Source organism: Cupriavidus sp. 01L43, assembly GCF_056399925.1.
The window spans coordinates 335,074-392,744 of the sequence record NZ_JBFTSH010000003.1 but is presented as its reverse complement, the minus strand read 5'-3'; the positions used below and the strand labels follow the sequence as shown (position 1 = coordinate 392,744).

The window sequence follows — 57,671 nt, the reverse complement described above, 5'->3', positions numbered from 1 at the left end:
AAGATCGTCGGCGCGCTGTACGTGGGCGTGAACGTCGAGGCCGAGCTGGCGATGCTGAAGAACCGCATCCGCCGCAAAGCCATCGGCAGCGATGGCCACTTCATGGTGATCGACGCCCGGCCGGGCGCGGACCAGGGCAAGGTGCTGGTCGACCGGGCCGGCGGCGAGGGCTCKGTGCGCATCGACGCCAAGGACGCCGATGGCAAGACCTGGGTGCGCGACATGATCGCCGCCAAGGAGGGCTCGATGGTGCACACGGTGGCCATGGGCAATGACGGCAATGGCGCCACCGCCGAACGCCTGACCGCGTTCGCCACCTACCCCGAGTGGCAGTGGGTGATCGCCGGCACGGTGCCGATGGATTCGCTGCGTGGCGAACTGGTGGCGAGCCGCAACCGCTTCCTGGCCGCCGGCCTGCTGGTGGCGCTGGCGGTGTCCGCCGCGTTCTGGTGGCTGCTGCGTCGCATGGTCAGCCAGCCGCTGACGCACGCGGCCGGCGCGGCCTCCCGGCTGGCCGAGGGCGACCTGACTGCCCGGCTGGACAGCCCGCGCAATGACGAGATCGGCGAACTGATGCGCGCCATCGACGGCGTGGGGCAGGGGCTGACCGGCATCGTGGACAAGGTGCGCGGCAGCGTGGCGGCCATCGCCGGCAGCACGAGCCAGATCGCCAGCGGCAACGCGGACCTGTCGTCGCGTACGGCCTCGCAGGCGGGCAGCCTGGAGCGCACCGTGGCCAGCATCGAACAGCTTTCCGCCACCGTGAAGCAGAACGCCGACAACGCCCACGACGCCAACGCCGCTGTGGCCAGCGCCGCCGAGGCCGCCCGCGCGGGCGGAATGACGGTGGGCAAGGTGGTGGATACGATGGCCGAGATCCACCGCAACGCGCAGCAGGTGGTGGACATCATCGGCATGATCGACGGCATTGCCTTCCAGACCAACATCCTGGCGCTGAACGCCGCCGTGGAAGCGGCCCGGGCGGGCGAGCACGGGCGCGGCTTTGCGGTCGTGGCCGGCGAGGTGCGCAGCCTGGCACAGCGCAGCGCCAACGCGGCGGGCGAAATCAAGGGGCTGATCGAGCGGACCGTGACGGACCTGAAGTCTGGCAACGAGGCCGTGCAGCAGGCCGGTTCCGCCATCGACGACATGGTGCGGCGCGTGGAAGGCATGGCGGCGCTGATGAGCGACATCAGCGTGGCCTCCCGCGAGCAGGCGCAGGGGCTGGCCCAGGTCAGCGGCGCGGTGGCGGAGATGGATACCACCACGCAGCAGAACGCCGCGTTGGTGGAAGAGGCCGCCGCGGCCGCCGAGAGCCTGCATCACCAGGCGCAGGAGCTGCGCCAGGCGGTGGAGGTGTTCCGGCTGGCCTGATGGCTGGGCTGCTGGTTGGCCTGACTGCTGGCCTGACTGCTGGCCTGACCGGGGACGGTCAGGCGGCGGGTGCCGGCGCCGGGGCTGCCTCGGGCGCCGGTGCCGGGGCGGGCGCTGCCTGGGCCGGCTGCGGCTTGGGCTTCAGGCCCGGGAAGAGCTGGTCGACCAGTTCCTCGATCTTGGACGCCGGCGGGATCAGGTGGCTCAGGTTCACGCCGCCCGCGCTGCGGTTGGCGTTGAACAGGGCCTTGCCCACGCGCTCGCCGTTGCGGTAGATGGTGATGTCCGCCGACGTCAGGAACGGCGTCACGTAGGTCTGGCGCTGGGCCGTGTAGGTGGCCGTCATCGGGCACGAGGCGATCGACGAATACGGCGGCAGCATCTTCACCTCGAAGTTGCGCGCGCGCAGCGAGGCCGCGAAGTCTTCCACATAGGCATTGCCGTTCACCTGGTTGGTGACCACGCAGAACAGCGCGCCATCGGCGCCAATCACCTGGTTGCCATCGACACGGAATTCGGCCGGGCCGCCATAGGCACCGGACTGGTAGCCGGCGATGGGGTCGTACGTGACCGGCCGGTCGACCGGGGTGACCGCCTGGTAGGTGGAACAGCCGGTGGCCAGCAGGGCCAGCGCAGCGGCAAGGGTTGCTCTCTTCATGGTGTGTCCTGGATCGCGTCGGCGAGGGTGCCGGCCGCCCGGGCTCACAACAAAAAGCGAGGGGCGCAGTGCCGGCAGCATGCCTGCGTACTGTAGGCGTGCGGCGCGGCGGTCAATGCGGGGAACAGAGGGGGAAAATCGGCCCAGCCGTGCTGTCAGGCGGCCAGGCGGCCCGGGAGGCGCTTCTTCGTTGGGGACTTAGTTGGCGCCGCCACGTACCAGGCACTCGTTCAGCAGCGGCGTGCCACCCTCGGCCAGCCCGGCGCCGGTGCACTCCACGGCCACCTTCTGGCCGCGCCGGACCATCGTGGCGCGTGCCTCCACCTCGCATCGGCGCCCGGCCGGTCCGCAGATCTGTTCCGGCAGCAGCACGGCGCGGACCACCTGGCCCGGCGCATCGGTGCGGATCTCCAGAAACACCTCCGTCCCTTCACGGCGAATGCCGCTGGCCACGCCTTCCACGATGAAGTATTTGCCCCGATAGCGGTCGTCGGCCGCCCCGGTGTTGTCGCGATAGTCGTTGAGCAGGGCCGCCGCCGCGTACTCGGGCAGCCGGTCGGCGGGACGGTTCTCGTCGATGCTGATCGGATCGAGCGTGCCGTCGTGCGGAATGCCGCGCGGCACGCTGGCCGGCACCACTTCGGCCGTCTCGGCGGGAGCGGGCCCGGTCGGCACGATCTCGCCAGTGTCATTGCCGACAAACCACAGGATGCCGATGATCGCCACGAAGACGATGATGAGAAGGGTTTGCCGGAGACGGGACATCTTGGAGGGGGGCTGAGGAGGAAAAGCGGCAGTTTACCCGGTTGGGCCGCCCGAGACCCCATCGGCATCGCCAACCTGCGCCAGCAACTGCGCCTTGGCCGCCGCCAGCACCTCGTTGGACAGCCCGGTGCCCAGCGTGGCGCGCGACAGCACGAGCGCGCCGACCATCGTGGACAGCTGCGCGATGGCCGCCGCGCGCCGTGCCGCCGGGTCGTCGCCCGGCTGCACGCCCTCGAGGATCTCGAGCAGATCGCGGATACCGTCGACAAAGGCCGCACGCACCGGCTTCTCCTCGCCCTCGCGGGCGACGTCATTGGCCAGCGCCGCCGCTGCGCAGCCGGTGCCGGCGGCGTTGCGGTTGCGCACGGACAGGTAGTTCTCGATCAGCCCGGCGAGGGCGGTGGCCTTGTCCGGAGATTCCTCCACCCGCTTGCGCCAGCGCGCGCCCGATTCCTCGAACGCCCGCGTGCAGGCGATGGCCGCCAGCGCATCCTTCGACGCAAAATGGCCATAGAACCCGCCATGCGTCAGCCCAGCCGCCCCCATGAGGTCCGCCACGCTGATGCCATGAAACCCCTGCTCGCGAAACAGCCGCGAGGAGACCTGTTCGATAGTGACGCGGTGCCGTTCGGCTTCCGCCTTGGAGACGCGGGGCATGTGTAACTCCGGTTCAGGGATGTGCGGCCCGGGCAGGCCCTACTTCCCAATACAAAACCGCGTGAAGATGGTTCCCAGCAGGTCGTCGCTCGTGAACTCGCCGGTGATGCTGTTGAGGTGGTCCTGCGCCAGCCGCAGTTCCTCGGCGAACAGGTCGAGCGCCTGGGCCTGTTGCTGCGCGCGTTCGGTGGCCACGTCGAGGTGGGACTGGGCGTTGCGCAGCGCGGTGAGATGGCGCTCGCGCGCGAGGAACGTGCCTTCGTTGCCGGACTGCCAGCCGATCAGACGCAGCAACTCGCGGCGCATGAGGTCGATGCCCGCGCCGGTGCGCGCCGAGATCCAGATCTCGGTCGGGTTCGGCCCGTTGGCGGCCACCACGTGCGGGCGGTTGCCGCCGAACATCATCTCGCCGGCGGCGGGCGCCATGTCGATCTTGTTCACCACGCGCACGATCGGCGCACCCGGCGGCAGGCGGCCGCTGAGCTGGTCGTCGATGTGGTCGTCGATCTCGGACAGGCCATGTTCGATGTAGTCGGGGGCATCCACCAGATGCAGCACGATGTCGGCGCGGCCGATGGCCTCCCAGGTGCGCTCGATGCCGATGCGCTCGACCTCGTCGGCCGCATCCTCGCGCAGCCCGGCGGTGTCGATGATGTGGAGCGGAATGCCGTCGATCTGGATCGTCTCGCGCACGCGGTCGCGCGTGGTGCCGGCAATCGGCGTGACGATGGCCAGTTCGGCGCCGGCCAGCGCGTTGAGCAGCGACGACTTGCCCACGTTCGGCTGCCCGGCGAGCACCACCGACAGCCCCTCGCGCAGCAGCGCGCCCTGGCGCGCCTGCTTCAGCACGCCGGCGAGGTCGCTGCGGATGCGGGCCAGCTGGCCGCGCGCGTCGGAGGCTTCGAGGAAATCAATCTCTTCCTCGGGGAAGTCCAGCGTGGCCTCCACCAGCATGCGCAGATGGATGACCTTCTCGACCAGCGCGTGGATGGCCTTCGAGAATTCGCCTTCCATCGAGCGCGCCGCGGAACGTGCCGCGGCCTCGGTGCTGGCTTCGATGAGGTCGGCCACCGCTTCGGCCTGGGCGAGGTCGAGCTTGTCGTTCAGGAAGGCGCGCCGCGTGAACTCGCCGGGCTCGGCCACGCGCAGGCCAATCTCGCGCCCGGACTCCAGGCAGCGCGACAGCAGCATCTGCATGACCACCGGTCCGCCGTGGCCCTGCAGTTCGAGCACCTCTTCGCCGGTGTACGAATTCGGCGCGGGGAAGTACAGCGCGAGGCCGTGGTCGATCACGCAGCCGCGCGCATCGAGGAAGGGCAGGTAGGTGGCGTGGCGCGGCTTGAGCGTCTGGCCGCAGACCGCGCGCATCACGGTGCCCACATCGGGGCCGGAGACGCGCACGACGCCGATGCCGCCACGGCCCGGTGCGGTAGCGATGGCGGCGATAGGAAGCTGGGGAGCAGTCATGGGCACTATTGTCGCAGAACGGGATGGGTGCGGCGCATGCCGGCGGTCAGGGCGGGGTGGGTTTGGCTGTCGATTCGGCCATGGATTCGGTCGTCGATACACCGAGGCATTCCGCCATCAGCCGACGTGCCACCGAGGCGTCGATCACGGCGCCGAGCTCCCCCTGCCTTGCCACGAGTTGCTTGCGCAGTCCTTTGCGATAGCGCTTCGGCAGGACATCGGACAGCGCTTCGATCGCATAGCGCAGCCGCTTGTTGCCGATGCGGAGCTTGTGCAGGTGCTCGGTCCTGCCGTCGCGCGCGGTGCGGGTGAGGTCACGTACCCGATCGCGCGCCTTGCGGATGCGCTTGCGGGCGAACGCGCCCAGCTTGCCGCGCGATTTGCGCCCGGCAAGGTGCAGCAGGTCTCGGTGCAGTGTAGGCAAAGGCGCCTGCCGATATCGTGACAATCGTGTAACCATGCCTTCCCGCGCGGCCGACCGGCGTGCCTGCGCGGTCTCGATCAGCGCCACCAGCACGGCATCGCCGGGATGGTCGGCCAGCGCCGGGGACAGCGTCTCGATGACGAACACGTCCCAGTCGCGCACGTCGCTGGCGGCGTTCGCCACGTCGCGCAGCGCCCGCTTCCAGCGGGCCTTGACGCGCGCGGGCTGTACCGGGCCGAAGGCCCAGGCCACGGCGCGCAGATGTCGCAAGGCCACGCGCAGCGCGTGGACGTCCTCTGCCTGATCGCGGTGCAAGACCAGTTCCAGCCCGTCCTCCACGGCGCTGAGGCCCTGCGTGGCCAGGTCCACGAAGGCTTGGGCCGGACGCATGTTCCGGTGCAGGGCGGGGGCGGTAGGCATCGGCAACCTCTGACCTCCACGACAATGACTGTGTCACTGCAGTGTAGGCGATAGCGCACGCGTCGCCGGAGATGCTGTGACCGCTGCGCCGCACAAGGGCGCCCAAGGAGTTGCCGGCCCTAGCGCGTGGCGACGATGAACACGCGCGGGAACGGCAGCAGCACCGTGCCGTCGGCCATCGCCGGGAAGACCTTGGCCAGCGCGGCTTCGTACTGGCGCAGGTAGTCGGCCTGCTCGGCGGCGTCCAGCGGCGCCAGGAATGGCCGCAGGCCGCTGCCCTTGAACCACTCCACCACGGCGGCGGGGCCGCCCTTGAGGGGATGCTGGTAGATGGTGCGCCAGACATCCACGCGCGAGCAATGCGGCTTGAGCAGTTCGTAGTACCAGCGCTCGGACGCCAGCGGCGTGCGCGCCTGCGCCGCCGCCGTAAGTTTGGGCGACCACGGCCCGTTCATGGCCGTCTCGCGCATCAGCAGGTGCGGCGGTTCGTCGAGGTTGTCCGGCATCTGCACGGCCAGGCTGCCGCCCGGCGCGAGCTTGCTCACCAGCGACGGGAACAGCGTGGCGTGATCAGGTACCCACTGGAACACCGCGTTGGCCAGGATCACGTCATAGGGGCCGGCGTCGGTCCACGTGGTGGCGTCGGCGAGGGCGAAGTCGATATTCGGCAGGCGCTTGCGGGCGGCCGTCACCATGTCGGCATCGCTGTCCAGGCCGGTGACCTGGGCGCCGGCATAGCGCGCCGCGAGCACCTCGGTCGAGTTGCCGGGCCCGCAGCCGATGTCGACCACGCGCCGCGCCTCGCGGGTGGGAATCGCCTGCACGAGGTCGCGCACCGGGCGCGTGCGCTCATCCTCGAACTGTACGTACTGGCTGGCCGACCATGTCATCTCGCGTCCTCTTCATCGTGGCTGGATCAGGGCACAAGCATACGCCGCCGGCGCACCAAAAAAGTAAGCCCGGCGCGAGGCCGGGCTTACTTTCAGATTCGTCTCAGGCGAATGTCAGCGCGATCAGCCCTTGGCCACCGCCGCCGCCTTGCCCTTGCCGAGCATCCGGTTGATCTGCCATTGCTGGGCGATCGACAGGATGTTGTTCACGACCCAGTACAGCACCAGGCCGGCCGGGAAGAAGAAGAACATGAACGAGAACACCAGCGGCATGATCATCATGACCTTCGCCTGCACGGGGTCCGGCGGGGTCGGGTTCAGCTTGGTCTGCACGAACATCGACACGGCCATCACCACCGGCAGGATGTAGAACGGATCCGGCACCGACAGGTCGTGGATCCAGCCCAGCCACGGCGCGCCGCGCATTTCCACGGACGAGAGCAGCACCCAGTACAGCGCGATGAACACCGGGATCTGGATCACGATGGGCAGGCAGCCGCCCAGCGGATTGACCTTCTCGGTCTTGTACAGCCCCATCATCTCCTGGTTCATCTTCTGCGGATCGCCCTTGTGGCGTTCGCGGATGGCGGTCATGCGCGGCTGCAGGTCCTTCATCTTGCCCATGGACTTGTAGCTCGCCGCGGACAGCGGGAAGAACACCAGCTTGATCAGCACCGTCAGCGCGATGATCGACCAGCCCCAGTTGGCCAGCACGCCATGCAGCTTCTCGAGCAGCCAGAACAGCGGCTTGGCGAGGATGGTCAGCCAGCCGTAGTCCTTCACCAGCTCCAGGCCCGGCGTGATCTGCTCGAGCATGCGCTCTTCCTGCGGACCGGCGAACAGGCGGGCATCGGTGGTCACCGAGGCGCCCGGCGCGATCTGGCCCAGCGGCTGCTGGATGCCCACGCGGTACAGGTTCGGATCGATCTGCTCGGCGTAGAAGCTGTGCTGCTTGCCAGCCTGCGGAATCCAGGCGGAGGCGAAGTAATGCTGCACCATCGCCACCCAGCCGCTGGTGGTGGCAGCCGGCACGGTGGCCTTGCCCTTGGCGATGTCTTCGAAGCTCAGCTTGTGATACTTGTCGGCATCGGTGTAGATGGCCGGGCCGGTGAAGGTGCTGTAGAACTGCGACTGCTCGACCTTGCTGCCGTCGCGCGCCAGTTCCAGGTACAGCGTCGGCGAGATCGGCGCCGTGCCGGCGTTGGTCACGTCGAAGCGCGCATCCACCACATAGCTGCCCTTGTGGAAGATGTAAGTCTTCACGAACTTCACGCCGCTCTTCTCGGCAGTCAGCACCACTTCGAGCTTGTCCTTGCCATCCAGCGTACGCGGACCCGGCGCAACCGAGAACACCGTGGTGTGGTTGGGCAGGTCGCCGCCGATCAGGCCGGAGCGCGCCATGTAGGTGCGGTTTGCGTCACGTTCGAACAGCACGACCGGCTTGCCGTCCTTCTCGTGGTGCTTGAGCATCTCCAGGCGGGACAGGATGCCGCCGGCCGTGTCGATCTCGGCACGCAGGTCGTCGGTGGTGACCACCACCTTCTCGCCCGTGGGCTGGGCAGCGGCCTGCGGGGCGCCAGGCACTGCGCCCGGCGCCGAAGCACCCGCGGTGGCCGATGCGTTCGCCTTGGGCACGTCGCCCTGCGCCGCAGCGCCGCTCGCGCCGCCGGCCGGGGCGGCCTGCTGCTGCGTGTTGGCGCTCGGGAAGAACATCGACGCGTGGCCGTTGGCGCGCTGCCAGTTGTCGTAGAGCAGCACGAGGGCCATCGAGAAGATGACCCACAGGATGGTGCGTTTGATATCCATGTCTCGCTATGGTCGGAGGAAATCAGGGTCTCGGGAGCCGGACCGTGACAGGCGGGCGGCCTGGCGCGGCGGAGGCAGGAGTCGCCGCGGCGGCATTCCCGTGTTTCGTGGGGTCGGGCACGGGATCATACCCGCCCTGCGTGAAAGGATGGCAGCGGCAGAGCCTGCACGCGGCCATCCAGCTGCCCCGGGCCGGTCCGTGCAGCACGATGGCGTCACGGGCGTACTCGGAGCAGGTAGGCAGGAAGCGGCACCGCGAGCCCAGGTACGGACTCAATGCGATCTTGTAGATGCGCAGCAGGGCAAGCAGGATTCGCTTCATGATGGATATCAGGCAGGCGCGTTGGGCGTGGCAGGCGCCGCCGGGCCGGCCGCATCGACGGCGGGCGGGGCGGTGGGCAAGGGTCTGGCCGCCACCTCGAGCAGGCCGGCGATTTCCGCAAGGCACGCCCGCCGGACGGCCGTCCGGCTGGCGAAGTCCGCGCGCGGAAACTTGGCCTGCAGCCGCAACAGGATGTCGCGGCCCGCGAGTTTGGCTTGCTGGCCCCGGAACAGTTCCCGCGCCATGCGCTTCACGAGGTTGCGCTCGGCGGCGCGCGGCGCGAACTTCTTGCCGACGACGATGCCCAGCCGGGCCTGCGCCTGGCCGTTGGCTCGCACGTACAGCACGAAGTGTGCGCTGCGACGCCGTGGCCGCAAAGCAAAAACGGATGAAAATTCATCCGTCTTTGTGAGCCTCGCGGCTTTGGGAAAGGCATGGGTAGACACGCTGTGCAAAGCTAGCGGGATCGCTGGGCTTGCGGCGGCTGCCCCTGGCTGACCTGAGTGCGAGGCGGTGGCGGGGACGGTCAGTGCGCGGTGCGATGGCAGGCCATCGCGGCGCTCGACCGTCCGGGCCGGTCGCCCGGCGCTCAGATGGCCAGGCGCTTGCGGCCCTTGGCGCGACGAGCGTTGATGACGGCACGGCCGCCGCGGGTCTTCATGCGCACGCGGAAACCATGGGTACGCTTGCGGCGGGTAACGGAAGGTTGGTAGGTACGTTTCATGTTGCACTCTCTGGTTGATCCGGGCTTTCCGGGCGCCGGCCAATGCCGGGGCGCCTTGGCCGCCGCGTATGGTTCGCATGGGGCCGCCGCAATTCCGATCGGGTTTGCTGCGGTCTGCCGACGATTCTGGTTCTGTCTTGCTGCCGGCCGCCGCTGGCCTGGCTGAAGGCCGAGGCGCTGACGGGGGATCAGGCCGCTTGCCTGATGCCGCACATGTTTACACGTGGCGGTACGGGCCAGACCCGGCGATGCGCATACGTGATCCCCTGCCGCATCGCAGAACCCGCCATTTAACCGATATTCGCGCGAACTGTCAAGGCAACCGATGGCCAGTGCCGCCGACGCCGCCACAATGGCAGGCGCATGCGTCGGTGCGCCATTGTCCACAATGGCCGGTGGGTAACCTTGTGGGTATCCGGGGTCACCTATATGCGGTAGCCAAGATGTCCAACTCGTTGTTTTCGATGGATTATCAGCTGCCCAGGCCCCTCTCCGGGCCGTTCTTCTTTATAGGTTGTGCACAGCAATCCACTGAATTTTCACAACTTGTCCACAGGGTTATCCTTTGTGGATAACTTGAGGCGGGGGGTACAATCCCGGTCCAAACACTACACGGGCCGCGTGGCGCACGCACAACCCGGACTTCCTGCCTTGGTATACCGCTTGATCGGGCGATGCTTGCCGCACGCCGATGGGGTGGCATTGCCGCGTCGCGCTGGCCCCCGAGGGGCCGCGTGGCGGGAAGCCGGATGATTGGCGGGCACCCCGATACTCGTGACGCGCTGCGGCCTGGCGCGATCACCAAACAAGAACACATGCAAGATTTCTGGCAGGCGGCAGCCGCGCAACTCGAGCGCGAACTGACGCCGCAACAGTTCAAGACCTGGATCAAGCCGTTGGCGCCCGTCGCCTTCGACGAGGAGGCGCATGCGCTGCGGATTGCCGCGCCTAACCGCTTCAAGCTCGACTGGGTCAAGAGCCAATTCTCGGGCCGCATCACGGCCCTCGCCTGCGAATATTGGGAAGCGCAGGTTAGCGTTCACTTTGTCCTTGACCCTGCCGCCTCGGGGCGCGCGGCCGCCTATACCCAGCAGGCCACGGCACAGATGGGTGACAACGCCGGCGCGCACGCTGCAATGGGTACGCCGATGGGCGCACCCGGCAACGGCTATCCGAGTGGACAACACGGCGCTTCTCATGCGCCGCAGGGAACCGGTTATCCCGACTATCCGAACCCGGGCGCGCCGAGCGGCTATCCCGGCATGGCTGCCCTGAATCCCCAGGGCAACTACCCGGCGCGGCCGCAGATGCCGCAGGCGCCGCACACCGGTCATCCGCTGCAAGGCAATGCCGGCGGCCATGGCGCGGATATCGGTGATATCGACGTGGCCCAGATGGACCCGTCGGAGGCCAGCGCGCGTTCGTACCGCGTGCAGCCCCAGCATCCGCAACATGTGCAGCAGCACCCGCAGCACCAACAACACCCGCAGCACCAGTCCCACCCGGGCCAGCCGCAGCCGATGGGCGGCGCCCAGCCTAGCGACACGGTGCATGAGCGCTCGCGCCTGAACCCGATCCTGACGTTCGACAACTTCGTCACCGGCAAGGCCAACCAGCTGGCGCGCGCCGCCGCGATCCAGGTGGCCAACAACCCGGGCAAGTCGTACAACCCGCTCTATCTCTATGGCGGCGTGGGCCTGGGCAAGACCCACTTGATCCATGCCATCGGCAATTTCATGCTGATGGAGAACCCGCGCGCGCGGATCCGCTACATCCACGCGGAGCAGTATGTGTCCGATGTGGTGAAGGCGTACCAGCGCAAGGCGTTCGACGAGTTCAAGCGGTACTACCACTCGCTGGACCTGCTGCTGATCGACGATATCCAGTTCTTCTCCGGCAAGAACCGTACGCAGGAAGAATTCTTCTACGCGTTCGAGGCGCTGATCGCGAATCGCGCGCAGGTGATCATCACCAGCGACACCTATCCGAAGGAAATCACCGGCATCGACGACCGGCTGATCTCGCGCTTTGACTCGGGGCTGACCGTGGCCATCGAGCCGCCCGAGCTCGAGATGCGCGTGGCCATCCTGATGAAGAAGGCCGCCGCCGAGAACGTGAGCGTGCCCGAAGAGGTGGCGTTCTTCGTCGCCAAGCACCTGCGTTCCAACGTGCGCGAGCTGGAAGGCGCGCTGCGCAAGATCCTGGCGTTCAGCAACTTCCACGGCAAGGACATCACGATCGATGTCACGCGTGAGGCGCTGAAGGACCTGCTAACCGTGCAGAACCGCCAGATCTCGGTGGAGAACATCCAGAAGACCTGTGCCGACTTCTACAACATCAAGGTCGCGGACATGTATTCGAAGAAGCGGCCCGCCAATATCGCCCGGCCGCGCCAGATCGCCATGTACCTGGCCAAGGAGCTGACGCAGAAGAGCCTGCCGGAGATCGGCGAGCTGTTCGGCGGACGCGACCACACCACGGTGCTGCACGCCGTGCGCAAGATCGCCGACGAGCGGAGCAAGGACGCGCAGTTGAACCACGAGCTGCACGTGCTGGAACAGACGCTCAAGGGGTGATGCCTGAGCCGGTGACGCAGGTGAATCCTGCGCCGCCTGGCACCGTTTTATGATTTTAAAGGTTGGCCTTGCCGGGCTGGCATACTACAGGGTGCGCGCCCGGCGGCAAACGGGCGACTGAACGAAACGCTTGGATCGCGGGAAATCGGCCTCAGATAAGGCTTTGCGGTGAGTCGGGGCGGCTTGGCGGGAAGAAATGACGGATCGTGGCTTTTTAGGCACAGCCGTCCTCCGCGCCGGAGCCGGCCCGCTTCACCGCAGCGGCTTATCCTTGGTACAATGCACAATTAACTCCTTGATTCCTAAGTGAATTTGGAGTTGCGCGCAACCTGCGGTCGCTGACGACAAACGACGAAGGATAAATTCAATGCAATTGGTCAAAACCTCGCGAGACAATCTGCTGCGTCCGCTGCAAATCGTGAGCGGCATCGTGGAGCGCCGCCACACCCTCCCGATCCTGGCCAACCTGCTGATTCGCAAGTCCGGCTCGAATGTTTCCTTCCTCTCGACGGACATCGAGATCCAGATCACCACCCACGCCGAATGCGGCGTTGGCAGCGACAGCGTGGCCACCACCGTGGCGGCGCGCAAGCTGCTGGACATCCTGCGCGCGATGCCTGACGGTGACGTGGCGCTGTCGCTGAACGACAAGCGGATGACGGTGCAATCGGGCAAGAGCCGCTTCGCGCTCCAGACGCTGGCCGCCGAGGAATTCCCGACCGTGGCCGAGGCTGCGGAGTTCAGCGCGAGCGTGAGCCTGCCGCAGAAGACGTTCAAGCATCTGCTGGCGATGGTCCACTTCGCCATGGCGCAGCAGGACATCCGCTATTACCTGAATGGCATGCTGCTCGTCGTGGACGGCAAGAAGGTGATGGCCGTGGCCACCGACGGGCACCGCCTGGCGTACTGCGGCGTGGAACTCGAGACCGAGGCCACCGGCGGCGGCGCGCGCCAGGAAGTGATCATCCCGCGCAAGACCATCCTGGAACTGCAGCGGCTGCTCGAAGATAACGACGATCCCGTGCAGGTGCAGCTGGCCGCCAACCAGGTCAAGTTCACGTTCGCCAACATCGAACTGATCAGCAAGCTGGTGGAAGGCAAGTTCCCGGACTTCCAGCGCGTGATCCCCAAGGGCTACAAGAATGCGTTCGCGATCGACCGCGTGAAGCTGCAGCAGGCGCTGCAACGTACCGCCATCCTGACCACGGACAAGTTCAAGGGCGTGCGCTGTATCCTCGATACGCACATGCTGAAGATCAGCTCGACCAACGCCGATCAGGAAGAGGCGCAGGAAGAACTCGAACTCGATTACTCGGGCGACGCGCTCGATATCGGCTTCAACGTGACCTACCTGCTCGACGTGCTGGCCAACCTGAAGAGCGAACAGGTGCAGGTCAGCCTGGGCGACTCCAATTCGAGCGCCCTGATTACCGTACCGGAAGACGACAACTTCAAGTACGTCGTCATGCCGATGCGGATCTGATGACCGGGACTCCGGCCATGCCCGCCCACGCGGGGATGGCCGTGGACTGTCCAGTAGACAACCGGGCACACACCGCAGCAGGGGCAGGATCCCAACGATCCGCCCCTTTTGCCGTTTTTAAGTAACCCGCCATTGCGGACCCCAGACCCCGCGCCAGCCCGGCGTCGGGACCGGATTCCGCATTTGCCGTGAGTATCGTGAGTAGGAAAACATGACCGACCAGCAAAATCCGCAGCAGGAAAACTCTTACGGAGCCTCTTCGATCCAGATCCTGGAAGGCCTGGAGGCGGTACGCAAGCGCCCGGGCATGTATATCGGCGACACCTCCGACGGTACTGGCCTGCACCACCTCGTGTTCGAGGTCCTGGATAACTCCATCGATGAGGCGCTGGCTGGTTATTGCACCGAGATCCAGGTCACGATCCACAGCGACAACTCGATCTCCATCGTCGACAACGGCCGCGGCATTCCGCCGGCGGTGAAGTTCGACGACAAGCACGAGCCGAAGCGCAGCGCGGCGGAAATCGCCATGACCGAGTTGCACGCGGGCGGCAAGTTCAACCAGAACAGCTACAAGGTGTCTGGCGGCCTGCACGGCGTGGGCGTGTCCTGCGTGAACGCGCTGTCCAAGTGGCTGCGCCTGACCGTGCGCCGCGACGGCCAGGTCAACCTGATCGAGTTCGCCAAGGGCGAGGTGCAGAACCGCGTGATCGAGACCGTGAACGGTCCGGATGGCAACCCCGTGGAAGTCTCGCCGATGAAGGTCATCGGTGCGACCGACAAGCGCGGCACCGAAGTGCACTTCCTGGCTGACGAGGAAATCTTCACCAACGTGGAGTTCCACTACGAGGTGCTGTCCAAGCGCATCCGCGAACTCTCGTTCCTGAACAACGGCGTGCACATCCGCCTGACCGACCAGCGCACGGGCAAGGAAGAGGATTTTGCCTACTCGGGCGGCGTGAAGGGCTTCGTCGAGTACATCAATCGCGCCAAGACCGTGCTGCATCCGACCATTTTCTACGCGAATGTCGAGAAGGAAGGCATCACGGTGGAAGTGGCCATGCAATGGAACGATGGCTACAACGAGCAGGTTTTGTGCTTCACGAATAATATTCCGCAGCGCGACGGGGGGACCCACCTGACCGGCCTGCGCGCGGCGATGACGCGGGTCATCAACAAGTACATCGAAGAAAACGAGATCGCCAAGAAGGCCAAGATCGAGACGTCCGGCGACGACATGCGCGAGGGCCTGTCCTGCGTGCTGTCCGTGAAGGTGCCCGAGCCGAAGTTCAGCTCGCAGACCAAGGACAAGCTGGTGTCGTCCGAAGTGCGTCTGCCGGTGGAGGAACTGGTAAGCAAGGCGCTGACCGACTTCCTGCTGGAAACGCCGAACGACGCCAAGATCATCTGCGGCAAGATCGTGGATGCCGCTCGTGCGCGCGAGGCGGCCCGCAAGGCCCGCGAAATGACGCGCCGCAAGGGCGCCTTCGACGGCATGGGCCTGCCGGGCAAGCTGGCCGACTGCCAGGAGCGCGACCCGGCGCTGTCCGAACTGTTCCTGGTGGAGGGCGACTCCGCAGGCGGCTCGGCCAAGCAGGGCCGCGACCGCAAGTTCCAGGCAATCCTGCCGCTGAAGGGCAAGATCCTGAACGTGGAACGCGCGCGCTTCGACAAGATGCTGTCCAGCCAGGAAGTGCTGACGCTGATCACGGCGCTGGGCACCGGCATCGGCAAGGACGACTACAACCTCGAGAAGCTGCGCTACCACCGCATCATCATCATGACCGATGCGGACGTGGACGGCTCGCACATCCGCACGCTGCTGTTGACGTTCTTCTATCGCCAGATGCCGGACATCATCGAGCGCGGCTATGTGTACATCGCCCAGCCGCCGCTGTACAAGATCAAGCACGGCAAGGAAGAGCGGTACATCAAGGACGACAACGAACTCAACGCCTACCTGCTGAAGCTGGCGATGGAGAAGGCGTCCCTGACGCGCCCGGACGGCAGCGAGATCATGGGCGACGCCCTGACCGAGCTGGCGCGCCAGTACCAGCTGGCCGAAGGCGTGATCGGCCGCCTGTCCCGCATCGTCGACCCGGACGCGCTGCGCGCCATCGCCGACGGCGTGGTGCTGGATCTCGACAACGCGGCCGCGGCGGAAGCCTCGGCCGTGGCGCTGAAGGCCAAGCTGGCCGAGATGCACGCCAAGACGCTGCTGGGCGCCGCCGTGAACGACGACGGCACCGCTGACGTGTATGCGCAATTCGACGAGAAAACCGACAAGCACCGCCTGATGATCGCACGCCGGCACCACGGCAACGTGCGCCTGTCGCACCTGGACGCGGACTTCGTCCATGGCGCCGACTACGCCGCACTCGCCCGCGCCGCCACGACCTTCCAGGGCCTGATCCCGGAAGGCACCAAGGTCAAGCGCGGCGAAGGCGAACGCCTGCGCGATCAGACGGTGTCCGACTTCCACCAGGCCATGCAATGGCTGCTCTCCGAAGCAGAGCGCGGCGTGTCCCGCCAGCGCTACAAGGGCCTGGGCGAGATGAACCCCGAGCAGCTGTTCGAAACCACGCTGGACGTGACCCAGCGCCGCCTCCTGCGCGTGCAGATCGAAGACGCCATCGCGGCCGACCAGATCTTCACCACGCTGATGGGCGACGAAGTGGAGCCGCGTCGTCATTTCATTGAATCGAATGCGCTGGTGGCGCGGAATATTGATGTTTGAGGTGGTGTAGGAACTCAGAATAGTTGAGAAAAACCACAAATAGTTGATCAAGACTTTTCGGGGCCGTGTAAGTTTTCAGAATGGCTGGGAAAACTACACAAATAAATGACTTAGGACAGGGATGGACGATCGAGTTCGTCGACCGACGCTGGCCAAACAAAAAGCGTTGCTACAGCGAGGGCGCCATAGAACGATTGGCCCCCGAATTTTGCGACTGTACAAAGGCCGAGCAGCAATAGCTGATCGGCCTACCTCGTGAAAGTTAGGCTAAAGAGCAAAAAAAACGCCATTCGAAATGGACCAAGTTCGATTCGGTTTTTCCACTGGGTACTCCGTAGCGTTGCTAGAACTGAAGCCGAGTTCACGCAGCGCAATGAGTGATGGCTTGCGCTCCATACCGACCAAGGGTTGATGATGGCAGCCACTTCCATAGCGACTGGCGCCTTCGTACGAGTCAGTTTGCATCCACACGCTGACTTGGGAATCGGAAAGTTCGTTGGGGCAATAGAGGGGCGCGGCCGCGTTCGGTATTTCAATGCGCCAGGTGCTGAGACAGCGGCAGAGATCGAATGTCCATTGACACAGATCAAACTAGCGAGATTGCCAGCGCAGAGTCGCGTTTATCGAAGACATTCGACGGGTGGTTGGCAAGTGGGCCGAGTTCTAGAGGACGACGGCACATACCTTCTCGTGCAGTTTCCGAATGGAGAGTCGGTGAGTGTCGAAGCCGCCGACCTGCAAATCCGATGGAATCGCCCGCTCCTGGATCCCTTACCTCTGTTGATCAGCGAGGCAACTGAGACGCCATTTCTGGCGGATTCTAGGGGCGCCTTCACCCGCCACGTCATGCTGCAATACAACGCGGCGTCGGGCATCACGGCAGCGCTTTCGTCGTCCATCGAATTGGTTGACTATCAATTCGAAGTCGTCCGCCGAGTGCTGACGGACCCTGTGCAACGTTACTTGCTCGCCGACGAAGTCGGATTGGGCAAAACTATCGAAGCTGGCGTGATCATCCGCCAGTACTTTCTCGATGCGCCTGACAGCGCACACGCTATCGTAATTGCGCCGCAGGCCCTAGTGTCGCAGTGGCGTGAGGAATTGTCGGGAAGGTTCGCGCTCGCGGACTGGCTGGATGATGTACTCCACGTCGTCTGTCATGACGACCTTGATAAGTTACGCGCAGTGCTGCCCAGTGCTGGCCTTTTGGTCGTCGACGAAGCGCATCATCTCTCTCGCTTGGCCGACGAAGGGGAGAATGGGCTCTATCAGTTGTTGCAGGCCCATGCGCAGCGCATTCCCCGTTTGCTCCTCCTTTCCGCCACGCCAGTCTTGTCCGACCCTCAAGGGTTCCTGCGAGTTCTGCACCTGCTCGATCCGGTCACGTTTCCTCTCGACGATCTCGATGGATTCGAGCGCCGGATCGCGACGCGTCAAGTCGTGGCCGAAGTGGTCGCTGCACTGGTGCCCGAGAATCTCTGGAGCATGTCGGGCGAACTCGCGCGCCTGGAAGAGGCGTACGGGGACGACCTCGTGCTAATGGAAAAGATCAACGCTTTGCGCCAGGTCATCGACACGTTCCCGGACGAGCAGGACGAAGGCTACATCGCAGCGCTCACAGACTTGAAGACGCATCTCCTAGAAAGCTATCGCTTGCACCGCCGGTTGCTGCGCAATCGCCGCAAGTCCGTCGAATGGGCCACGCCAAAGCGTGCTGGCCTCAAGCGCGTGCCGTTCATCTGTGCCTCGACCGAACGATGGAGAGATCGAATCGACGAATTGCGACTTTGCCTGAGCGGTCTCGATGCACTGCCCGATTCGCTTCGCGCAGCCTTGATAGAAGCCGCGGTGAACCCCCGCCAGGTCGTGTCCATGCGCACGCTGCTGCAGCAAAACGGCGTGCACCACGATGACGCGCGAGAAATCGCGACCGTCCTCGACAGCAGCGCCAACCGCATGCGCGACGGCAATGAGCGCTTTGACGCGCTCGCCGAAGCGGTGGAACGCGTTCTCGCCACTCCCAACGCTCAGGTAGTCGTCTTTTGCTGCGAACGCGCCGACGCCGACCGTGCCGCCGAGCGTCTTCGTCGTTCGTATGGGGCGCAGGTCGTCCGTCACGAGGTACGCGTTGACTTCGAGGATGACGAAAATAGCCCGCTGCCCTGGCAACAGTTCCTGTCAGCGCCGCAAAAGGTGCGCGTCCTCGTGTGCGATGCGCGCGCGGAGGAAGGCGTCAATCTCCATGGGGGCAAGAAAGTCGCCGTCCATTTCGACATGCCGGGCTCGCCCAACCGCTGCGAGCAGCGACTGGGCCGGCTCGATCGCTTCGGCACGGGCGATCCCATCGTTTCGTATGCGTTGCAGGACGAGGCCAACCCGGACGAAGTGGCTTGGATCGATACGCTCGACACCGGATGGCGCGTCTTTAACGATTCAGTGGCAAGCCTGCAGTATCTGATCGAATCCGCATCTCAACAACTGTCGGAGGAGTGGATCGGGCGCGGGACGCCGGCGATTCGGGAACATCAGGCGTGGCTTGCTGGCGCGGACGGCCGTGTGGCGCACGAACGCAAGCAGATCGACCAGCAGGACGCGCTGGACGCACTCGCGGAGCAGGAATCGGATGCCATCGACCGACTCATAGAGCGGGACCAGGCATGGCGCGAATGGAGAACCGCCTTCAGACGCTTCGCGAGCGAGGCGCTGAAGTTTCAGTTTCGGTGGGAAGGTGTGCGTCCCACGAATGACGACGCGGACGAAGCCTTCAGGGTGGGTTACGTTCACCACGACGGGGTGCCCGTGACCCTGATTCCGATGGGCGGCTATCTCCGCACCTTTCTGCAAAGCATCGATCTGGATGCTCCAAACGGTAACTCGCGCGCGCCCTTGACGTACCGCTATGTGTTCCGACGGCAGAATGCGCTAACCCGAAGCGCACGCGCTCAGGGCGTGCGCGTGCTGCGCGTGGGCGACCCGTTGGTGAAGGCACTCGAGCAATTCTGCGAGCAGGACGACCGTGGGCGCGCGTTCGCTATGTGGCGTGTCGACCGCGAATACGAAGTGAAGGACTCGAGCGGCGCCGACCTGTATTTTCGCTTCGATTTCATCATCCGACCGGCTCCATTCGTCGTCACGACGGAAGGTCTGGACCCGGAATCGAAATCGATTCTGAATCAGGCGCTCGCCCGCAAGTCGCAAGCGCTGTTTGCACCGCTGTTCGTCCGCATCTGGGCGGACGGTACCGGCGCCTTCGTGCCGGATCCATCCAACCACATGACCGCTGCCTATCACGACAGGTGGCAGGGCAGCCGCCGAGACTACAATCTGAATCCGCGCCGATGGCGCGACCTGCCCTCCGCCGTTCAGTCGACTTGGCTGCGGAATTGGCCAACGCTATGCGCCGAAGCGCGCAAGCATGCCGAGGCAGCCGCGCTTCGTTCGGAAGCGTTCAGGCAGCATGTCCGGCACGCGCTGGATGCATTGGATCGCGAAGTCCAGTTGCGGCACGCACAGACGGAATCCCGTCTCGCCCGGCTTTCCGGCGGCGAGCGGCAGCGCGAGTTCGCCGAGCGGTCGAATGACGACACGCTCTACGCGGCGCTGCGGGGCGCGCTCGCCGAGCCCGAACTCACCCTTGATGTCGCCGGCGCCGTTTTTTTGGCCTCCGATAACCCGTTCGAGCAATGAGCCGTCTTACCTTCGGTGATGCGGAACTCCGCGAATGCCTGGCGGATTGGCCGAATGCTTCGGCGGCCCTCACCGCGCCCGGCGCAAATGACCTGCTTGAGCGATTGAGGCAAGTGCTTTCGACCTATGCCGGTGAGCATCCGCGCCAATCCCATGCCGACTTTATCGCCCTGATCAGGCAGTGGCTGCTGCTTCAGGTAAAAAACGCGGGCCCGACGTGGCTGAAGGTCGCGAAAAGGCCGGCCTGGCCGGACCGTGAAGCCTGGCAGGATGCAGGGTTCGACGTACTGACATTCGATAGCCGGCTGGAGATCCAGGCCGCGAAGCCACGGCTGCCCTGGCTCGGCGAACAAAGGGATCTCTTCGATGACGTCTACGATCGCCTTCAGGCACTCGCACCGAAGCGCGTCAGCGCAGAGCCGATCGTCACCGACCTGCTCGGCGTGGAGTCGTTCACCGGTGCGGGTCAGCGCGAGGCCATCCGCAGCCTGATTCACATGCCTGCTGACCTCACGCTCATCGCGGCCCTGCCAACCGGAAACGGCAAGTCGCTGCTCGCCCAATTGCCGCCGCTGTTATATGGCGAAGGGCATCTGACGCTGGCGATCGTGCCGACGGTTGCACTCGCCATCGACCAGGGCCGACGTATGGCCGAACTGTTCAAGCACAAGGCCTCGGATCGGGAGTACGATCAATTCGCTTACCACAGCGGCCTTACAATTGAGGAGCGGTCCGCCATCTTCCGCGCCGTGAGCAAAGGCTCGCAGCGCATCCTGTTCACCTCGCCCGAAGCGGCGACCGGCTCGCTGCGGGCGTTGCTCGAACGGTGCGCGAAAGCGGGCGGCCTCACGCATGTCTTTGTCGATGAAGCGCATCTCGTCGCGACCTGGGGCAGCGGATTTCGGCCCTCGTTCCAATTACTTCCTGCGCTGATCGCGCGCTTGCGCGCCCTGACTCCGCGCCCGATCCGCGTCGTACTCGCTTCGGCGACCCTCACGCCGCACACCGTGACCGTGCTCAAGCGGCAGTTCGGTCCTCCCGACAAAACCAGGCTGATTTCCGGCGTCTATCTTCGTCCGGAACCTCGCCATGCCGCGGCGCGTTGCGCTTGCCTCGAAGAAAAGCAGGAGCGCGTGATCGAGGCGCTGAAAGTAGCGCCGCGGCCATTCATCCTCTACGTGACGCGCCCGGACGAGGCGCGCGCGTGGCTAAGATTGCTGCGGGAAAAGGGGTTCGAGCGGATCGCGCAATTCACGGGCGTGACCCGCGCTGGCGACCGGAAAATGCTGCTCGGACGATGGGAGCGCAATGAGCTCGACGGCATGATCGCTACCTCGGCCTTCGGGTTGGGCATCGACAAAGGCGATGTGCGCACGATCGTCCACGCAATCTTTCCGGAATCACTCGACCGCTTCTATCAGGAAGTGGGACGCAGCGGCCGCGATGGAATCGCTTCGGCAAGCCTTCTGCTTTATACGGCCGATGACGTGAAACAGGCGCTTGGTCTTGCGACCGCACGTCATATCGGCAACGAACTCGGGTTCCAGCGCTGGACCGCGATGATCGATCATTCGATCGCTGGCGACTCGGAGCACGGCGACATCTGGATCGACCTCAATCGGTTGAGGCCAGACCTCGCTTCCCGCGGCAAGTCCAATCTGAAGTGGAATCTACGCACGCTCAACCTGATGGCTTGCGCCGGTCTTATCGAACTCACAGCGTTGAGCGCCAGCCGGCCGGATGCATCGAATACATCTGGTGCATCGAGTCGCGACCTGGATGAATCTGATACGGCGATTCGCTATGCCGCCGTCCGTCTTTCGAACGCAGATCACCGCACGAGGAGCGTCTTCGAACTGAGCCTACATAATGCCAGGAGCGAGTCAGCGCGCGCCGCGCAGATGGCCACCAGACTCATGGAGTCGATCGCGTGCAACGAGCGTCCCGTCGAAGATGCGCTGCGCGAACTCTATCAATTGACCATGCCCGTCGCCTATGCGCCGGTTCGGGCGTATTGCGGCGGCTGCCGCAGTCATTGGGCGGAACGATCGAAGGAGCCGGTGGCGCCTGCGCCCTTCGTCGATCGACTAGATCAATTCGACCCTCGTCCCGACTTCGCCGATGCGTTGTGCGCTTTCCCGCGCCTGCTCTCGAATCTAACGTTCGTGGTCGTGGATGATGTGGAGCGGCTGCTGCATCAAACCGCACCGGGTCTTCTCGACGCACTGATCAGCCGCTTGCGCCCTCACACGGTCGTGATGATGCGCGAGACGCCGTCGGGGCTGATGAGCATGATGCGCCAGCGGCTCAGGCGGCTGCATGCAGATGCCTTCATCGATACGTTCGATGCGGCCGCTTCCGACATGCCGACCGGCGGCAGGGACGAAGTAAGATTAATTGTTTTGTCCTCCGAAGTAATTTCACCCTCACTGAACTTGTCGCTTAGAAGTTCGCCCAGCGCAATGACCGTAATGATCGTTAAGAGAGATATCCGCGATCCTGAACGGCCTGATCGCACGTGGCCGAGCGTGCTGCCGCACATCGACGAAGAAACCGCTATTCAGGCATTGAGCGCATGAGTCTGCTAAACATTACCAACGATGGTTTGCCCAACGTACTCGTCAAATTGCATGCCACGGTGCTGCGCGCAAGGAAGCCGATACTGAAAGATGAACTGCTCGACACGGTGGCGCCGCTCTCCATGGCCGGCGACGATGGCGACAAGGCGCGGCAAACACTGAACCGCTGGACGCAGCTCGGGCTGTTTCGCGACGTGGACGGTACGATCGACGTGGCCGAGCGGCCCGAAGACCGCTTGCGCAACACGCAGCAGGAGCTGCTCGCCTTTACACGCCGCATTGCATGCGCACGTGTTCTTGCACCCGAGAACAATCCGGACTTCTGGGCCACTCATGGCGCGTTAGCCGCCGACCTCACGCGAGGTCTCGCCTGGCTGTTGGCCCAGAACGTCTATCGCACGGGTTTCGATGTGATCGAAGAGCAAGAATCGCAACAGATCGCCGACCCAGATCGATGGCTTCTGCGTAACGGTACACGGCGCGCCGGCCTGCAGTACTGGTCGCGCTTCCTCGGCTTCAGCCAGCAGCCCTATGCGGACATCGATCCGACCGTCGCCGTGCGCGATGTCTTGCCCCGGATTCTGGACGAAGGCGAAGACATCGCCGCTGCGCAATTCGTCGACCGGCTCGCGGGCGTCTTGCCTGTCGTGGACGAGGGCATGTGGCAAAAAGAAGTACTGGCGGCAGTCGATACGAATGTGCTTGGTCGTTTGCGGCAAGGGCAGCTCTCCACTGCGCTATCGAGGGCGCTGCTCAATCTTAGGCAGTCGGGGGACATCTTGCTACAGCCCAGATCGGATCTGGGAAGCTCGATCACATTGACCGGCGCAAGCGGCGCCCGAAACGATCTCACTTTCCATTGGATTGCCAGACCGAGGACAGGAGCGGCGCGATGAACCCATTGACCGAATACTGGCCCGGCCCCGAGCAGGCCCAGGCGTGCATGCGGACCGAAGCGGAAACCGTCGACCAGGCGCTGCTCCTCGCGGTCCATCAGCCGATCACGCTCATGCGGCGCAACGCCGAATCAAAAGCCGAGGACGCGGCGACCGAGAACGACCTGCTCAACGCGCTCATGCGACCGATCAACGACGGCAGCTCGGTGGTCATCGCCATCACCGGGGCGTCTGGGGTCGGCAAATCGCACATGGTACGCTGGCTTGGCGCGCAGCTAGACCGCCATCAGCAGCGTGGCAAGATGGTTGTCGTGTCCATCCCCAAGACGGCCAGTCTTCGGCGCGTCGTCGAGCTCATCCTCGAGCCGCTCAGCGGCAATCAATATCACGCGTTGACGCAGGATCTCGGGCGCGCCGTGGAAGCGCTGGATCCGCCGAAGGCAGCCGAGTTGCTCGCCACCGCACTGGCCGAGGAACTCGAGCCCTATGCGCAGCGATTGATGGAGGAAGGCCGCGCGAAGCGCAATTTTCAGGACGGGCCTCGCATCACAATTGCTCGCCAATTGCGCAATCTCATTCGGGACCCCGACATTCGGGATCGTTGGTTCAAGAATGTGCTGCTGCGGATCGTCAAATCGAGTATCGGAGGAACGGCCGATCCGGCGCAACGGCAATTCCAGCCGTCCGACTTCGAAGCGCCGGAGGAGGCCATGGCCGGCGCGGAATTCAAAGACGTCGTCCACCGCGCGCTGGCCTATCTGGCGAGCGCGAATGGAAGCAACCGGACAACCGCGGCTGAGGTGCTCCAGGAGGTGCTGGATCCGGCCTTGCGGACCATCTTCCGCTTCACCGAGGCGTTGAATCAGCGCACCATCCAGGAAGTCGTCAACGACATCCGCAAGCAATTGCTCAAGGACGGCAAGGAACTGATCCTGCTGATCGAGGATCTCGCCGCGCTCTCCGGCATTCAGCAGCCCTTACTCGACATCATGATTGCCGAGAGTGATGAGAAGGGCGAGCGCGTGCGTGCGCCAATCCGCACCGCCGTGGCGGTCACCGACGGCTTTCTCGGCGACCGGCAGACGGTGCTTACACGCGCGAAAGTGGAATGGGTGGTGCCCAGCGAAGGTATCGACGAGGAGACCGTGGTGCGGCTGCTCATCGAACTCACGGGCCGCTACCTGAATGCGGCGCGCTGGGGTATTGATCATCTGAAGACAGAGTTCCAGGCCGCGGAGCGCGATCTCGACGATCTCTATGCATGGGTGCCCAAGTTCGAAACCGTGGTCGATGCGACGTCCTCCGAACAGCTCGAAGCGTTCGGACGCAGTTGGGCGGGCTATAGCCTGTTTCCGTTCAATGCGGCAGCCATTCGATCTCTCGCGACCTCCGTTCTCAGGATCGACAACCGCTGGAAGTTCAATCCGCGTGCATTTATCAACGAAGTCCTGAACAAGACGCTGAGCCACCGTTCCCTGTTCGACAAAGGCGCGTTCCCGCCGGCGAATCTCCGCAGTCCGAGAGTCCAGTCCGATGTGAGCCTGTCGCTACAGCATCGCGGCTTCTCGCTGGAGCAACGCGGCCGCCTCGAATCGATGCTGTTCCACTGGGCGGGCAATCCCCGGACGCTCGCCGGGCCTGCTCAGGTCTCCGCCGATTTGTTCAAGGCCTTTTCTGTGTCCTGGCCGTTCGACGGTGAAGGCCAAAAGCCGGGCAAGGTCGATTTGTCCACGGAAACGAAAGCGCCGACGAAGACCGCCGTCGGGGCCGGCCAGACCGGTTCCGACGTCGATACAACGACCGCCAACGGTCAAACCACGACCGACAAAGCCGAGCCCGCCTCTGCGTATGCGGAGGCGCTGGAAGCGTGGGATCCTAACGTCCGCCTGCCCCAGGATGTCTCGCGAAGAACTCGCACGCTTCTGGCCAATGCGCTGAATCAGCGAATCGATGTCGACGATTGGTGCCTGCACGGCCAAAAGGTCGAGGGCGCCTGGTTTTGGTTGCCGCCGGCAAGCAACATCAGCAACCCGTCGTCCGGGCCGATAATCCAGCTCGCGCAGCCGGATGCCGCGATTCTCCCTCATGTCATCGCGGGACTGAAGGCGCTGGACCGCTGGGACATCAAAGACGGATCGTGGGATTATCCGGGCGCAGAAAACGACTATGCTGCGGCCAATATGTTGCTTGAGGAACTCGAGCGCAAGGTGCTGGACCTGATGCTCAATGAGGCGGTCCGCGACGCTGGAATCGCAATGCTCGCGTTGCATCGGCAAGATTTGCTGCTGGGCATCACGACGCGTCCAGAGAACCCGAGCCTGAAAGACCTTTTTTCCGCCGCACCGGCGGAACCGGGCGTGAAGGAAGAGTCACTGGACGCCGTGGCGCGCCGGGCACTTGAGCGACGCCGAAGCGCAACCTGCGGGCGGATCCAATTGCAAGAGCGCCTGAAGAAGTACCTCGCTGCGTACCAGGGCAATTCCGGCACCACGATACTGGCCATCGACACCGAACGAATTCGCCTGGCCATGAAACAGGAAATCGAGGGCAAGTGGGTGTTTGCATTGAAGGGCCGCGGACTCAAGGACAGCGAGGATGTGCTCGACGCCTTGGACCGCCTTTCGCCGCGCTCCATCAACGGATTGCTGAGCGACCTCGAGGCGGCTGTCAATCGCTATTTGCCAGAAACTGCGGGCGCGTTCGACGAAGACCACGCCCGCGTGGCGTGGCGAGAAGAAATGAAAAACGTCGTCAACTATGCTAGTCGCCTGTCCAACTGGCCGTCCGGCAATTTCACCGCGGCGGCGGTGCACGCGGCCATCGAGCGGCTTTCGGCCGATGGCATTGACACGACAATCCAGCGTCTGCGCAAGATGCGCTCGGCTGAAGAAGCCCAGGATACGCATGGGCGGTTGGCGGCACTGACCGCTGTTCCGCTGCCGCGACTCATCGCCATTCACGAAGACGTGAGCCTGTTGCGCAGCTTCCTGGCTGCTCTAGGCAAGAGCATCGATCAACAGACCAGTTCAATCGACGACCTGGCGGCCATCCGGGCGCATGACGCATTGATGGATGCCCTGGCGTGGGAGGAATAATGCCAACATTGCTTGAAGAAGCCCGGAAAGCACTAGCAGGCCTGGACAAGGCTCGACAAGCGAATCAATTGCGCCACCAGTTGTCGGCCATTCAAAGCCGTGCTTCCCAATGGAGCGAGCGCAAACAGAAACGTGCCCAGTTGCTGACGAAGTCGGGATATCTGTCGCTGCCGCAAGCGGTATTGGTCGAACTTCAGAAGGCCAACGAGGCAACCCGCGCCCATTGCGAAGAAGCGCGTGAGCGCCTGGCCGAAGGGAGCTTCGAATCGCTGTCTGAAAACGAACTTTGGCGACGTCTGCTCAACCAGGCGGACAAGGCCAACGCACTCTGCAGTGACGCCATTCGCACGAACTGGCTCGCGCTGATCCAGGACCTCGGCACAGTGGAAACGTCGTCGGCACTCACGGCGCGCGAGCCCGTGACGCCGAGCAATCAGAAAGCCCTCGCCCGCTACCGCGAGCTCTTCAGTCAATACGCGGCGCTCAAGAACGCCGACATGCCGCCCAACGCGCAGTCGGCGGAGTCGCTGCGCGTCTGCGTCGAAGAACTGCGAGAGATTCTTTCCACGCTGACGCCCACGCCCGACTCGGTGAAGCAGTTCTTCAAAGCCGTCGAATCGGGCGGCGCGGCGCTGGAATATCTGACCGACGAAGTGCTGAACTGGCTGAAGAAGCATGATGACGCGACGAGATTCGTCATCAAGACACGGGCGGTGGCGACATGGCGTTGACGCCCGATCTCGCTCTGGCCGAGCGGGCGCTGGACGAACTGGAGCAGATCGAGGCGCGCGCTCTCGTCTGGGGTCTGGTCGACAACGCGCTTAGCACCGAGGAAGTTCGTGCAGCGCTCGACCGGGTCCTCGACGACGAGCGCAACGCAACATTGCGCAACGACGTGGCCTGCAACATCGCCAGCGCGCGCGACTTGCGCGACCAACTCGTGAGTCTGGGCATGCTTTTCGACGTGCCAGGACCGAACAACGACGACACACACTGGCGCACCCGCATGGCCGAAGGCGTGCGCCTGATCGCGCGGCTCCGTCAACTGTTCCCAAAACACGCAGGCAGCACGCAGTGGGCGTCGGCACCCACCCTGGTCGCGGACTACCGTTTCCTTCGGCGTGCTCGGCGATACCCCAAACGCGATCAAAGCCGGCAAGCTGTGATGGACGCCATCGGCGACGCTGTGAAGGATCCCGCTCTCGTGTCAGCGGTCGGGCACTGGATGGAGCAGTTGCCCTCGAACACGAGCTTGTCGCGCTTTCAGGTCGACGCCACCGCGCGGATTCTCGGCGGACTCACCAGCCTCACGTTGACGGGCACCCTAGTCTCCGCCGGAACGGGCAGCGGCAAAACGCTCGCCTTCTATCTGCCCGCGCTCGCGTGGCTCGCACAGCGGCGCGTTGCGTCACCGAAAAGCCAGTCGGTGCGTGTGCTGGCGCTTTATCCACGCAATGAACTGCTCAAGGATCAGCTGGCAGAGGTCTATGACCAATGCCGCAAGTTCGATGATTGGATCGCGAGCCAGGGCGGCTCCGGGCTTCGCGTCGGTGTGCTTTATGGCGAGACACCCGACACATGGAGCGACGCATTTAAACGGTCGGGGTGGCGATCCAACGCGAAAGAATCCATCTGTCCGTTCTTCAGTTGCCCAGTGCCTGGTTGCGGTGGGGAAATGGCTGTGCTCAGCGAGGACAAGAATCTGCTGCCGACCGAGCGCCTCGTTTGCAAGAAGTGCAGCCACAGCGTTCAGTCCGATCGGCTGATGTTCACGCGCCAAGCCATGGAGAAGGAGCCGCCCGACATTCTATTCACGTCGGTAGAGATGCTAAATCGCCATCTCTCCAATCCGAAGTTGCGGCATCTCTTCGGTGTCGGCCCGAACGCCACCGAGGTGCCCGGCCTCGTCCTCATGGATGAGGTGCATCTGTATTCCGGCACTTACGGCGCCCAGGTTGCTTACCTGATGCGCAGATGGTGGTGCGCGAGCGGAAGGCGTTCGAGCTTTGTCGGTCTGTCGGCGACGATTGCTGAAGGGCGGCGCTTCTTCGCGAGTCTGACGGGGCTGAGCGAGGTGATCGTTCAGGAGATTAAGCCTCAGGAAAGCGACCTCACCGACGAAGGCGCGGAATACTTGCTCGCCTTACGCGGCGACCCGGTTTCCCAGGCAGCGCTCCTGTCGACGACCATCCAGACCTTGATGCTTGCCACACGCCTGCTCGACCTGCGCGAGCGCTTCGACAAGAACCGCAACCCGTTCTTCGGCTGGCGTGCCTTCGCCTTCACCGACCAACTGGACGCCGCGAATCGCCTGTTCAGGAATCTTCTGGATGCCGAAGGCAGAAACGTCAAGGGCTATCCGAATATGCTGCGCTATCCCAACGGCGGTCTCGCCCGCCTGCGTCATCGCGTGGATCCAGCGGGACGCAGATACGAGGCAGGCCAGGACTGGCGCGTGCCAGAGAACATCGGACACAATCTGACCACGCGGCTCGAAGTCACCCGCACGACCGCCCATGATTCCGGAGTAAGTTCGTGCAGCGAGGTCGTCGTGGCGACCGCCGCGCTGGAGGTCGGTTTCGACGATCCAGCGGTCGGCGTGGTTGTGCAGCACAAGGCGCCACGGGATATCGCCTCGTTCCTTCAGCGCAAGGGACGGGCGGGACGCACCCGTCACATGCGGCCTTGGACGATGGTTGTCCTTACAGACTATGGGCGTGACCGGCTCGCATATCAGGCGTACGACCAACTCTTCGACCCCGAACTGCCGCCGCGGCAATTGCCGCTGGCGAACCGCTACGTGCAGCGCATGCAATCGGTCTATGCGTTGCTGGACGAACTCGGCGATATGACGCATGGAGACCGCCTCGAAATCCAAGTGTGGCGGGACCTAAAAGGCCCCTGCAATACCTCACGGCTCCAGTATTGGGGCGAGAACAATCGGCGCGAACTTAGAAGACTCGTCGGAAAGGTACCCATCGAAGAACTTTCTTCGGCGTGGCATCAATTGCGAAGCGAAGCCTTGCGGCTCGCGCCACAGGACCGGGGTCAATCGATTAAATGGTCGGGCGCCAACTGGCTGCAGACCCGCTTGGGCCAGCGGCGCCTTCATGCATGGCTGAAGCCCTTCGTCACCAAACCGGAGGCGGCCGAACGGCTGGCTCTTTCTCTGCGCAATCGGCTCGCGATTTCCCGCGAGGACATGGACGTGCTGTTGTGGGAGCAACCGCGCCCGCTTCTGCTCGGCGCCGTTCCCACCGCCATGCGGCGTCTGGCAACGGAATGGCGTGGGAGAGATCCGGCGCACCCGGATTATCGGGCCGAGCATCCGCTGCCGGATTACGTTCCGGCCAACCTTTTCGACGACTTGAGCCTGCCCGAGATGCGTCTGGCTTTGCCCGGCGACGACGGGGAAGACCACTTTCTTCCGGTTCAGCAAGGCCTGGGCGAATTCGCGCCCGGCAAGGTCTCGCGGCGCTTCGACGATGCGCTTTGGCTCGGCGTATCCGCGGAAACGCTCAATGCTTATCTTGGCATGAACCAGGCGATTCTGGATCAGGACGCGGATATTGACGAGTGGTACGAAACGGACCGCGAGCGCCCGTTTCATCGGCTCGAACGCGGCCAGGTGGTGACGTATCGCGCCTTTCGGCCGAGCACGGCCATTCTGCAAGCAGCGCCACGACGACAGCCTGGATTGCCCGGGCTGAACGACACCTCCAACGCTCAACTGAAATGGAGTTCGCATCTGGAAGCGCCTCGCGAGGGGACGGAGTATCTGCCGGCATCGCATGTTGGCGTGAGCCGGCTGATCAAGGCGATCATCGCCCACACCCACGCGAGACAATCCGCCGCCGTGGTGCGGCGCTATGCGATCGCCTCGCGTGCGGACATGCGCATGCAAGTCGGCAATGAATCGCATCGGCTCACGGTCAACTGGCGTTTCGTGCAAGAAGAGCAGCCTTGTGGCATTGGATTCGAGATCGACGCAGACGCGCTGGTGATCGTCCTGAATCTTCCGCCCAATTTGTACAAGTGCGTCGACTGGTCGGATGAAGCGCGTGCCCGCGCGGCGCGCGCCGCACGCTACAACTGGGAAGCGCAGCACTGCCCGAGCTTCGTCGCAGCGGTGTCCAATCCGTTCCTTCGCGGATGGATCGCGCAGATCTTCCAGATCGGGGCGATCCTCATGGCCAGAAACGCGAACGTCTCCCTGACGGAAGCTTTGGACGAGTTGGCTGAAGGCGCGCGCATGGACGTTCTGGGCGGCGTGCTCTCGACGGTCTTTCAGTTGCCAGAAACCGAAGCCGGCGAGGACGGGCCGGACCGGCTTCGGCAGGCGCTCGAACAAGCGCTGCATGCGAAAGAGGTGCGTCACGCGGTGCGCGACGCAGCCCGGGTGCTCGTCGCGACGATTGACGAAGAGTGGGAGGACTGGCTGTCGCAAACCGTTCGCGCAACCTTGGGCGCAGCTTGCCTGGAGGCCATTCAGCAAGCCTGTCCGCAGGTCGACCCCGAAGGGTTGATAGTGGACATCGATCCCGGCATCCGACTGGATGGAACCCCGCCGGACCGTGCCGAAATCTGGATTTCCGAGACCAGTCCGGGCGGCAACGGCATGATCGAACAGGTCGCCGATCTGCTCGCCTCGCGTTCGGACGACTTTTACAAGCACGTCGAAGCCGCACTGGGAGCGAACGATTTTGAGTGGACGAATGCGCAACTGAAACAACTGGTCGCCTGGATCGGCGGTGATTCCCGCGACGAGGAGTTGGTCGAAGCGGTCATGCGGGTTCGCAATTCGAGCAGCCCGACCACCGCACAGGCGGAGTTCGCCAAACTGCGCGCGGAGTTGGTCCGGCGCGGCCATGCGGTGTTTCATGGCTACGCCGTGGCCGTGAGCCTTCGCATTCTGCGGCCTAATAGTCCCGAAGAAGTCGACAGACTGATCGCGGAGATTCACGGCCATTGGCAAATGCTCGAGACCACGCACGGCATCGAGATCGATGTTCGGGTGATGTGCGCCGTCTTCAGCGGCGACACCCGCCTCGACGCCGCGTTCTCGAGCCTCGGCCTGAACCTGCCGACAAGCGACCGCGAAAGCTGGCGGTTCGGCGTGCTGATGGGTCTGCTTTGGCCGCAAGGGCATGCGTTGCGCGCCGTCGGCCTGCCTCTGTCGAACCGCTTCGTGCCGGCCCTCGCCACCGAGCGTCTGCTGCTCGAACAGTGGCTGACGCAACACCCGACACCGATCGACCCGACACAGTCGGGATGGGAGGAGCTCGCGCGAGATCAGCTCACCACGCGGTTCGAGACGGTGTTTGCCGTGGCGGCCTCGCAGGCGGGGGAAATCATCCCGTCGCTCGTGCGCGCACTGACCGTCGAGCCTATCCATTTCGATTATCTGAACGTATTTGCAACGCTGTCGTCGGTCAAGCGGCGCAACGACATGATCGAGCTGCACTTCTCGATTCCGGAATCCGCATGAGTATGTCCCGAAGCATATTTAAATCGGCCACCTCGGCCCCGGAAGCGGCGCGTCAGGCGCTTGCGGCCGTCTTCGCGCAGGAGTTGCTTGCGCCGAGCAAGACTGTTCATCTGCTCGCGCCGTGGATCAGCAACATCGTCATCTTCGACAACGGCGTAGGCGGCTTTGACGGCCTCAACCCAGAATGGAGCCGGCGCGAGATTCGTCTGATCGATGTGCTGCTGACCATCGCGGCCAACGACACGCAACTCGTCATCCGCGTGCGTCCAGACAGCCACAACAAGCCATTCGAGAAGCGCCTATTCAGCGCGCTCGCTGACTCCGGATTGCTGGAAAAATGCGACTGGAAAGAGAGTGGGACACTGCATACCAAAAGCCTGTTGACGGATCATGTGCTGATTGCCGGATCGATGAACTTCACGGAGCGTGGCATTTCACTCAACGAGGAAGTCGTTACCTTGGACTTCGATCCCCGGCATATCGCTCAGGCCAAGATAGAGTTCAACAATCATGGCTTCTGATCTGCAGTCGGAGCACGCCGAAGCGGCCGCCGCGTGTCTCGCGGCTTTCTTCGTGGCACCCAATGTGTTCGCCGCTCCCACCGAGCGGCCGGGGCGCGATCGACAAGCGTCGAATGCTGAGCCGATTCCACAGCAACTGAAGGCTGCCATCCAACGCACCCTGAACGGAGCTGTCGACTTTCCCGTGCTCTTGCCGTTCAAGAGTGCGCAGGATGGCTTGACGACTTGGTACGCGTGCGTGCGGGACAAACTTGGACAGCGCGTCGTGCGGGCCGACCTGCTCGCCTTCATCGGCCCGAGCTATGCCGATTTTGATTCGACGACCGTCGACCCGACCGCCGCCGATGCGATACTCGAGCGACATCAGTTCCACGCCGTGCGGTTCCGCGCCACCCATCTGAACTTCGAGAAGAACATCATCGAGCAATGGGAGGCTTACTGGTCGCTGTTGCAACTCCGACCGTTGCGCCGCACGCTTGTGCACCGCACCTTCAACCAGTGGCGCGCGGCTCTCGACTGGGCGCTTCTGGCGAAGAACGAGAGCGAAGCGAGGGCAGCGGTCGCGGCGCTGCGCGAACAGCACGGTCTGAGCGCCGAGAACCGGGCCTTTCTGGACATCCGAATTGCCGCGGCTTTTGGGCGCTGGGAAGAGATACTCGAGCACCCCAACTTTCCGTATGTGCTCAAGTTGCGCTTGCCGCCGGAGACCTTTGGCGACATCTGGGAAGCGCTCTATGAAAGGTACCTTCGTCCGGTCGAGCAGACGGGCGATGCGCAGCGCCTGATAGCGGCATTCGAGGCGGACGTTCGTCCGGCCTCAGGACATTTGCTCCGCTCGCTCGGCCGCTCGCGTCGGCCCGCCGCGCTCAAGTCGTTCCTGCTCCACGAACTGTCGCAAGAGCGGCCTGCGGCGGACTTGTGCGCGCAGTGGCTCGCCGATCTCGGCGATGACGCCTTCGGCCCGGCCACTGCCGCCGTCGCCAGTTTCGTTCAGGCGTCGGCTCCGAAGCGTGGCTTCGAAGCTGCTCGGGAAGAGATGGAGTTTGAGCGGTACGAACAAGCTTATGAACTCCTATGGGTGCTCCCCGACACCACGGAAGTCCTGGAAGCCCTGCTCCGCTGCGCCAAGGAAATCGACGACCCGTTGCGCGCGGACAAAACCGTGCTTCGTGCGAAATCCAGTCCGGACGCGCTATTGAGCAGCGTGCAACAGAGACGCGCGCGCCTCTACGCCGATGTCACTCAGCTCGCCGCTACAAGGCCGCCGGAGAATCTCGAGGCGCAACTGCGCGTCGAACCTGAAGGCGACCTGGCTGTCGGAAGCATAGTGGCACACTGGCGCGAGCTGGCGAACACCGATGCCGCCACGCAGATAGACGACGCCATGGCGCAACGCCTCGTTCAAACCATGGAGGACGAGGCGCTAAGCAACTCGAGCACCTTCGATGCACTGTTGCCCATATGGTTCGATTGGCTCGTCGAAAGAACGCAGCCGCTCGCGCGCTTCATTCCGCTCTACCGCAGCCTGATCGAAACGATGCAGGTGCGCGACCGCTTCGGGGAAAGCGAACTGGAACTCATCAAGCAGGCGGCGCTTCATCTCGTGACGGCCGGTCCCACCCCCGAGCAATACACGCAACTGATGCAGCGTCTCTTCGAGATTTTTACGCTGGTGCGTTCTCCGTACGTGATGCGATGGGCGCTGGATCTGGCCGACGGGCTGGTCATCGCGCCGACGCGCAGCGAGGAAGAGCGCAATCAGCTGATCGTTGCCGTCCTGAGCGCCGGAAGCGAGTACTCAGCGCGCCTCGCCGACGCGCAGAAAGCGTTGTTGCTACTGCTTGCCGGGGAGACTTCGATTACCTTCAAGCTGGAAACGCAGGAGGTTGAGAAGTTCGATGAACGGGATTCCTTCGCCACGGATGCCCGCGTCATGATATACAGCCTCGACAGTCAGGCGACGCATAGAGCGATGGGTGTACTGAAGACCCTGAGTCCGACTTTGAAGGTCACGGCGAACAGCGATACGGAGTGCACGCCCAGGCTACGTCAACTCACGCGCCACGCCGACTACGTGTTCTTCGTTTCGAGCGTGGCCACCCATCAGGCATTTTTCTGCATCAAGAGTTCGCTGCGGGACCCGAACGCGCTGTGTCAGGTTCAGGGCAGCGGCACGACGAGAATTGTCGAGAGTGTGATCAGGCAGATACAAGCCAGCAAGTAGGGGCGGGCCGTGTTTGGATTCATCGGTCGCTGCGCCTTGATCTGCCGACACCACCGCGCCCTCAATCCACCGCCAACGCCCGGTACAAGTCCCACAGTTGCTGCTCGCGGGCCGTTCCACCTGAACTTTGGGGGTATTCGGCAACGCGCTGACAGCCATAGAATCCAATGTACAAGTCAATCGCACATGGTACGACGCGCTCGGGATAGCTGATGCGCCGATCGCGCCGATGAAAAATCTAAGCCGAGAATCCGCGCGCGGCAAGGCTGCCCTGCGAACCATCGCTTGCGACATCGACGTGCAGTGATTTGTTCGTAGTCGCCTGGGCGGCTGCCAAGCATGCGGCGACCGACTACATTTCGCTCATCGCGGTATGCGGCCGATCGTGTACGCCGACGGGAATGGTGTCAGCAGTCTACTGCGGGCCATTGAGGGGCAATCATGACAACACTGAACACGATCTTCTCGGCCCACTCGATAAAAACACTATTCTTCTGAAATCTATGCATCTATGCATCTATGCATCTATGCGACGTCTCGGGGCGGTTGGCCTTTATTCCATATGCAGCGTGCAGGAATCGCCGCTCGCAGGGCGTTTGACACAGACTCGAATAACATTTGGCAGTGACCGAGATAACCGCTTGCCAATGAAAGCACATAGGTTTTCGAGCGTAGCAGGCCCGAGTTCAGCGATCTCGTCCAAGAAACGATGGTCGAGAGCATCACGTACCCGATCGATCTCTCGCCGAAGTATCGCGAGGTCCACAACCATCCCTGACTCCAGTGCAGGAGAGCCACTAAGTGTCACTTCCGCATGATAGGTATGTCCATGTATGCGACGGCTCCCTTCGGCATCGATCGTGCGATGCAAAGTATGTGCTGCCTCAAAGTAAAATTTCTGGCTAACCTCGTATCTCATTGGAGTTAATGTAATTAGGATCTATGGCCGCGTCGTCGCGCCGCATTATCGCGAGGCTGTCCGAAGGTATTCTTCGAATCCCTTACCTCGTAGTTCACACGCTGGGCAGATCCCACACCCATATCCCCAGGTGTGTGCTGTTGCGTGGTCGCCTACATAGCAGGTGTGGGCATCGTACCGAATAAGGTCAACGAACTGAGGGCCTCCCAGTTTCGCCGCCAAGCCCCATGTCTCTGCCTTGGTAAGCCACATAAGCGGTGTCTCAATGAGCAGCGGCCAATCCATACCAAGGCTGAGCGTAACCTGGAGAGACTTCAGCGTGTTTTCACGGCAGTCGGGATAGCCGGAATAGTCCGTCTCGCACATCCCGCCCACCAATACAGGTAGATTCCGTCGATAGGCGAGTGTTGCTGCGAAATTGAAGAAGATCAGATTTCGCCCGGGAACAAAGGTGTTAGGCAGACCGGAGGCGTTGAACTCGATCTGCTTTTCGCTCGTTAGGGCGGTGTCACTTACCGCCCCAAGAACGCTTAGATCGAGCATATGGTCATCACCAAGTTTCCCCGACCAATTCGGAAACGCAGATCTGATTTTTCGGAGGATCGTCTTCCGACATTCCAACTCGACGCGGTGTCGCTGGCCATAGTCGAAGCCGATTGTCTCGACATGCTCATACCGCTGAAGCGCCCAAGCGAGGCACGTCGTCGAGTCTTGACCGCCCGAAAAGAGTACAAGTGCGCGTTTATGCATGATGTCACCCATTAGGCAATACGACGAGGCTTGCGAAGAAGGCGCTTCATCGTACGAGTCAGGTAGTTCGCCAGAAGATCGATGTCCGACGGTGTGTTTTGGATACCGTTCCATGGCCGCACGTCATTCTGCGACAACTCCCAAGTACCGCTGGTCCAAGCCGTAAAGGGCTTTAGCAGTCGGAGCCCTGGAATGAACTCATCTTTGAGCCTGGCGCCTTCTGTTGCGTACAGCAGTTCCATAACGAAACCCATCGCGACAATGCCTGCGCCGTGACGCAGTCGCGAGGTTCGAGGCACCATCCCGACCCATTCTGGCCCGAAAACGTCAACTACGGCCTTGAAGAACTCGTCAATCAATGAGACGGATAACTCTTCGAAATCATCCTCCTTGATGAAGTCTCGGATGGCGCCATCGGAAGTCGAGTTCATCACCAACTTCTGCATGGCAGTGTCACTAATCACACCTCTGGGATTTGTGTGTTGACGAATCTCACCATACAACGATGACCCAGCCTGATAGTTCAGGCGGTCGACCACTCGGGCGGCGAACTTTCGCGATGTGAAGCGCTCTGGGAGCCCTTCGACATTGGGTAGAAGTTCGTAGATAAGTGTCTTTGGCAGTGGGCGCGTGTTGTTAATGAGGACGAACTGTTGACGAAGTTCGTTGTAGTCCTTGCACACGAGTGCCGAAACAAATACCTGAAAGCCGGCCTTCTTAATTCCTGAAAGGGCGGTGAGCCGTTGCTGACCATCGACCACGAAACCAGGTTTGCTCTTCTTCGCATTGATCTCAACACTTACGATGCCACCGCCCAGATCCTTGACGCGTACACCATCGATGAAGGCGACAATGACAGCATTTGGCAGCAGAGCATCATCCCGGTTAAGGTAATCGCGAATTTCCTTAATGTGCGAGGCGACCTGATGTCGCTGAAATCCCTTTAGGTGGCCGTCTTCGGTACGGCCGATTCGTTCGATTTCAGAAAATGCGAGGACTTGCTCGGGCGTCGCCGCAAAGGAAAAAACGTCATGCCCCTTAGCTTGTTGTGCCCGAATGGCCTTGAATCGGAATACGCTCACCGGCACTCCTCCAGAATGTTCTGTACGTGTTTGTGATAGACGCCGAGGTTGTGAAATCCACGTCGCTTGTTTCGATTGCTAGCTCTGAAGATGATCACTTCGACGCCGACTTCACGGCAAATGGGGCACCCGCATTGCTTCCAGGGCTTCGCCTCAAGCGTCCGTGCCATCAACTCTCGCTGCTTCCTCAGTTCGCGCTCGCGTTGTTCCTCGGAGGCTGGTTCACCTTGGGTCAGAAAGCGCTGGTAGTCAGTAAGCGCGTCCAGAGCGGTAGAGAGCGGCATCCGTCGTTTGTCAAAGGCTCGAATAGCTTCCAGAGCGAGTTGCTCGCGTCGCACCAGATCCTCAGCACTGAAGATCCCACGTTTGATACCTTGGACGAGCCTAGAATTTTCGATGGCCTGCGGGATGCGAATTGCGGCGAAGTATTCCAGCGTGCCATCACCATTGGGACTGTAATAGTTCGCCTTGGCATCTTTGAACGCCCGAATGAGGGGGGAGGTTGAGTCAAAGCTCGTAACCCCATAGCCCGTAAATTCGTGGATCTTGTCAGCCTTTGCAAATCCGAGAAGGTGAATGTCGGTCTCGGGCTTTATGGCCTTTCGAATTGCCTGTAGCACCTTGTGAATGACGTCAACCCTCAAGGGAACTAGGCCTCCAACGGCTAAGTAGCGGTAGCCCATCTCTTCGAGTTTCACCGCTGCTGCGGCCATACTCTCGGGAGACCAACCTTGGATCGGTCCCAGGGGCTCGAACGGCCACTCTTCCTTCTCGGTCAGCCTAATGAACTCTTCGGCATTCGAAAGAGTTATGTCGTAGCGGTCCTGAACGTCCTGAGATTGTTCACTACGGGGCGGGTTGCTCGTGTCACAAGCAAAAATAATGTGATCGGGTGCACAGCCATGCGTAAATCCAGCATCTGTGTAGAATTCAACCACTTCGGCTGGCGAGTACGCGGGCTTAGGGTGCTCGACGTACGCGAATGCGCCGCAGTCCCCCATAAGCATTTTGTCCTTATGCTTAGGACCACCAAAGCGCAGGAATTTGCGTGCCCCATCGCGAAGCATGCGTTGTTCCTCTGCAGTGGAGTATCTGACTTTGGATGTGGCGACGCCGTCGGCTTGCCGAATCGCGCTCATTGACACAAGTAAGCCATCGTATGGCGCAGGCTCCATCAACTCGTGCGCGTAGCAATCATCCCAATAGCGCTTTCGACCGGGCGCATTGCGGTCTAGCAGGAAGTCATACATTGGATCGACGTAATCCTGCGTGTCAGAATACAAAAACTTCATCTTTTAACTTGCGTTGCGTAGGTACGCACTAGCGCATCCTGTAATTTCTTAATGTCTCGTGGGGTGTTTTGAATCTCGTTCCAACCTACCCCCAGAGATTCCCAGTGGCCTTCCGTCCAAGCGCAATGGGGTGCGATCAACTCGAGTTCACTGAGAATCGTCTTGTAGTCTTCGCCGATCCCCGACAGCTTCGCGTATATCCGGTCCATCAGGACCCCCATCGCTTCGATCCCGGCGGAGTGCATCAACCGACTCTGACGCGGGTCTCGTCCCCATGCATCCGGAAATACGTCGCGCACTGCTAACCAGAAGTTTGAAAGGACCTTGTACATCGCTTCCACGTCTGCTGGCTCATGGACTCGCGCCTTATAGGTCGCCAATGCGCCTAAAGGATTGTTGAGGCTATTGCGAATCATCGTAATGACCGCTGTATCTGTGACGACCGCATCAGAGGCGGGGCGATCCGTCATCCGCTTGATGAGTCGGTAAAACGGGGAGCTGGGGTTGCGGTTCAGGAGGTTGCACAGTTCTGACGGTATGCGGCGCGCGTTCAATTCGCGCGGCAGCAGAATTCCGGACGTTTCGGGTAGCAACTCGTTGATCAACCGAGTTGGCAAAGGCTTCGCCTTGTTGACGAGGATAAATTGTTCGCGTTGTGTCTCAATGCTATCGGACACGAAGCCAATCACGGGCACGGGGATCGAAGAATTCTTCGCTTGGGCGAGCGCAAGCGAGCGTTGTTGGCCGTCGACAACCCAGGCGACTCGCGCCCCTTCCTCGAAGATTGGTATGGTGAGCGTTCCGGCCTGCGATATCCCCAGATCGCCTGTCGGCTTAGACCCGCGGGCTGCGACGAACCGTACATCTGGAGACATGGCTAAGATAATCGCATTCGGAAAGAGGACGTTGCCTTGATTGAGGTAATCAACGATGCCTTTCACATGGCTACGTATCTCTGGACGCTGGAAGCCCTTTAGCGCGTCCTTGGGGTCGCGTTCAATCCGGCTAATGTCTGCTAGCTTCGTTACGTCCCCGCCACCAATGAAAAACGCGTACACGTCCACGCCACCGCCCTGAGTGGTGTGAAGTGCTCGAACGACAATCTCTTTATTTTTTGTAGTCACTGCGATATCGCCTCACGAACTTATCTCTTGGCGCAATTCACCCCAGATGCGGCGAAACCGTCCTTGCTCGCAAGCTACCTGAGCCTGGTCCCGAAGGAATCTCAGCAAGCGGGTGGAACTTCCGTTGTTCTCGCTCCAATGAGCCCGGAGTAGTTGGCCGATTTCCTCATCGTTCAACTTGGTTCGAAGAGGCGTGCGCGGGGCCTTCAATCCGAACATGGAGCGCTCCACTGCAACGACGCTGTCAGCGAGCGACAAATTGTTGCCGTTCAATCTCTCGACGAAGTGACGTAGAGCTCGCTGAGGAAAATCGGTTCGAGTGCCCGACAAATCTGTTGCTTCCAGTCGATCGTCATACGGCATGACGCAATACTGCAGGTGCTCAGGGACTGCTTTGCGGCCCTTCTCGGATGTGAAAATCCGAAGTTTCTCCGCGCTCCGCGAGGGGCAATGCTGGAGGTCCGCAGAGATCATCTCTAGGTAGCCACTCGGTAGCGCAAGAAAAACTGCCCGAGTGCGGGCATCAGAAACGGCTCGCGCAATCGCCGGTCCCCCATTCAGTTCCATCCACCAGTCTGCCGGCGTTGAGCCGCACTGTGTAAGCAACGGCAAGATGGAAGTCGGCCCCGGAGAGACGGTTAAGTCGTAACAAGGCACCAATGCATCGGCATGCGTGAGTCCCAGGCCGGCTGACACGAAACCCATCGTAGCCCCGAGGAGGCCGGCCGCCTCGCGTGCGTCTACAACGGATCGGCCAACGTAGAGTTCGGTTGCTGGCATTCGATCCCCTAGACGAGACAGTTCCTTCTTCCACAGGCGTGCAAGGTTTGCCAGCGTACCCCTCTCGACGGGTGCGCCTCGATACCAATGGGCGGGGCGCTCATCCCTGGCGCGTCCGCGTTTCCGGTTGGTGCAGTTTGTGAGTAGGAGTACGTCCATCGGAGCCGAAGGCGGAAACGAATGGTGCAGTTATTGGGAGCAACTGCATTCTACATGGCACAGTTATTTGCCTCAATTCGATCTCCGAGTCAGCAGTAAATTCTTGAGGGGGTTCCTGAAATGGCGCTGCGCCAGTTCGTGATGCATCGGTCCCTCGATGCGGCTTGCGACCCTCAAAAGTGCCTTAGAGTGCATTCTGGTATCGCAGACGCCGACGCTTCCTCAAGGAGCGAGAGGCGAGAGAACCTGTGCAGTCTCCTGTGAAGACAAAAGTCTGAGGCGAAATCGGTCAGAAAAAAGAAAAGAGGTCATTCTCCGATGCAAAATTAACGTTATTTTTCGTATAAGTCGTTGATTTTTAAGGATTTGTTGCGTTCTGGCATCGGTGCCGGTATCTTGGCAGCTTAGTGACCTCCTTTAGACGACTCGGGTATGACCGCGCTCGGCGAATTCATTCGACAGCATCGATTGGCAGCTGACCTCACGCAGGCCGAACTCGCGCGTCGTGTCGGGGTCGATTCAACTTATCTTGGGGCCATCGAGACAGGGAAGAAGCGACCCAAGGGAGAGGCTTTACTGGACGGGATTGCAGAGTCACTGTCTCTGAATCGGGAGGGGAGGCGAGAGCTTGAGCTTGCCGCCAGATTGTCTCAACGCACTCTTCGGCTTCCGGAAGAGCTTACTCGCGTGCAGCACGGGATTGTGCAGGCGTTAGTGCGTGAGCTGCCGCAACTTGATGAAGCGGATACCAATTCGCTGCAAAGCCTCTTGGACGTGTTCTTTGGCGTTCGGGACCGACACCACACCATTCGGCCATCGCCATCAGACGGAGGAGCAAGCATGTAAAGAAAAAGCGCCACAGACCATGGGCCCGTAGCGCTCTGGGTCGGAGCCTCATTAGAGAGACACCGGGTCAGCACCACAAGTCTCCAACGTCCCACGCGTAGCGTCAAGCCCTTTTCATTGCCAGCCGTCCGCGGAGGGTTTCGTGTCGCCAAAATTTGGTCGACATGAAGCCTTCGCGCGGTAGCGCTCGCCCGTTTCCCGACAGCCAAAGGTAGTCGGGTTGGTGCCATGCACCCTGGAAAAAGGACATTTGATGTCGAGCAACCGTTGCTTTAAGACGCAGTTTCCCCAACAGAACTCAACGCCAGAACCAGCTCGGCCACGCGATCGATGGTTCCCCTGTAAAGAAGGGTTCAGTAGTGGCATCCGCTGCAGGCTCCCAGGATTGTTGCAATGCGGAGTAGCCCACGCTTGTGCCGAGGCTGGGACTACGCACGCGTGCTCCGGGATGCTGGATTCGCATCAGATGCGTGCGGGCAAAAATGAATACGCGAAGGGAGAGTTGCATGCCCGTACGTAAAGTCATTACTCGGCGGTCGAACCATTTCAGAACATACATTCCATCAATCAAAAACGGTCGCCCTACGCCTTGCGAATCAATGCTCGAGGGAATGTTTGCGCGCTTCTGTGAAGTGTCGCCCCTGGTGCGCGGCTATGAGGCTCAGCCGGAACGTGTGACGCTGGACTTCGGGGATCACACGGAGCGCTACGTCCCTGACATGCGTGTACGGCTTACCAACGGTAGTGACGTCTGGGTCGAAGTCAAGCCGATGGTTCGTCTTAGGTCTTCCAGAGTCGCGAAGCGGATGGCAGTAGCGAGGGCTCAATTTGCAGCCATGGGACGGGATTTTCGCGTTGTTACCGATGTGGTGCTAACCATGGAGCCGCGAGCCGCAAACATTTTCGAATTGATGTACCACAGGCGCGAGCCACTCAGATTCGTAGACGCGAGCCAACTGCAAAGTTCCCTGACGAACGCCCGACCTGAAACAGTGGGAGATCTGTCTTCGCTGGTGGGAGACCTCGAGGCGTGGAGGCTAATGGGCCTTGGGATTGTCGGCGTCGATCTGGAGTTGCCAATCCTCAGCAACTCATCAATCTACCTCCGGGGAGGGCATCGACATGCAGACATTCTCGCTTAGAGTCCGCCTGTGCGTGCTTCTGCGTGGAAAACGATTGGTCCTGGTGAACAGATTGATGGACCATAGGCTCGCATTCAAAGACGACTTCGGAGAGCCGGTCGTTCTGACAGAAGCCGAATTCTATCGGGCCTACGAGAAGAAGGAGCTTACGATAGACGTCGACCAGCCCTATCTCGATACTGTCCCCCTCACGAGAAACGCTCCCCCCGATTTGTGCTGCTTCGCTGAGAAGCACTCCGCTGAAGCGTTGCGCAGGCGAGCCTATCTTGACGCGTTAATCGGAGTTGACGCGTCTAAGCTCTCCGGCGACTCGGAATTGAGGAGGCAAATCGCGGACGTCGCCCGCGCCATTCATGACGAAGCACGTCCGAGCCCGTCCACCGTGAGACGCTGGGCCAAGCGTTACGGATTGACTAGATGCGTAGTGCGCTTAGTTCCCAAGCACAGCCAGAAAGGACGACTGTCTGCAATTCGAGGGGAACTCGAAGACATTCTGGCGCCCTGCCTTGAAGAGGCTTACCTGCTGCCTGAAAGGCCAACTGTCACGCACCTCTATGAAGAATTCAGGGGGCGAGTCCGGGATATCAATGCGCGCCGGCTGCTGACGAGCCAGTTGAATCTGCCCTCAATAGCAACGATAAGGCGCTACATCGCGAAGTTGAATCCATTCGAAGTCGACAAACTGCGCGAAGGCGAGTTTGCCGCTAAGAGGAAGCATCGGAACGCAATCGGGAAGCTCGAAATCGGAAAGATTCTCAATCGGTGGGAAATCGACCACACGCTGCTAGACGTTCATGTGGTAGACCCGGACACCGGTGAGGTAATCGGTCGCCCATACCTGACGGTAATCATAGATCGCCATAGCCGGATGGTCATGGCCTTCCTGCTGCATCTCTCAGCRCCAAACACGGAGAGCGTGCTTCGAGCCATTGAACGCGCCATTCGTCCAAAGCAAGTCTGGCTGGAGAGGTTTCCAAAGGTGCAGAACGAATGGCGAGCAAGAGGCCTTCCGCTTTACCTCCTGCCGGACAACGCTGCGGAGTTCCACGCCTACGATCTGATTCTCGCATTCAATGAACTGGGAATTGAAGTCCTGTTCCCGCGCTCGCGTGGTCCGGAGAAAAAGGGTGGTGTGGAGCGCTTCTTTCGGACTCTGGCTGTGGACCTCATCCATCGGTTACCGGGAACGACGTTCTCCAACGTGGACGAGCGTGGCGACTACCCATCCGAGGAGCGCGCATGCATCACGCTCGCGAAACTGGAAGAAATGCTCACCCTTTGGATCGTCGATCGGTATCTCCAGCGTCCTCATCGCGGATTAGACGGTCGCACGCCTGCCCAAGTGTGGAGGGATGGCGAATCCGTTCGTTTGCCGCGGCTTCCCCTTGATCTCGACTCTCTCGAGTGCATCCTCGCGCATCGTGTCAACGTCAAACTGCATCACTACGGCGTGGAGGTCGATAGCCAACAGTATCACTGCGAGGATCTCATTGAGTTGCGACATCGTCTCGGCGAATGCGCGAAAGTCGACGTGCGATTCCGCGACGACCTCGGGCACGTATGGGTACGCGACCCCTTACGTAACGTCTACTTCGTGGTGCCAAATAAGGACAAGCGCATGCATGGTCTCAGTCGCGATGTGTATCGGGTTGCTCGCTCACGTGCCAAAAAGGAGTCCGATATCAACGCCCGAGCAAATGCACAGTTGGTTTTGGAAACGTACAGAAAAATCACTGCAGAGGCAACGGCCGCGATGGATTCCAACAAGCTTCGTAAGCGCAGGTACGCCGCACAGTCCAGGTTGGACAAGGAGGGGAATACGAGGGCAGTACCTGCCGTTCAGCCCGACATTGCGGATCCTCAGCAAGTCCCCGATCTCGATATCGAACCTGCCGTTCTCCAGATCCGTCCGCGGGCATTCTGAACCTTCCCGACACATATGAGCGACTTTCACTTTTCCCTCCGCCGTCAATTCATCGAAACACAGCAGGTGAAGCAAGTCTTTCAACGTATCGGCGATGTGCATCAGGAGATGTTGCGGTCCGGAACGAGCAAAGGACTCACGATTCTCGGCGTCAGCGGGTCGGGCAAGACGACCGCCGTCCGTCAATGCCTGGCATCGTCATTTCCGGATAGCCAGATCCCCGGCAAGCTCTGCCGAACGCTTCAGATTGCCACGCCTTCGACACCGACAAAAAAGAATCTAGCTAGCGCCGTGCTAACGGGCTTAAACGATCCGTTCGCTGATGCGCGTAGCCATACTGAAGACGTGAAGACTAAACGAATAATTAAACTAATCGCGAACTTGCAAACGGAGGTCGTCGTGTTCGACGAAGCCCAACACATCACCGATTGCACGAGGAGCACCACCTATGAGGCCGCCGACTGGATCAAGGAAATAATGAACGCCTGCAATATTGTTGTTGTGCTTGCGGGACTTGAGAGGACTCGGCAACTTCTCTGGACCAATGAGCAACTGCGCCGGCGATTCTCTGCAGTGGTCCGTCTCAAAGGGTACGACCTCTACGTTCGGAAAGAGGCCGAGCAGTTTGTAGCGCTTCTCGGCGCGCTGCGTTCCTTCCTTCCGGTGGCCTCTGTGGACTTCCTGACGAAAGAGATGATTCAGCGCTTCCATTTTGCGAGCAATGGCCTAATTGACTATCTGATCAAGGTGATCGATCGCGCCGCATGGCAGGTCCTAATTGGGCGCTCTAAGGGGATTGACAGTACGGTTCTTTCACAAGCCTTCCACGACGAAGTGTGGGCAGAGGCACCGCCCGAACGCAATCCCTTCGACCCGGCGTTCAATTTCAAACCGCTTAGTGGCGCACGTGAACCGTTCGAGGCATTCGATGGACAGTAGAGCGAGTGCAGTACACATGTTACTCGAGCCAGAGCATCGGGCGTTTCCTATACCAAGGGGTGAGTCCTTCTATCGCCCCTCCAACTTTCCGTCGCAACTCACCAGTTCTACCGAGTAGTGTCGAACCGTATCCAGAGGAGAACTTCGAGAGCTATCTATTCCGTGTCGCCGAGCGCAACGCAGTACCCACAATAGCCGAGGTCATGCAGGCACTTCATCTTCCTTTGCGAAGAACGTACGCCCCAAACGAACATGAAGAGATATGTTTTCGTCTCGACTACCGACTGCGTGACCTTGTGCCAAAAGAGCCTGTTCCCAGCCAACACAAGGCGAAGTTTGCTGGCCAATGGATTCGCGTCAAACATCTGATGCCGTTCGCTACCCGCCTATGTCCTCAATGTCTCGCGGAAGATGGCTATGGTCGAATTGGCTGGAAACTTCTCCCGGTGCCGGTCTGCGATCGACACGGGACCTACCTTTTGGATAGCTGCTCTTGTTCCCCGGGGCGGGCGATCGGCATACGAAGGCCTTGCTACGCGGAATGTGAGTGCGGGACGGATTTTAGGTCAATCGTTACACGCAGCGCGAGTGCAGAAGCTCGTTCCCTTGCTAGGCTCGTCGCCCAGCGTTTACTCGATGAACCGGCGGGCGAATCTGAGCATACCCTTCACGGCCTCGCGTCGATCGCCCGCGAAATTAGTATCTCGGAGCTATTGGACATTGTTGTGGTGCTCGGTGGTATGGATGCGAAGACTGGGAAGCTAGGGCCCCGGCACAGTTCCCTACCGAGCGGACTGCAACAGAATATCGATCAATTCGAGCGCGCAGCTCAGATCTTGGCGAACTGGCCGGACAGCCTGCTTCCCTCTATTCGCGTTTTGATGGCGCCGACAGCGTCGGGAGAATTGTCCTGGTCCGATCCGTCAGATCGTCACGCTGTAACGCGTCGATACTTGGAACCAATGCTGTTTCAGTGGATTGCTGACGCTCAGGCGAGAGTCCTCCAAGACAACCTCCGCCGGATGCTGATGTCCTTGAGTGCGGACCTAGTCAGAGGGGAAACATGTTCCCACTAGCGGTTCGTTTCGACCCAATGCCAGATGAGGGGTTAGTCGGCTATCTGTCGCGGCTCGAGGGCGCAAATGCACTCGGATCTGGAGAGTTGATCCGGCGATTTCGTTCGATGCCGGAGGTGGAACTGTCGAGCATCTATGCGGCCAAGAAGCACTCATCGGCTTGGACGTACGAAGTCGATGAAATCCGGCGACCTTCAACCAGGCCAACACGAGTATGGATCCATCGGATCTGGAAGTATTGCCCCCTTTGTCTGAGACGGTCCGCCTATTGGCGCAATCACTGGAGCCTCACCCTTGTGGCTTGCTGTCCATCACATAACACCAGACTGAATGATCATTGTTCAACATGCGAACAGCGGATCACCAGGCAAGCGCTACTCGACTTTCGATGCGCGGAATGTGGCCAGCCGCTAGCGGACGGTATCGCGGTCACGACACAGTCGCGGGGGGCTCTGTGGCTAGCAGTCGAACTGGCAACTCGGCTTAATGCTACTCAGCGCGATCGCACGGAGGAGGTTCAAGCGCTAGGGTTGATCGAGTTGCACGAATTGGCTCTGCGACTTGGCGTCCGAGCTAACCCCACGCAACATTTCAAGCCATTGAAGGTGCGGGATGCCGGCCTAGTTGAGACAACTCTGCCGATCGCGAGAGAGGCGGGGGAGATACTGATGACGTGGCCCGTAGGCATGAAGAAGCTGGTTGGTCGCTTGTGCGGCCAGGCTCCCCAAGAAAGTCGATGGCGGATGCAGAAAGCCGTCGGCCCCTTGTATCGCGACATCTATCGACATCTCAAGGGCACTAGCTTCAATTTCGTGAGGACGGCATTTGAGGCATATGTTCGGGAAGAGTGGCGGGCACCGCTCGCGCGTCGCAATCGGAATCTGCCGCATTCGCTCGTCCAACGACACTGCTGGCTTAGCGTAAGGCAGGCTGCGTCACGGTTCAACCTCCCGCCGTCACTGCTATTTCGCCTCGTCGACAGTGGAGAACTACGTGCGCTTGAAGTTAAGCACAAGAGTGGGAGAGTTAGCCGATCGGTTGACCTCAATGAGATAGCCGCGGCACGAAATACGTTGCGATCGGCGCTATCGCTACGACAGGCGTCCGAGACTTTAGGCCTAGGTCTCGAACGAGTGCGCCAACTCCTCAATGTTGGACTGTTGCAAACGCTCGCTGGACGGCCGAAACCGGGAGAGAGATGGTGGATCGATCGACATCGGTTGCCCGTCCCAAAAAAAGGCCAGAGACGACGGCAGAAGCGGGCCGATTCTGATTCGGTCACGGTAGCGGACATCGCGAAGTATACGGTTGCCGATGCGGACACATTTGTCGCCTTAGTCGGTGCAATCTGCTTCGGTTCACTGTCGGCCGGCACTGGCGCGGATCCAGTGCGGATTGGAGAGTGGCGTTTGGATAGAGAGGAAGTAGCCGCTTGGACGCTTGAGAGGCGCAAGACCGAAGGTGTCAGTCTGGTTGAGGCCGCTACCCAATTGGGCGTGAAGCAGGAGGTCGTGTATGCGTTGTCCCGGGCAAAAATCCTTACGACGAACGTCGTTCGAATTGGACGGCGCAAGGCGCAAACGGTCTCGACTAGTTCGTTGTCAGTTTTCCGCGATCGATTTGTGTTTGGCACTGAACTGGCTCGGCTTGCGGGGACGAGCCCGAAGCTCCTGGCACAGCGGTTGTTAGCCATTGGCATTCACGCTGTCGCAGGGCCAGGGGTCCGAAACAGCCAGTGCCGACAGTATGTTTGGGAGCGAAGTCAGCAGACGTTGAACGCAGCGATAAGTAGCTTCGTTGGAAGCACCCAAGAGCGAAGAGACCTGGAGAGATAAACACAAACGTTGCGGTGCTTATCGCATCTCCGCCAAACCAACATGGCGGCTGGCGCCGCCGGGATATGAATTTCGAGGGAGTGCCATGTCTGAAAGATTTGTTCCATCCACGCTCGACGGATTTAAGCGAAAGGTCAAACATCTCCGTTCACTTATCGGGAAAAATGCGCTTAAGGCAAGTCGCTCCTACGAGATAGCCGCGCGCGTATGCGGTTATCGGAATTGGTATGAATTGAACCGGTTACTCAAGACGCCGACGTCGCAGTTGACAATCTGGGATGAGGATTTGGATCACTCGGAACTAAAGCGGCGACATGAGACTCAGGTGCTAATCCTCATGGAAGAGGCTGGGGTAGCGAGGTCCGAGGCAGAGAGGATCCTCGATATCATTCGAATCTCTTCAAGAGAGGGGCGCGAAGTGGCGACTCCTGAGGCGGATGCCGCCGTCAGCGCGCGGGTAGATGCCTTGATGGTCCAGCGCGTCGAACCGAAGCCCCAGTCAGTGCCTTCAATCAGCTATCGGAAACGGCGCGCCTTAGTGACTAAAGCGGTTCCATAGATAGCACGGAGATTTGACGATGGGATACCAAGGCCTCGACCTGCCAGAAGTGTGCCCAGTTACTACCGTGAGCTGTTTCACTGGAAAACCTCTCGGGATATGGCTTGAACTATGATCATTTTTCTGGACTACGACGGTGTCCTCCATCCTGACGAAGCGTATTTGATTAAGGGTCGTCCGGTGCTGCGAGCCGAAGGGAAGCTATTCATGTGGATGCCCATACTCGAAAGCATTTTGATGCCTTATCCAAATGTGAGCATCGTCCTTGCCACCTCTTGGGTGCGTGTTTTAGGGTTTAATCGCGCCCGGGACTATTTATCTCCCACGCTGCGCGCGCGAACCGTGGGCGCAACATGGCACTCGTCGATGCGACGCCACATCCAGGGCTTCCCCGCCGTTGATGACAGTTGGTTTGTGGCCCTGCCGCGGTATGAACAGATTGCAAGATACATATCTAGAGCTGGGGCGCGCGTTTCGCCGAACTGGATAGCGATTGACGATGATGACCATGGCTGGCCTGAAGTTCTCGGGAACCGGCTGATTGCGACCGACAGCGATCTCGGCCTCTCGTGCCCGACCACACAGGAAGCGCTCCGATCGAGAATAGATGAGCTATATGGACAGGACGTGTAATGGCTTCAGACATGGACATTCGGTTTAGAACGCCACTCCCTGTAGTCGCAGAGTCCAATGTGGTGCTTGTTGCCTGGGAACTCATGCAGGTGCGGGTCGGCGGTGTGCACTTCGTTGGCCGCCGTCTCGACAATGGCATTTGGCGTGTGAGTTCAACTGTGGAGAGCTTCGATGCCAGCCGAGCGGTCGGCGTTACACGCTCGGGACGCTGGTATGCCCTTCAGGGCAAGCGCGGATTTGATGGGCACGGTGCGATTGCGTGGATGGCATGGTGTAAGGCCAACGACGTAACGGCGCCGGTAAGGGTGCAAGCGCATCGTCGCACTGCGATATGTTGTGAGCTACAAGAATTCTGCGAGTATGGGGATATTGACGTTCTAGGGGATTTACCATGCTGAGAGTAAAAATTGAGCTGGTGCCGAACGGCGATGAGTCGGCGAGTCGCCTTCTCGGTGAAGTCACGATTGAAAACAATGGATCAGGCTCCATACACACGGGAAACTACCTCGTCGTGATGAACGAACATGATGAGCGGATCTCGGGTCGAAAGACCTCTTATAGAACTACAGCTGTTATTGAGGGCATGGAGCGCGACATCGTACGTCCGATGCAGATCGTGGGAGCGGCCCTCAGCCTCCTTGCGCCCGTAAAACGAAGCATCAGTGATACGACTGTATCTGTGGGCAGAATACTTGCCCAAGGCGAAGTGGATCCTAACGTGGACATCTCGTAGGAGACCGCTATGCGCCTTTTCGTTGATTGCGAGTTCACCGACTTCATCTGCCAAGAATTGATCAGCATGGGCATCGTCGACCAGAATGGCGAAGAGTTCTACGCCGAGATGCGCGACATCGACGAGTCGGCGTGCAGTTCCTTCGTCCGTGAGATCGTACTTCCCAAGTTGTCCAGACTTCCGGAATGCACCTACACCCCCGATAGTCTTCGCGTCGCGTTACTTGCGTGGCTCGCACATACAAGCGGGGATGCCGAACAGCTCGTTTGCGTTGACAACGTCGTGGATTGGGATCTATTGATCGGCGTGCTCATCGACGTGCCCGCCGGATGGAAAGGAGTTCTCGTAGGCCGCCTCGTCAACGAGGCCGTCCGACGGGCCTATTTTCAAGGAAGTGGCGGGCGCCATCACGCGCTGGATGATGCCAGGGCCTTGAGGGCAGCAACCCCCAACGACCTTACAGGGGCCCTTTCGGTGGCGGAGGTTAAGCCTTCCCGCATGTTTTGACCGTTCGTGGTTCGAAGGCCTGCTGTGCTATCGGCGTTGGAGCATCAGCGTGTCGGCGTCGACGATCTCCATCGATAACTGATCTCCTTCCTTCCAGTTAAGGGATTCGACGAGCTCTGCAGACAATGTAATCATGAGATCTCCGCTCCCGTCCGTGGCGGCAAGAGCGATAACCCGATCAGAAGCCTCATCTTCCTGGCGCACCAAGTACCTCAGCAGAATGGTGCGTAAAGTCGCATCATCATCCGGCGGTGTAAGCCACGTTGCGCAATTGTCGTCGGAATACTCCGCCCAGGCCGAAACTACCTCCTCTTCGGTCTTCTGGGGTTCCGTGTCATTCAGGCACCTGACCATACGATCAACCGCGTTGCCGTGCTGCTCCAAGAGGTATTGGCGTTCTGTAGGATGGAGTTTCATGTCTGCAGAGCCTCCTTGGTCGGACTATCATCGCGGCATCCCTGAAGAGTAGACGAGTTTCTGCAGAATGGGGTGCTAACCTCATGTCGTTTCAGGAATCGACCAGGGCGGTCGCGGGATTTCAAACATATGGCTACGACAAAACTGATCTTCAATGTTCCAGGCAGCAAAAGGAACCACCGTGCGGTAATCGTGGACCTCATCCGCTCCTCAAAGAAGATCGTAATATCTTCAGGCTGGATGAAGCTCGACGGGCTCGACCACCTGATGCCCGCAATTGACCACGCCCTCAGCCTCAATGCGGCGTGCATCGTGATCTACAGCAACGAGGAGCATACGCCGGACAGCGTGACATCGGCGTTGAGCGGGAAAGATGTTAAACACGTAGTTGTACCGACAGATCGCTTCTATCTACACTCGAAGATCTACTATTTCGAGCGAGATCATCGATATACAGCAATAATCGGTTCCGCCAACATTACCCATGGTGGTCTGACAAAAAATGAAGAACTATCGGTAAGACTGGACGGTGCGATAGGCGACGAAGAGCACTGTGAGCTTGTACGATATCTTGATCACCTATCGTCGCGGGCGCCGAGCCGTAATAAATAGCGCCGTTACAGAACCCTCGGAGGCTTATGCTGGAACCTTATAGGCTTTTCATTGATGACCTGAGGGATGCGCCGGATAGCGCATGGACGGTGGTACGTACGTCACCCGATGCGATAGCAGTGATTCGAGATCGCGGATGTCCGATGACGATCTCATTCGATCATGACTTGGGCGGCGACGATACCGCCATGGTGGTTGTGAAGCGGCTTATCGAACTGGATATGGATGCCGATGGCAGCTTCATTCCACGCGATTTCACTTTCCATGTTCACAGCGCGAACCCGGTTGGCGGCGAGAATATCAGGGCGCTGCTAGCGCAGTACTTGGCGATGCGCAAATAGAAGTCGTCCCGATGGCCCGCGAATCCAGAGGTGAGTCATGAAGCGCAGCGAGCTATACACGAAAGTGTGGGCGACGCCGATCGTCCGATTGGCGAAAGAGCTGGGAATATCCGATGTCGGACTTGCGAAGGCGTGTCGACGACATGCGATACCTGTACCTCCACGAGGCTACTGGGCGAAGCTAAGCGCTGGGAAGAATCCGACAAAAATTCCGCTACCTGCGCCTGAGTTGGATGTTTTTGTTCGATTTGCAGCAAGCGACCCAGACGAGCAAGCTAGGCAGCGCGCCATGGCTCAGCACCGGGCCAACTTGCTTACGGCGCGGGTAGCCGAGGCTGCCAATGCAATGCCCGTCGAGTTCGCAATGACTCTTGAAGGTGCGCATCCTCTTGTGAGGACTACCCACAAATACTGCGAGCGCATTCCCAAGTTAATCGAGCGGTCGCAGCGTCGTAGCTACAGTTGGGCGACGGCCAAACCTGAAGATCATCCTCCGCCCGAACAACATGGCAGATACAGCTTGTCCCGCAAGGGATGTCTTAACATTGTCGCCTCGCTGGAATCGATGGACTGGATCCTTCGGCTCCATGCCACCCTGTTTCGGGGGCTTCTGAACGGCGGAATGAAGATCGCACAGCGAGAAGTGCAAAGCGATCGCTCGTCCGGCAGAACGGAGGATCCAGCAATTGAGTTGCGCTTTGACGAGGAGGTGCTAACGCTCAAATTTTCTGAAGGGTACCGTCGCGTTCGACTCACACCCGCGGAACTTGAGGAAAAGCGGAAGGAGGCGGCCTGGGCCAGGGAGTTCGAGATGCGCCCGTCCGGCATCTTCACATTGAGTATTGAGGGCACCGAGTATCAAGCGCGCAAGTCCTGGCAGGGAAGCAAAGAGAAACTGGAAGCGCAAGTCAACGAAGTCATCCAAACAGCCTTTCATCTGGTTGGGTCGCTGCCACAACTCAGATCCGAGCGTAAGGATCGCGAGGCCAACGCTCGCAGAGAAGAAGAGCTTCGAGCACAAGAGCGCAGGCGCCGAGAGGCGAGGGATGATCAGTTGAAGCAGGCGTTTGCCATCATGGAGATGGATGCTCGGGTACAGCATTTGCACGCGTTCTTAGATCGACTGGAAAAGAGTTGCCGTGATTTCTCTCCGCCATATGACGAGCGGGCAAAGGTGTGGATCGATGTCATAAAAAGCGAACTGTCTGTCCGCAATCCAGTCGATGAGATGCTGCAGAAAAGTCTGAGTGTTTCTACGTGGGCCACTTGGCCGCCGGCGTGGTGGCCGGAAAACTTTCGATCTTCGTAGATTGGGCCGAAAGAATATATTGTCGTCCTTTCGAAGAAGTCCGCTTACTGCGAGCCGATCGCTGAGACTGTCCGGCCAGGGATAGGCGTCGGCGGCTCAAGGGCGCATCTCTGCCACCACTAGCCACTCACGACGCCCCGCGGCCCCCTCTCAGGTGGGGGGCGGACAGTTTGCGTTACCAAGATATCGTACCGTTCGCTTGATACCTGATGGCGCAACACTAGACTGGGGCAATCCGTGAGTACGGCAAAAGGAAAAAAGGTAGGAAAAGGTAGCGCTGGGGGGCGGTCGTTCCCGTACGGCAGCGAGTTCGACCGCCTTCGTCCCTGTTTCCACGGGCAGAGTATTTTGCCTTGATGCCGCCTTAGACTATTATTCCCGGGATGGGAGAAATAATAGCATCCGGCGTCATATTTGCGCCTTCGACATCAACAGGTACATTCTGTGCGTTATTGAGCAAAAGATGCGGTTGGGCCAACGGTTTTAATGCCTCAATGACGTCAACTACGTTAAACTCTCGCCGAGTAACAAGTTCATTTGCCACCTGACGCTGAAACGGTGATGGAAGAAAAACTTCCTTTGGCATATATGCATCGGCATCCATGAATTGCTTAGCTATGCCCCACGATATATAGAAGGCTTCCATAAATGAGGCATCGTAAGGAACCGGGCAGACAACGAGATTTTTTGCTTGATCGATCCGAATGTTGTCAGATCTCCCTTGAGTTGACGGAACGATGCCAAGCCTCAATCCAGGCGCACCTTCCAGCGCAGCAGGATTTATTTTTACCGTAGTGCCAACCCACCTATCGGAATCGCGACAACCGACAAACAAATCCGCTTTCCATAAGCCCTTGATTGTACTGGGAAGCGACTCCCGAAAAGTAGATGATCGAAAAGCGCGGGCGATATCAGACAAATACTGCTTCAGCTTTGGTGGTTGTGCTTGAGCACCCGTCAAAATCCGCGACTCGTCAGTTAGAGCTCCACCAGCCGTATCAATGAGTTGCAGGGAACCATTTTTTTCTGCACCAAAAAGGATAGAGTCTATCTCGACGCCGGGGACCTTACAGTATTTGGTGAGTGCATCGTAGATACGCTCTGTAATATTCGGATGCCGCCTCCGGAGTGCATCATGAACAGCGTATTCGAAGCAAATGCCAACATCGCCATCTCCCTCCCGCCTTAAGCGAGGAAGCATCTTTAATTTCACATTGTTATATCCACCAACCTCTGCAACCACATCTTGCTTAAGCGAATAGAGCAACCCATGCAATATTGGCCGAATTATCGCAATATGTGCAGAATAAATATCTGCAACAGGATTCTGCTGGGTTTCTTGCAATATGGTTACGGCAGCATTGTTCATGGTAGATTGTTAGGTAATTTTACCGGGATTGCACTTTTAGACTTTTGGGATAGACACCAGTCGACATGTTAATCTGGGATTAACGAGGCGATTTCATGCTGCGAAGTATATCCCCACATTGTCGTGGTTGCGACGTTATTGAGGGCTAAGGGGGCTCCCTTAATAACCTGACGATAGTCATCGAGCTTCAAGACCCCTGCCAACCGTTCTGGCGCGAGATCGTCGGAGTAAAAATAAAGCCCGGCATAGGTTCTGACAATCGTCATGTGTTTGCCTGGGAGCTCTTCCCATTGCTAACCTCGTGCCAGCCTAACAAAGCTTGTGAAGAAGAACATCACTCCAACGAGGGGCGAGTGTCAGATATCGATGCCGCAATCGGATGCACGCTCGTGGCCGGCTACGGCGGGTGGCGTCTGCGGAAGTTAGGACCACAAGCCTCTCGCAGATCGGCGAAACGCCAAAAAAAGCCTTGAAAATCAATCGCGCATGGATGTGGTATTAGCTTTTCTCAATCTTGTAGATTGGCTACGGCATACGCAAGAGGGGTACGGATTTCGCACGGATATGCCGATAGATGCCTAGTGCTGCAACATTCTGCCGAGACTCATGCTACGAGTGATTACGCCCTTCGCCGGCAAGTCAGCAAGCAATTCTGACGCAGGCGACCTGAACAGTTTCCTTCGCGACGTGTTGGTCGAGGTCGCAGGAGAGAACTACCGCCAGACTATGTACGAAGCGATGGCATTAGCATCCGCCGATGGGCGCGGGATTCAATACGATCTCGATCCGCCCCTGAGGGCGAACGAGCGGGTAATGTCCGGACTATTTGCGACTGCTATATCGAGGGTCGCCCTGCGCTCGCGTACTGAAGTGAGAATTGACAGGCCAGAGAGGGACGCAAACGTGGACGCGCTCGAGCATGACTCCGAGGGAGACGGCACGCCAGCGATAAAGAATGGGCGGGTGGACTACCTCGCCTGGTACGGCAATCGGGTGATTGGTATTGAGCTCAAAATGGCCGGCATGAATTGCGAAACGCCGAAGCTCACAAAGTCGATAGAGCGCCGGTGGGACACCGCCATCGACCAAGCCAAGACCGTCCAGACCTGCCTCAGGACTCGGCAGAAGGAAGACAGTCACCGCTACCCTAATCCGGTGTCCATTGCGTTGATGGTCATTGTCGGTAGGCGGAGCATCAATATGGATGACTTCGAGGAGGTGAATTGCGACATCGAGGGTATGGAAGACACCACACTCAATATGCTGGCCAGTCTCAAACCTCGACCTGCCTTCGTGGCCACCTATACGTTCCCAGAGGAGTTCCGGGCTCTTGCGCCGCGGCGCAAGGGCAAGGAGGCGCCTAGGCACGGCCGCGCGATCTACACACCCTTTGTTTCGTTCATCGCTAAGCCAGCGGTGAACGCTACGACCGGATAAGGCCAAAAGACTTAGCCGTCTGTCCGCCTAGGTCGCCCTCGGCCTGTTGGCTTCTCCAAGGCCGGTGACTCGGCGGTGCTACGAGTGTGCTGCGATGCGCGGCAGGCCCTCCGATAGTACGGGTGCCCTTCTGCCCACGGCTTGCCAGTCCCCCGTATGTTCTTCCACCGCGCTTCGATTCAATGACCGGCGAACGGAAGAGCGCGGGTCTGATGCAGGTATAAGGCGCTGGATGCGTGGCCCGTTGTCTCGTCGGCTACCTGGTACTCGACGTGACAAGCTTACCACCAGCGTGGCAAGATTCCGTGCGCGGCAGAGATAGGCGCCCTAGGGGCGTCCGCGTCCCGCACGCTCGTGTGCGTACCTAGTCCGGAGAAAAACGCTAGTCCCTCACTAGGGGAAGCGTCCGCGATGCCACCGGAGTTGATATATCTCCCGTGTTGCTGTGCCAAGCCAATAAAAGAATGCCAAAAGAATTTAAAAGTTTGCGGCTCAACCGCGACAAAATCTTGCCATGCCTCGAAGCGTCGGGCGCAACGGAATTGACAACCAAAGTCGAAGCGAACGGCAACATGGTGCTGACAGGCACGTGGGATGGTGCCAAATTTCGCGTTAACGTGTTTCTGAAAGGTGACGGGACCACCACGTTGGGCCATGCGAGCGGCTGGGACCGTGCTGCGTTCGAGTCTGTCGCGTCAATTCTCGAAGCCGGATGCGCTTATGCTGCTCAGCAGAAATTTGAAGTTTCGGTAAAATTGCAGCAGGCTCAAGTCGACGAGTTGTCTGAGTTTTTTGTGGCGGAGGGCCAGGCTGAGCGCGTGGCTGATGAGCCGACAGCGCATGGGCACCGAACCCGCTGGCGCGGTAAAGATGGGGACACCTTGGCCGTGACAGTCTTCAACACTGGCACGGTGCAATTCCAAGGTCGCAATCTGCACCTGGCCTCGCTCGTCTGGGACTACCTGACGAACGTGCTTTCGTTGGATACCGTACTTGAGAAACAGATTGCCACCTATAAGGTTCCAGTATCGGTTGCCGAAATTAAGGATGAGCTCGCCACAAAGTTGCCCGTAGCCTTCCCAAGGCTGCATAG

The 57,671-nt window shown here is 60.5% G+C and carries 44 protein-coding genes (2 of these 44 only partly in view); 26 read left to right on the top strand and 18 right to left on the bottom strand.

The window, feature by feature from the left end:
• On the top strand, positions 1 to 1,374 hold the 3' portion of the coding sequence (locus AC1DP9_RS08700; RefSeq protein WP_477107076.1) for a methyl-accepting chemotaxis protein. It extends 639 nt beyond the left edge of the window; only the last 1,374 of its 2,013 coding nucleotides appear in the window; its start codon lies beyond the left edge, outside the window; the stop codon is at positions 1,372 to 1,374.
• Between the two features lie 58 nt (positions 1,375 to 1,432).
• On the opposite strand, the gene AC1DP9_RS08695 is transcribed toward AC1DP9_RS08700, so the two are convergent.
• The 10 genes from AC1DP9_RS08695 to rpmH form a co-directional block, all read right to left on the bottom strand.
• Positions 1,433 to 2,032 (bottom strand): Sbal_3080 family lipoprotein, encoded by a 600-nt coding sequence (locus tag AC1DP9_RS08695; protein WP_092291094.1) that lies wholly within the window; start codon positions 2,030 to 2,032, stop codon positions 1,433 to 1,435.
• A gap of 198 nt (positions 2,033 to 2,230) precedes the next feature.
• Positions 2,231 to 2,797, bottom strand: a complete 567-nt coding sequence (locus tag AC1DP9_RS08690; RefSeq protein ID WP_092291096.1) for an OB-fold putative lipoprotein — start codon at positions 2,795 to 2,797, stop codon at positions 2,231 to 2,233.
• 33 nt (positions 2,798 to 2,830) lie between these two features.
• A complete protein-coding gene (locus tag AC1DP9_RS08685) occupies positions 2,831 to 3,454 on the bottom strand; it encodes a TetR/AcrR family transcriptional regulator (protein WP_454757451.1) in 624 nt (207 codons plus the stop codon).
• Between the two features lie 39 nt (positions 3,455 to 3,493).
• Positions 3,494 to 4,921 carry a tRNA uridine-5-carboxymethylaminomethyl(34) synthesis GTPase MnmE gene (mnmE, locus tag AC1DP9_RS08680; protein WP_477105414.1) on the bottom strand — a complete coding sequence of 476 codons (1,428 nt, stop codon included), beginning with the start codon at positions 4,919 to 4,921 and terminating at the stop codon, positions 3,494 to 3,496.
• A 46-nt stretch (positions 4,922 to 4,967) separates the two neighbouring features.
• A complete protein-coding gene (locus AC1DP9_RS08675) occupies positions 4,968 to 5,765 on the bottom strand; it encodes a CHAD domain-containing protein (RefSeq protein WP_477107075.1) in 798 nt (265 codons plus the stop codon).
• 119 nt (positions 5,766 to 5,884) lie between these two features.
• Positions 5,885 to 6,655 carry a trans-aconitate 2-methyltransferase gene (tam, locus tag AC1DP9_RS08670; protein WP_477107074.1) on the bottom strand — a complete coding sequence of 257 codons (771 nt, stop codon included), beginning with the start codon at positions 6,653 to 6,655 and terminating at the stop codon, positions 5,885 to 5,887.
• 123 nt (positions 6,656 to 6,778) lie between these two features.
• Positions 6,779 to 8,461: a membrane protein insertase YidC gene (gene yidC, locus AC1DP9_RS08665; RefSeq protein ID WP_441645438.1), complete on the bottom strand. Its 1,683-nt coding sequence runs from the start codon at positions 8,459 to 8,461 to the stop codon at positions 6,779 to 6,781.
• Between the two features lie 22 nt (positions 8,462 to 8,483).
• The gene (yidD, locus tag AC1DP9_RS08660; protein WP_092291108.1) at positions 8,484 to 8,783 is read right to left on the bottom strand and encodes a membrane protein insertion efficiency factor YidD; all 300 of its coding nucleotides are present in this window, start codon (positions 8,781 to 8,783) and stop codon (positions 8,484 to 8,486) included.
• Positions 8,784 to 8,791: 8 nt separating this feature from the next.
• Entirely contained in the window at positions 8,792 to 9,229 is a 438-nt protein-coding gene (gene rnpA / locus AC1DP9_RS08655; protein ID WP_092292073.1) for a ribonuclease P protein component, read from the bottom strand.
• Positions 9,230 to 9,372: 143 nt separating this feature from the next.
• Positions 9,373 to 9,507: a 50S ribosomal protein L34 gene (gene rpmH, locus AC1DP9_RS08650; RefSeq protein ID WP_008650850.1), complete on the bottom strand. Its 135-nt coding sequence runs from the start codon at positions 9,505 to 9,507 to the stop codon at positions 9,373 to 9,375.
• An 815-nt stretch (positions 9,508 to 10,322) separates the two neighbouring features.
• Here rpmH and dnaA point away from each other — a divergent pair.
• From dnaA to dpdD, 11 genes are all read left to right on the top strand, one after another.
• Complete coding sequence (gene dnaA / locus AC1DP9_RS08645; protein WP_092291122.1) at positions 10,323 to 12,083, top strand: chromosomal replication initiator protein DnaA; 1,761 nt, start codon at positions 10,323 to 10,325, stop codon at positions 12,081 to 12,083.
• Positions 12,084 to 12,450: 367 nt separating this feature from the next.
• On the top strand, positions 12,451 to 13,566 hold the full coding sequence (gene dnaN / locus AC1DP9_RS08640; protein ID WP_477107073.1) for a DNA polymerase III subunit beta: 1,116 nt from the start codon (positions 12,451 to 12,453) through the stop codon (positions 13,564 to 13,566).
• A gap of 211 nt (positions 13,567 to 13,777) precedes the next feature.
• Positions 13,778 to 16,303, top strand: coding sequence for a DNA topoisomerase (ATP-hydrolyzing) subunit B (gyrB, locus tag AC1DP9_RS08635; RefSeq protein ID WP_092291126.1), 2,526 nt, complete (start codon positions 13,778 to 13,780; stop codon positions 16,301 to 16,303).
• Positions 16,304 to 16,714: 411 nt separating this feature from the next.
• Positions 16,715 to 19,990: a protein DpdE gene (dpdE, locus tag AC1DP9_RS08630; RefSeq protein ID WP_477107072.1), complete on the top strand. Its 3,276-nt coding sequence runs from the start codon at positions 16,715 to 16,717 to the stop codon at positions 19,988 to 19,990.
• The gene (gene dpdF, locus AC1DP9_RS08625; RefSeq protein WP_477107071.1) at positions 19,987 to 22,569 is read left to right on the top strand and encodes a protein DpdF; all 2,583 of its coding nucleotides are present in this window, start codon (positions 19,987 to 19,989) and stop codon (positions 22,567 to 22,569) included. The genes dpdE and dpdF overlap by 4 nt, the downstream gene beginning before the upstream one ends.
• Positions 22,566 to 23,465, top strand: a complete 900-nt coding sequence (dpdG, locus tag AC1DP9_RS08620; RefSeq protein ID WP_477107070.1) for a protein DpdG — start codon at positions 22,566 to 22,568, stop codon at positions 23,463 to 23,465. The genes dpdF and dpdG overlap by 4 nt, the downstream gene beginning before the upstream one ends.
• Positions 23,462 to 26,560 (top strand): protein DpdH, encoded by a 3,099-nt coding sequence (dpdH, locus tag AC1DP9_RS08615; protein WP_477107069.1) that lies wholly within the window; start codon positions 23,462 to 23,464, stop codon positions 26,558 to 26,560. The genes dpdG and dpdH overlap by 4 nt, the downstream gene beginning before the upstream one ends.
• Positions 26,560 to 27,291, top strand: a complete 732-nt coding sequence (locus tag AC1DP9_RS08610) for a hypothetical protein (RefSeq protein ID WP_477107068.1) — start codon at positions 26,560 to 26,562, stop codon at positions 27,289 to 27,291. Before dpdH ends, AC1DP9_RS08610 begins: the two co-directional genes overlap by 1 nt.
• Positions 27,282 to 32,048, top strand: a complete 4,767-nt coding sequence (gene dpdJ, locus AC1DP9_RS08605; protein WP_477107067.1) for a protein DpdJ — start codon at positions 27,282 to 27,284, stop codon at positions 32,046 to 32,048. Before AC1DP9_RS08610 ends, dpdJ begins: the two co-directional genes overlap by 10 nt.
• Positions 32,045 to 32,569 (top strand): phospholipase D-like domain-containing protein DpdK, encoded by a 525-nt coding sequence (gene dpdK / locus AC1DP9_RS08600; protein WP_477107066.1) that lies wholly within the window; start codon positions 32,045 to 32,047, stop codon positions 32,567 to 32,569. The genes dpdJ and dpdK overlap by 4 nt, the downstream gene beginning before the upstream one ends.
• On the top strand, positions 32,559 to 34,793 hold the full coding sequence (gene dpdD / locus AC1DP9_RS08595) for a protein DpdD (RefSeq protein ID WP_477107065.1): 2,235 nt from the start codon (positions 32,559 to 32,561) through the stop codon (positions 34,791 to 34,793). The genes dpdK and dpdD overlap by 11 nt, the downstream gene beginning before the upstream one ends.
• A gap of 553 nt (positions 34,794 to 35,346) precedes the next feature.
• Here the strand turns inward: dpdD and AC1DP9_RS08590 are convergent.
• Genes AC1DP9_RS08590 through dbpB (AC1DP9_RS08570) form a run of 5 tightly spaced genes read right to left on the bottom strand, consistent with a single transcriptional unit; the run spans position 35,347 to position 39,960 of the window.
• A complete protein-coding gene (locus AC1DP9_RS08590) occupies positions 35,347 to 35,712 on the bottom strand; it encodes a 6-pyruvoyl trahydropterin synthase family protein (protein ID WP_477107064.1) in 366 nt (121 codons plus the stop codon).
• A gap of 45 nt (positions 35,713 to 35,757) precedes the next feature.
• Positions 35,758 to 36,462: a 7-cyano-7-deazaguanine synthase QueC gene (gene queC, locus AC1DP9_RS08585; RefSeq protein ID WP_477107063.1), complete on the bottom strand. Its 705-nt coding sequence runs from the start codon at positions 36,460 to 36,462 to the stop codon at positions 35,758 to 35,760.
• A gap of 11 nt (positions 36,463 to 36,473) precedes the next feature.
• Entirely contained in the window at positions 36,474 to 37,544 is a 1,071-nt protein-coding gene (gene dbpB / locus AC1DP9_RS08580; RefSeq protein WP_477107062.1) for a DGQHR domain-containing protein DpdB, read from the bottom strand.
• The gene (dpdA, locus tag AC1DP9_RS08575) at positions 37,541 to 38,836 is read right to left on the bottom strand and encodes a tRNA-guanine transglycosylase DpdA (protein ID WP_477107061.1); all 1,296 of its coding nucleotides are present in this window, start codon (positions 38,834 to 38,836) and stop codon (positions 37,541 to 37,543) included. The genes dbpB (AC1DP9_RS08580) and dpdA overlap by 4 nt, the downstream gene beginning before the upstream one ends.
• Positions 38,833 to 39,960 carry a DGQHR domain-containing protein DpdB gene (gene dbpB, locus AC1DP9_RS08570; protein WP_477107060.1) on the bottom strand — a complete coding sequence of 376 codons (1,128 nt, stop codon included), beginning with the start codon at positions 39,958 to 39,960 and terminating at the stop codon, positions 38,833 to 38,835. The genes dpdA and dbpB (AC1DP9_RS08570) overlap by 4 nt, the downstream gene beginning before the upstream one ends.
• Before the next feature lie 1,371 nt (positions 39,961 to 41,331).
• On the opposite strand from dbpB (AC1DP9_RS08570), the gene AC1DP9_RS08565 reads away from it, so the two are divergent.
• From AC1DP9_RS08565 to AC1DP9_RS08525, 9 genes are all read left to right on the top strand, one after another.
• Positions 41,332 to 41,745 carry a helix-turn-helix transcriptional regulator gene (locus AC1DP9_RS08565; RefSeq protein ID WP_477107059.1) on the top strand — a complete coding sequence of 138 codons (414 nt, stop codon included), beginning with the start codon at positions 41,332 to 41,334 and terminating at the stop codon, positions 41,743 to 41,745.
• Between the two features lie 482 nt (positions 41,746 to 42,227).
• Positions 42,228 to 42,887 carry a Tn7 transposase TnsA N-terminal domain-containing protein gene (locus AC1DP9_RS08560; RefSeq protein ID WP_477107058.1) on the top strand — a complete coding sequence of 220 codons (660 nt, stop codon included), beginning with the start codon at positions 42,228 to 42,230 and terminating at the stop codon, positions 42,885 to 42,887.
• Positions 42,868 to 44,811, top strand: coding sequence for a transposase family protein (locus AC1DP9_RS08555; RefSeq protein WP_477107057.1), 1,944 nt, complete (start codon positions 42,868 to 42,870; stop codon positions 44,809 to 44,811). The genes AC1DP9_RS08560 and AC1DP9_RS08555 overlap by 20 nt, the downstream gene beginning before the upstream one ends.
• A gap of 15 nt (positions 44,812 to 44,826) precedes the next feature.
• Positions 44,827 to 45,750: a TniB family NTP-binding protein gene (locus AC1DP9_RS08550; protein WP_477107056.1), complete on the top strand. Its 924-nt coding sequence runs from the start codon at positions 44,827 to 44,829 to the stop codon at positions 45,748 to 45,750.
• A 5-nt stretch (positions 45,751 to 45,755) separates the two neighbouring features.
• Complete coding sequence (locus AC1DP9_RS08545; protein ID WP_477107055.1) at positions 45,756 to 46,826, top strand: TniQ family protein; 1,071 nt, start codon at positions 45,756 to 45,758, stop codon at positions 46,824 to 46,826.
• Positions 46,814 to 48,661 carry a TniQ family protein gene (locus AC1DP9_RS08540; protein ID WP_477107054.1) on the top strand — a complete coding sequence of 616 codons (1,848 nt, stop codon included), beginning with the start codon at positions 46,814 to 46,816 and terminating at the stop codon, positions 48,659 to 48,661. The genes AC1DP9_RS08545 and AC1DP9_RS08540 overlap by 13 nt, the downstream gene beginning before the upstream one ends.
• A gap of 670 nt (positions 48,662 to 49,331) precedes the next feature.
• A complete protein-coding gene (locus tag AC1DP9_RS08535; RefSeq protein WP_477107053.1) occupies positions 49,332 to 49,853 on the top strand; it encodes an HAD domain-containing protein in 522 nt (173 codons plus the stop codon).
• A 391-nt stretch (positions 49,854 to 50,244) separates the two neighbouring features.
• Positions 50,245 to 50,586: a hypothetical protein gene (locus AC1DP9_RS08530; RefSeq protein WP_477107052.1), complete on the top strand. Its 342-nt coding sequence runs from the start codon at positions 50,245 to 50,247 to the stop codon at positions 50,584 to 50,586.
• 9 nt (positions 50,587 to 50,595) lie between these two features.
• The gene (locus AC1DP9_RS08525; RefSeq protein ID WP_477107051.1) at positions 50,596 to 51,093 is read left to right on the top strand and encodes a 3'-5' exonuclease family protein; all 498 of its coding nucleotides are present in this window, start codon (positions 50,596 to 50,598) and stop codon (positions 51,091 to 51,093) included.
• Between the two features lie 27 nt (positions 51,094 to 51,120).
• Here the strand turns inward: AC1DP9_RS08525 and AC1DP9_RS08520 are convergent, their stop codons facing one another.
• On the bottom strand, positions 51,121 to 51,510 hold the full coding sequence (locus AC1DP9_RS08520) for a hypothetical protein (RefSeq protein ID WP_477107050.1): 390 nt from the start codon (positions 51,508 to 51,510) through the stop codon (positions 51,121 to 51,123).
• Positions 51,511 to 51,639: 129 nt separating this feature from the next.
• Between AC1DP9_RS08520 and AC1DP9_RS08515 the strand changes: the two genes are divergently transcribed.
• From AC1DP9_RS08515 to AC1DP9_RS08505, 3 genes are read left to right on the top strand one after another with little or no spacing between them, the layout of a single operon-like run.
• A complete protein-coding gene (locus AC1DP9_RS08515; RefSeq protein WP_477107049.1) occupies positions 51,640 to 52,122 on the top strand; it encodes a restriction endonuclease PLD domain-containing protein in 483 nt (160 codons plus the stop codon).
• A 26-nt stretch (positions 52,123 to 52,148) separates the two neighbouring features.
• Entirely contained in the window at positions 52,149 to 52,463 is a 315-nt protein-coding gene (locus tag AC1DP9_RS08510) for a cyclic-phosphate processing receiver domain-containing protein (RefSeq protein ID WP_477107048.1), read from the top strand.
• 37 nt (positions 52,464 to 52,500) lie between these two features.
• Positions 52,501 to 53,772: a hypothetical protein gene (locus AC1DP9_RS08505; protein WP_477107047.1), complete on the top strand. Its 1,272-nt coding sequence runs from the start codon at positions 52,501 to 52,503 to the stop codon at positions 53,770 to 53,772.
• Between the two features lie 364 nt (positions 53,773 to 54,136).
• Here AC1DP9_RS08505 and AC1DP9_RS08500 read toward each other — a convergent pair whose 3' ends face one another.
• Positions 54,137 to 55,141: a hypothetical protein gene (locus AC1DP9_RS08500; RefSeq protein WP_477107046.1), complete on the bottom strand. Its 1,005-nt coding sequence runs from the start codon at positions 55,139 to 55,141 to the stop codon at positions 54,137 to 54,139.
• A 68-nt stretch (positions 55,142 to 55,209) separates the two neighbouring features.
• The gene (locus AC1DP9_RS08495) at positions 55,210 to 55,407 is read right to left on the bottom strand and encodes a hypothetical protein (RefSeq protein ID WP_477107045.1); all 198 of its coding nucleotides are present in this window, start codon (positions 55,405 to 55,407) and stop codon (positions 55,210 to 55,212) included.
• 340 nt (positions 55,408 to 55,747) lie between these two features.
• On the opposite strand from AC1DP9_RS08495, the gene AC1DP9_RS08490 reads away from it, so the two are divergent.
• Both AC1DP9_RS08490 and AC1DP9_RS08485 read left to right on the top strand, forming a co-directional pair.
• Positions 55,748 to 56,578: a hypothetical protein gene (locus AC1DP9_RS08490; protein ID WP_477107044.1), complete on the top strand. Its 831-nt coding sequence runs from the start codon at positions 55,748 to 55,750 to the stop codon at positions 56,576 to 56,578.
• A 464-nt stretch (positions 56,579 to 57,042) separates the two neighbouring features.
• Positions 57,043 to 57,671 carry the 5' portion of an RNase LS family HEPN domain-containing protein gene (locus AC1DP9_RS08485; RefSeq protein WP_477107043.1) on the top strand. Its footprint extends 409 nt past the window's final position, so only the first 629 of its 1,038 coding nucleotides appear in the window; its start codon is at positions 57,043 to 57,045; its stop codon lies beyond the right edge, outside the window.

Bases quoted from the DNA above. Each gene is read 5' to 3' on its own strand.
- yidC (WP_441645438.1), bottom strand. From the start codon at position 8,461: ATGGATATCAAACGCACCATCCTGTGGGTCATCTTCTCGATGGCCCTC.
- dpdG (WP_477107070.1), top strand. From the start codon at position 22,566: ATGAGTCTGCTAAACATTACCAACGATGGTTTGCCCAACGTACTCGTC.
- gyrB (WP_092291126.1), top strand. From the start codon at position 13,778: ATGACCGACCAGCAAAATCCGCAGCAGGAAAACTCTTACGGAGCCTCT.
- rpmH (WP_008650850.1), bottom strand. From the start codon at position 9,507: ATGAAACGTACCTACCAACCTTCCGTTACCCGCCGCAAGCGTACCCAT.
- dnaN (WP_477107073.1), top strand. From the start codon at position 12,451: ATGCAATTGGTCAAAACCTCGCGAGACAATCTGCTGCGTCCGCTGCAA.
- tam (WP_477107074.1), bottom strand. From the start codon at position 6,655: ATGACATGGTCGGCCAGCCAGTACGTACAGTTCGAGGATGAGCGCACG.
- AC1DP9_RS08690 (WP_092291096.1), bottom strand. From the start codon at position 2,797: ATGTCCCGTCTCCGGCAAACCCTTCTCATCATCGTCTTCGTGGCGATC.
- AC1DP9_RS08540 (WP_477107054.1), top strand. From the start codon at position 46,814: ATGTTCCCACTAGCGGTTCGTTTCGACCCAATGCCAGATGAGGGGTTA.
- AC1DP9_RS08500 (WP_477107046.1), bottom strand. From the start codon at position 55,141: ATGAACAATGCTGCCGTAACCATATTGCAAGAAACCCAGCAGAATCCT.
- AC1DP9_RS08495 (WP_477107045.1), bottom strand. From the start codon at position 55,407: ATGACGATTGTCAGAACCTATGCCGGGCTTTATTTTTACTCCGACGAT.
- AC1DP9_RS08490 (WP_477107044.1), top strand. From the start codon at position 55,748: ATGCTACGAGTGATTACGCCCTTCGCCGGCAAGTCAGCAAGCAATTCT.
- AC1DP9_RS08515 (WP_477107049.1), top strand. From the start codon at position 51,640: ATGGCTACGACAAAACTGATCTTCAATGTTCCAGGCAGCAAAAGGAAC.
- dpdD (WP_477107065.1), top strand. From the start codon at position 32,559: ATGGCTTCTGATCTGCAGTCGGAGCACGCCGAAGCGGCCGCCGCGTGT.
- AC1DP9_RS08695 (WP_092291094.1), bottom strand. From the start codon at position 2,032: ATGAAGAGAGCAACCCTTGCCGCTGCGCTGGCCCTGCTGGCCACCGGC.
- dpdE (WP_477107072.1), top strand. From the start codon at position 16,715: ATGATGGCAGCCACTTCCATAGCGACTGGCGCCTTCGTACGAGTCAGT.
- AC1DP9_RS08675 (WP_477107075.1), bottom strand. From the start codon at position 5,765: ATGCCTACCGCCCCCGCCCTGCACCGGAACATGCGTCCGGCCCAAGCC.
- dpdF (WP_477107071.1), top strand. From the start codon at position 19,987: ATGAGCCGTCTTACCTTCGGTGATGCGGAACTCCGCGAATGCCTGGCG.
- AC1DP9_RS08685 (WP_454757451.1), bottom strand. From the start codon at position 3,454: ATGCCCCGCGTCTCCAAGGCGGAAGCCGAACGGCACCGCGTCACTATC.
- AC1DP9_RS08550 (WP_477107056.1), top strand. From the start codon at position 44,827: ATGAGCGACTTTCACTTTTCCCTCCGCCGTCAATTCATCGAAACACAG.
- AC1DP9_RS08590 (WP_477107064.1), bottom strand. From the start codon at position 35,712: ATGAGATACGAGGTTAGCCAGAAATTTTACTTTGAGGCAGCACATACT.
- AC1DP9_RS08505 (WP_477107047.1), top strand. From the start codon at position 52,501: ATGAAGCGCAGCGAGCTATACACGAAAGTGTGGGCGACGCCGATCGTC.
- yidD (WP_092291108.1), bottom strand. From the start codon at position 8,783: ATGAAGCGAATCCTGCTTGCCCTGCTGCGCATCTACAAGATCGCATTG.
- AC1DP9_RS08530 (WP_477107052.1), top strand. From the start codon at position 50,245: ATGCTGAGAGTAAAAATTGAGCTGGTGCCGAACGGCGATGAGTCGGCG.
- dnaA (WP_092291122.1), top strand. From the start codon at position 10,323: ATGCAAGATTTCTGGCAGGCGGCAGCCGCGCAACTCGAGCGCGAACTG.
- AC1DP9_RS08520 (WP_477107050.1), bottom strand. From the start codon at position 51,510: ATGAAACTCCATCCTACAGAACGCCAATACCTCTTGGAGCAGCACGGC.
- AC1DP9_RS08610 (WP_477107068.1), top strand. From the start codon at position 26,560: ATGCCAACATTGCTTGAAGAAGCCCGGAAAGCACTAGCAGGCCTGGAC.
- dpdJ (WP_477107067.1), top strand. From the start codon at position 27,282: ATGGCGTTGACGCCCGATCTCGCTCTGGCCGAGCGGGCGCTGGACGAA.
- dpdK (WP_477107066.1), top strand. From the start codon at position 32,045: ATGAGTATGTCCCGAAGCATATTTAAATCGGCCACCTCGGCCCCGGAA.
- AC1DP9_RS08535 (WP_477107053.1), top strand. From the start codon at position 49,332: ATGATCATTTTTCTGGACTACGACGGTGTCCTCCATCCTGACGAAGCG.
- AC1DP9_RS08510 (WP_477107048.1), top strand. From the start codon at position 52,149: ATGCTGGAACCTTATAGGCTTTTCATTGATGACCTGAGGGATGCGCCG.
- mnmE (WP_477105414.1), bottom strand. From the start codon at position 4,921: ATGACTGCTCCCCAGCTTCCTATCGCCGCCATCGCTACCGCACCGGGC.
- dpdA (WP_477107061.1), bottom strand. From the start codon at position 38,836: ATGAAGTTTTTGTATTCTGACACGCAGGATTACGTCGATCCAATGTAT.
- AC1DP9_RS08560 (WP_477107058.1), top strand. From the start codon at position 42,228: ATGAATACGCGAAGGGAGAGTTGCATGCCCGTACGTAAAGTCATTACT.
- dpdH (WP_477107069.1), top strand. From the start codon at position 23,462: ATGAACCCATTGACCGAATACTGGCCCGGCCCCGAGCAGGCCCAGGCG.
- AC1DP9_RS08525 (WP_477107051.1), top strand. From the start codon at position 50,596: ATGCGCCTTTTCGTTGATTGCGAGTTCACCGACTTCATCTGCCAAGAA.
- AC1DP9_RS08565 (WP_477107059.1), top strand. From the start codon at position 41,332: ATGACCGCGCTCGGCGAATTCATTCGACAGCATCGATTGGCAGCTGAC.
- queC (WP_477107063.1), bottom strand. From the start codon at position 36,462: ATGCATAAACGCGCACTTGTACTCTTTTCGGGCGGTCAAGACTCGACG.